Below are 53,549 nucleotides of genomic sequence, written 5' to 3'. Positions count from 1 at the left end.
GTTCATCCAGAAGGCCACCAGCCGGTCGGGCGCGTCATCAAAGCCGTAGCCGGTATTTTCCGATGCGCGCCGCGGTGCATAGCCATAGCGGTGCAGCCGGGTCTGAAGCGTCGCGCCATCCGATCCGGTATGCGAATAGCTTCCACGCGCGGCATTGTCACAGGCATGGGCCTGCGCGACCTGCCGCAGCCGGGAGGAGGGCGTCAGACGGCCCAGACCACGCGCCGCGCGCAGGGCATTGACCTGCGCCAGAATCCGCGCCTCGTCGGCAGTGGCGCCCTGTGGTCGGGGACAACTGGCGCTGGCCGGGGCAGGGCCTGCCACGACAGTTGTCTTCCCGCGGGAGGCGGGGACCGGAATCACCACGCAGCCCGCGAGCAGGGCAGCGGCCAGCACGGCCAGGGCGGGGCGGAGAGGGGTCTGTGTCATATCGGCTCCGTCAACGCATTCGCTGCCTTGGTTAGCCTGCCGGGAAGGCGCGGTCCATCCATCCGCGCACCACATCCTGTTTACCCTTGCGCCCTTGCAGCCCCCGGCGCGCGACACTAAGACTCGGGTAACTGGACGACGATATTGCTCGGAACATAGACAACAGGCAGGCGAAGATGAGAGACCCGATCGACACCTACATGAATACCCTTGTCCCCATGGTCGTCGAACAGACCAGCCGGGGCGAACGCGCCTACGACATCTATTCGCGCCTGCTGAAAGAGCGCATCATTTTCCTGTCCGGCCCGGTGCATGACGGCATGTCGAGCCTGATCTGCGCCCAGCTGCTGTTCCTTGAGGCGGAAAACCCGTCGAAGGAAATCAGCATGTATATCAACAGCCCCGGTGGCGTCGTGACCTCGGGCCTGTCGATCTACGACACCATGCAATACATCAAGCCCAAAGTCTCGACCCTCGTGGTCGGCCAGGCGGCCTCGATGGGTTCGCTCCTGCTGACCGCCGGTCATCCGGGGATGCGTTTCTCGCTGCCCAACAGCCGCGTGATGGTGCACCAGCCCTCGGGCGGCTATCAGGGGCAGGCGACGGACATCATGATTCACGCCCGCGAGACCGAGAAGCTGAAACGCCGGCTGAACGAAATCTACGTCCGTCACACCGGCAACGATTACGAAACCGTCGAAGCCGCGCTGGAGCGCGACAATTTCATGTCCGCCGAGGATGCGAAGGCGTGGGGCCTGATCGACGCGATTCTGGAAAATCGCGGCAAGGCCGAACCGGAAGACAAGTGATCTGCGGCCCCCGGCGGCTCGACCGTCGGGGGCGTTTTCGGATTGTGAAGGCGAAAGGCTTGGCCTAAGCTTTCCAGATTGCGCCGCAAGGCGCGCACGGCAGAGGACGACAATGGCGACGAATTCCGGCAGCGACAGCAAGAACACCCTCTACTGCTCGTTCTGCGGCAAGAGCCAGCACGAGGTGCGCAAGCTGATTGCGGGCCCGACCGTGTTCATCTGCGACGAATGCGTCGAGCTGTGCATGGATATCATCCGCGAGGAAACCAAATCCTCGGGGTTGAAAAGCTCCGACGGTGTTCCCACCCCGCGCGAGATCTGCAAGGTGCTGGACGATTATGTCATCGGCCAGGAGCATGCCAAGCGCGTGCTTTCGGTCGCAGTGCACAACCATTACAAGCGGCTCAACCATTCCTCGAAGCAGGATATTGAACTTGCGAAGTCGAACATCCTGCTGATCGGCCCCACCGGCTGCGGCAAGACGCTGCTGGCGCAGACGCTGGCGCGGATTCTGGATGTGCCCTTCACGATGGCTGATGCGACCACGCTGACCGAGGCGGGCTATGTCGGCGAGGATGTGGAGAATATCATCCTCAAGCTGCTTCAGGCTTCGGAATACAACGTCGAACGGGCGCAGCGCGGCATCGTCTATATCGACGAGGTCGACAAGATCACCCGCAAGTCCGACAACCCCTCGATCACCCGCGACGTATCGGGCGAGGGCGTGCAGCAGGCGCTTCTGAAGATCATGGAGGGCACGGTTGCCTCGGTGCCGCCGCAGGGCGGGCGCAAGCATCCGCAGCAGGAATTCCTGCAAGTGGATACGACGAACATCCTGTTCATCTGTGGCGGCGCTTTTGCGGGGCTGGAGCGCATCATCGCGCAGCGCAACAAGGGCACGGCCATGGGCTTTGGCGCTGCGGTGCAGGGGCCGGACGAACGCAGCGTGGGCGAGCTGTTCAAGGAACTGGAACCCGAGGATCTGCTGAAATTCGGCCTGATCCCCGAGTTTGTCGGCCGTCTGCCGGTCATTGCCACGCTGACCGATCTGGACGAGCCTGCGCTGGTCACCATCCTGACCGAGCCGAAGAACGCGCTGGTCAAGCAGTACCAGCGGCTGTTTGACATCGAGGGCGTGAAGCTGACCTTTACCGATGAGGCGCTGACCGCCATCGCCAAACGCGCGATCAAGCGCAAGACCGGCGCGCGCGGCCTGCGCTCCATCATGGAAGACATCCTGCTGGACACGATGTTCGAACTGCCGGGCATGGGCGATGTCTCCGAGGTAGTGGTGAAGGACGAGGCGGTGAACGCCGGGGCGAAACCCCTGCTGGTCCATACCGACGCCAAGAAGAAAGAGCCGGCGGCGGCGGGTTGACCGCCCCGCAAACGGCTGTGAAAGGCGGGCATTCGCCCGCCTTTTTCTTTTGCGGAACTTGGCACTGGACGCCGGAAGGCCCTTGGTCCATATGAAGGCAAACACCTTCGGAGATCGGCCCATGGAATTCCTCAAGCGTCTCGTCACCTGGTGGAACAGCCAGACGCTCGGCACCCAGATTTTCACCGCGCGCAAGGGCGTGAAGGTGGGCGAGGACGATCAGGGCAACATCTATTACGAAACCCGTGACGGCAAGCGCCGCTGGGTGATCTTCAACGGTGAGGCCGAGGCCAGCCGCGTGTCGCCCGACTGGCATGGCTGGCTGCATTTCACCTGGGATCAGCCGCCGACCAGGGCGCCGCTGGCCCACAAGACCTGGGAAAAGCCGCATCAGGAAAACCTGACCGGCACGCTGGCCGCCTATGCGCCCGCAGGTTCCATCCGCCGCGCCGCGCCGGTCGAACGGCGCGATTACGAGGCGTGGCAACCCGAATAAGGGGCGCGATATCATGGCCGAAAGCACCACCGAAGTCATCGCGGGCGGCGCCGTTCTGGCCGTCGCTCTCGGGTTCCTGATCTATGCCGCGCAGGGCACGGGCTTTGCCCGCACCGGCGGCAGCTATGACCTGCGCGCCTCGTTCCAGTCGGCCGAAGGCATCTCTGTCGGCACCGATGTGCGGCTGGCGGGCGTGAAGGTTGGCACTGTCTCGAAGCTCGACCTGAATCCGCAGACTTTCTATGCCGATGCGGTGTTCAGCATCCGCAACGGGGTTGACCTGCCGACGGATTCCGCCGCGCTGGTGTCCTCCGAAGGGCTGCTGGGCGGCAATTTCATCGAACTGCGCCCCGGTGGCCTGCCCGACAATCTGGCGGCGGGAGATGAGATCGAGGATACGCAAGGCTCGGTCAGTCTCGTCGGCCTGCTGATGAAGTTCGTCGGAAAAAGCGCCAGTGACGCCATGTCGGGTGATGCCGGGGCGACCGAATGAAGTGGCTTCTTGCCCTCGCACTGGCGGCGACGCCCGTCGCGGCGGAAGAGGTGACTTCGGCGCCCGGCGGCATTCTGCGCTGGCTCGACAAGATGACCGGCGAAACGGCGGATATTGAACTCAGCCGGGGGCAGGCCGCGGTTTCCGGGCGGCTGACCATCCAGCTTGATGAATGCCGCTATCCTTCGGCGAACCCCGCCTCCGACGCCTATGCCCATCTGACCATCATGGAAAAGGGGCGCGAGACGCCTGTGTTTTCCGGCTGGATGCTGGCCTCCAGCCCGGCGCTGTCGGCGCTGGAACATCCGCGCTATGATGTCTGGGTGCTGCGCTGCGTCATCCCGGGCCAGCAGCCGCTGGACCTCGGGCCGGAGCCGACGCCGGACGATCAGCCCGACGACGAGTTGCAAGAGGCACCGCAAGAGGGCTAGAACCGGCCCTCGCGCTCCAGCGCTTCGGCCAGCCGCGCGTGATATTCCGCGCGGCTGATCTCGATGCCGCCAAGGCTTGCCAGATGCGGTGTCAGGAACTGGGTGTCGCATAACGTGAAGCCGCCGTCCCGCAGCCGCGCCACCAGATGCGCCAGCACGATCTTCGAGGCAGAGCGGCGGCGCGAGAACATGCTTTCGGCAAAAAAGGCGGCCCCCAGCACCACGCCATAGGTGCCGCCGACCAGCGCGCCATTCTCCCACATCTCAAGGCTGTGGGCATGGCCCATGCGGTGCAGATCAAGATACAGCGCGAAGATGTCGGCGTTGATCCAGGTGGTTTCCCGGTCGGCGCAGCCCGCCACGACGCCCGCGAAATCGCGGTCGGCGCAGATCTCGAACCCGCCGCGCCGGATGTCCTTTGCCAGACTGCGCGAGACGTGAAACCCGTCCAGCGGCAGGATGCCCCGCCTGCGCGGATCGACCCAGTGGATCGCATCGCTTTCCGCGCTTTCGGCCATCGGAAACACCCCGGCCGCATAGGCACGCAACAAAAGCTCGGGCGTAATCATGCGTATGATCCCGCTCCCGGCGTCTGGCTTGTATCCTGGCAGAAACATCGCAAAGGGGTCCGGGAGTGAGAAACCCCCGGATACCCCGTCAACAAAAGGCCGCGACAGTGCCTCAGGCGAATTGCTCCGCCAGCCATTTTTCCAGCCAGTGAATGTTGTATTCGCCGTTCTGGATGTCAGGCTCGGCCAGCAGCATGTGGAACAGCGGGACCGAGGTTTCCACCCCGTCGATGATCAACTCGCTCAGCGCGCGTTTCAGCCGGGCCAGCGCTTCGGGCCGGTCGCGGCCGTGAACGATCAGCTTGCCGATCAGGCTGTCGTAGTAGGGCGGAATGGAATAGCCGCCATACAGCGCCGAATCCATCCGCACACCCAGACCGCCCGGTGCGTGGAACACCTTCACCTTGCCAGGGCAGGGCGCGAAATTCGGCAGGCGTTCGGCGTTGATCCGCACCTCGATGCAGTGGCCGTTGATCTCCAGATCGCTTTGCGTGAAGGACATCGGCAGGCCCGCCGCGACGCGGATCTGTTCGCGCACGAGGTCAACGCCGAAGATGCCTTCGGTCACCGGATGTTCGACCTGAAGCCGGGTGTTCATTTCGATGAAATAGAACTCGCCGTCCTCATAAAGGAATTCGATCGTGCCCGCGCCGATGTATTTCAGCTTGCGCATGGCGGCAGCGCAAACCTCGCCGATTTCCGCGCGCAGTTTGGGGGTGATGCAGGGGCCGGGGGCCTCCTCGAACACCTTCTGGTGGCGGCGCTGCAAGGAACAGTCGCGTTCGCCCAGATGCACGGCATTGCCCTTGCCGTCGCCGAAGACCTGGATTTCGATATGCCGCGGCTTCTGGAGGTATTTCTCGATATAGACCTCGTCATTGCCGAAAGCGGCCTTCGCCTCGCTGCGGGCGGTGCGGAAGGCGATCTCCAGCTCCTCGGCGCTGCGGGCGACCTTCATGCCACGCCCGCCGCCACCTGCGGTGGCCTTGATGATGACCGGATAGACGATCTCTTCGGCCACTTTCAGCGCGGTTTCCAGATCGGGCACGCCGCCGTCAGAGCCCGGAACCACCGGAATCCCCAGCGCCTTCGCGGTCTCTTTCGCGGTGATCTTGTCACCCATGATGCGGATATGATCCGCCGTCGGCCCGATGAAGGTGAGCCCGTGATCTTCCAGCGCCTGCGCGAAACCCGCGTTTTCCGACAGGAAGCCATAGCCCGGATGCACCGCCTGCGCGCCGGTGATCTCGCAGGCCGAGATGATGGCCGCCTTGTTCAGGTAGCTCTGCCCCGAGGGCGCCGGGCCGATGCAGACGCTCTCATCGGCCATGCGGACGTGCATCGCATCGGAATCGGCGGTGGAATGCACCGCGACCGATTTGATGCCCATTTCGCGGCAGGCGCGGATGACGCGCAACGCGATCTCGCCCCGGTTGGCGATCAGGATTTTCTCGAACATCTGGGTCACCGGGCGGACCTCACTCGACGATCATCAGCGGCGCGCCGAATTCGACGGGAGTGCCATCGGCGACCAGAATGCGCTTCACCGTGCCGGCTTTCGGCGCGGGGATGTGGTTCATGGTTTTCATCGCCTCGATGATGAGCACGGTCTGGCCTTCGGTGACGGTGGCGCCCACTGTCACGAAGGGCGCGGCGCCCGGCTCGGCGGCCAGATAGGCGGTGCCGACCATGGGCGAGGTCACGGCACCCGGATGCTGGGCCGGATCTTCCGGCGCGGCGGCCGGGGCTGCGGCAGCAGCGGGTGCGGCTGCCGGGGCGGGCATGGCCATCGGCGCGGCGGCGACCGTGGTGGTCACGATATTCGCCTGTTTCACCACGCGCACGTCAAGGCTGTCATCCTCGCCATATTCGCGTTTCACCGAAAGCTCGGTCAGTTCGTTCTTGTTCAGAAGCTCTGCCAGGGCCTGGATGAAGGCAACGTCGGCGTCGGGGGAATGTTTGCTCATGCCATCCTCGTTTGTTCTGTCGGCGGGCGATGAGCGGCGCGTGATAGCGCAAGCAGCCCTGCCGTGGCTGACGCGGTTATACGCGAGGCGGGCAGGGGTGAAAAGCCTTCGCGTAACCTGGGCAGGCGCCATGGGCGGCGGGGGCGTCGCTTCGGGCGGGGGCAAGGGGAAGCTGGCGCCCATTTTCCCCGCAGTCCCCCCGGATCGCGCCTGCCTTGCGGGCAGCCGGGAAAAATCGACGCCGCGCTAAAATTTACCGATTGATAAAATTTTTGCCTGTGGCAGAGTGAGGTCAATCAATAAAACAACGGGAGGTTTGCGCCTTGTCCAACAGCCAGCTTACGCCCGGCATCGTGCCCGCGCGTCTGCCCGCCGCCAGCTATGAGGCGAATTTCGCCGACCATACGCCGCCGCTTGACCGGCATGAGGCGCAGGTGGCCGCCGACCGCTGCTATTTCTGCCATGACGCGCCCTGCATGACGGCGTGCCCGACCTCGATCGACATTCCGCTGTTCATCCGCCAGATCGCCACCGGCACGCCGGATGCGGCGGCGAAGACGATCCTCAGTCAGAACATCATGGGGGGCATGTGCGCCCGCGTCTGTCCGACCGAGACGCTCTGCGAAGAGGTCTGCGTGCGCGAGGTGGCCGAGGGCAAGCCGGTGGAGATCGGCCGGTTGCAGCGCTTTGCGACCGATACGCTGATGGCGAGGGGCGTGCATCCCTTCACCCGCGCAGCGGCGACTGGCAAGCGTGTGGCCGTGGTGGGCGCCGGGCCTGCGGGTCTGGCCTGCGCGCATCGTCTGGCGATGAAGGGCCATGAGGTGACGGTGCTTGAACGCCGTCCCAAGGCCGGGGGCCTCAACGAATATGGCATCGCCACCTACAAATCGACCCATGATTTCGCGGCGCGCGAGGTGGACTGGCTGCTGAAGATCGGTGGTATCACCCTGAAAACCGGGGTGACGCTGGGCAAAGATATCGCGCTGGCCGATCTGCTGGCCGATTATGACGCGGTATTTCTGGGGATCGGGCTTGCGGGGGTGAATGCCCTGCGCGCGGCGGGCGAGGATCTGCCGGGGGTGGAGAATGCGGTCGATTTCATCGCCGGGCTGCGGCAGGCGGCGGACCGTTCCGGCGTCGCTGTCGGGCGCGACGTGGTGGTGATCGGCGGTGGCATGACGGCTGTGGATGCCGCCGTGCAATCGAAGCTGCTGGGCGCCGAGAATGTGACCATCGTCTATCGCCGCGGCAAGGAGAAGATGAGCGCTTCGGGTTACGAGCAGGAACATGCCACGCAGACCGGCGTCCGCATCATCTACGGTGCCGCGCCGGTGAAGGTGACGGGCGGCGCGCGGGCCGAGGCGGTGGAGTTTGCCTATACCCAGGACAGCCCCGAGGGGCTGAAACTGCTGGGGGAGGGCTTCACGCTCAAGGCCGATCAGGTGTTCAAGGCCATCGGCCAGACCCTTGCGGGTGTGCCGGAGGGCCTCACCGTGGCGGCGGGCAAGCTGCCGAAACGCGCCGGTGACAAGCTCTGGTGTGGAGGCGACTGTGCGCTGGGGGGCGAGGATCTGACGGTCACCGCCGTGGCCGAGGGCCGCGACGCCGCCGAGGAGATCCATGCCGCACTGACGGGGGCGGCGGGCTGAGCGCCCGCATCAGGAGACAAGCATATGGCCAATCTCGCATCGAATTTCATCGGCATCAAATCCCCGAACCCGTTCTGGCTGGCCTCCGCGCCGCCCACCGACAAGAAGGTCAACGTCGAACGCGCCTATGAGGCGGGCTGGGGCGGTGTGGTCTGGAAGACGCTGGGCTCCGAAGGGCCGCCGGTCGTCAATGTCAACGGCCCGCGCTATGGCGCGATCTGGGGCGCCGACCGCCGCCTGCTGGGGCTGAACAATATCGAGCTGATCACCGACCGCCCGCTGGAGGTGAATCTGCAAGAGATCAAGGAGGTCAAGCGCAAGTGGCGCGACCGCGCCCTGATCATCAGCCTGATGGTGCCCTGTGACGAGGAATCCTGGAAGGATATCCTCGCCCGGATCGAGGATACCGAGGCCGACGGGGTAGAGCTGAATTTCGGCTGCCCGCATGGCATGGCTGAACGTGGGATGGGCAGCGCCGTGGGGCAGGTGCCGGAATATATCGAGATGGTCACGCGCTGGGTGAAGCAATATTCCCGCATGCCCTGCATCGTGAAGCTGACCCCCAACATCACCGACATCCGCAAACCGGCCGAGGCGGCGAAGCGCGGCGGGGCGGATGCGGTGAGCCTGATCAACACCATCAACTCGATCACATCGGTCGACCTCGACGATTTCGCACCGGAGCCGACAATTGACGGCAAGGGCACCCATGGCGGCTATTGCGGCCCGGCGGTGAAGCCCATCGCGCTGAACATGGTGGCGGAAATCGCGCGCTCGCGCGAAACCGCCGGTATCCCCATCAGCGGCATCGGTGGCGTCACGACCTGGCGCGATGCGGCAGAGTTCATGGCTCTGGGCGCGGGCAATGTGCAAGTCTGCACCGCCGCCATGACCTATGGCTTCAAGGTGGTGCAGGAGATGATCTCGGGCCTGTCGGATTACATGGACCGCAAGGGGTTCACCGATACGACGGAGCTGGTGGGCCGCGCGGTGCCGAATGTCACCGACTGGCAGTTCCTGAACCTGAACTATGTCACCAAGGCGCATATCAGCCAGGACGACTGCATCAAATGCGGCCGCTGCTATATCGCCTGCGAGGATACCAGCCATCAGGCCATCGAAATGGGCGCGGACCGCACCTTCACGGTGAAGGACGAGGAATGCGTGGCCTGCAACCTGTGTGTCAATGTCTGCCCGGTGGAGAATTGCATCACCATGGTGCAACTGCCGAAAGGTCAGGTGGACCCGCGCACCGGGGCGACAGTGGGGGATTACGCCAACTGGACGCAACACCCCAACAACCCTTCGGTGCGCGCGGCAGAATGATCGCGGCTCAGCCGCCGCGCAGGATGCGCAGACTGTGTTGCCATGCGATCATGGCAGGCTGCGCATCTTCCGACGGCATCGGGGCAGCCGGGGTTGGCCCCGCCTCGGGGTCAGCCGTATCCTGCGGCGGGCCCGGCCTTTCCCAGTCATCGACCAGAATGCTTTCGTCTCCGGGCTGCGGCACGTTGTCGAACGTGTCAGGATCGGGCCTGCCCGCGCATTGCAGCACCACGGTCACGCTGGCGGCGGCGGGTTGCACCGCGGCGGCCAGTTCCGTGGGGGCGACCCGCAGGCTGGCGGGCGGCTCGGAGGGCTGGCTGCCGCGTGCAGAGGTTATGCCGGGGTCAGGTTGGGGCAGGGCGCGCGCAAGCTGCGCGCCAATGGTGGACACGAATGTCATCGTCTCTTCCCTTTCGGTCAGAACGCCCCCGTCGTATCGTACCACGCAGCCGCCGCGTCGGGGCAGGGCGAATGCGTGGCATTTGAACGATCCGTCAGACCGCCAGCATCCGCCGGTAGAGCGTCTCCAGAAACGCCCCGGCCTCGGTAAAAGGATCATGGCCGGGGCCCAGCACGGCGCGGACCTGCACGTCGAAATCGGCGTAATGCTGGGTTGTGGCCCAGATCGAGAAGATCAGATGGTAAGGGTCCACCGGCGCCAGGCGCCCCTCGGCCACCCAGGCTGCGATTACCGCCGCCTTGTCATCGACCAGAGGTTTCAGCTCGCCCTGAAGCGCCGCGTCGATACGCGGCGCGCCTTGCAGCACCTCATTGGCGAACAGCCGGCTTTCGCGGGGGAAATCGCGGCTCAGTTCCAGCTTGCGGCGGACATAGCCCAGAATCTCGGCCACCGGATCGCCGCCCGCGTCCAGCGCCCGCAACGGATCGAGCCAGACCTTCAGAAGCCCGGCGATCAGCTCGGCATGAATCGCCTCTTTCGAGGGGAAATAATACAGCAGGTTGGGCTTCGAAAGCCCGGCGCGATCCGCGATCTGGTCCAGCGTCGCGCCACGAAACCCGGCCTGCGAAAACACCTCCAGCGCGGCCTCCAGGATGGCCTCGGAGTTCTTTTGCTGGATGCGGGTCTTCGGCTTGGCACGGGTCATCGGACCTCCCGGGTGAAACATTTGATCAAAGTGTCGGAAATGTGCCGCGGGAACGGCCAAACCCGATTGAGCGGCGGTGGCAAACCCGTCAATATGCCGACAGCCGCGCCCGGTCTTCCGGGTGCTGTCGCGTTGAATTTTGACCTCGGGGTCAAGGAAACTCAAGCCGTCGCGCGAAGTCTCGTGACGGATAAATGCGGAGATGATCATGGCGCTTGACCGTAAGCCGACGCCGAACGACCTGAATGCCTTCTGGATGCCCTTCACGGCGAACCGGCAGTTCAAGAAGACGCCGCGCATGTTCGTGGCGTCGAAGGACATGCATTACACCACCTCGGACGGTCGGCAGGTGCTGGATGGCACCGCAGGCCTGTGGTGCTGCAACGCCGGTCACTGCCGCCCGAAAATCACCGAGGCGATCCAGAAGCAGGCGGCCGAGCTGGATTACGCGCCTGCCTTCCAGATGGGACATCCGGTGGCCTTTGAACTGGCCAACCGTTTGGTCGATATCGCCCCCAAGGGGATCGAGCATGTGTTCTATACCAACTCGGGATCCGAGTCGGTGGAAACCGCGCTGAAGATCGCCATTGCCTATCACCGGGCACGGGGCGAGGGCGCGCGCACCCGTCTGATCGGGCGTGAGCGTGGCTATCATGGCGTGAACTTCGGCGGCATCTCGGTCGGCGGTATCGTCAACAACCGCAAGATGTTCGGCACGCTGCTGGGCGGTGTTGATCACCTGCCGCATACCCATCTGCCGGGTCAGAACGCCTTTACCCGTGGCCAGCCGGAGCATGGCGCCAACCTCGCCGATGATCTGGAACGTATTGTTGCGCTGCATGGCGCCGAAACCATCGCGGCGGTGATCGTGGAGCCGATGGCGGGTTCGACCGGCGTTCTGATGCCGCCGAAGGGCTATCTGGAAAAGCTGCGGGCGATCACGAAGAAATACGGCATCCTGCTGATCTTCGACGAGGTGATCACCGGCTTCGGGCGGCTTGGATCGGCCTTCGCGGCGCAGCATTTCGACGTGCTGCCCGACATGATGACCACTGCCAAGGGCCTGACCAACGGCGTGATCCCGATGGGCGCGGTGCTGACCACGGCCGAGGTGCATGATGCCTTCATGCAGGGCCCGGAACATATGATCGAACTGTTCCATGGCTACACCTATTCCGGCAACCCGATCGCCAGCGCCGCCGGCATCGCCACGCTGGACACCTACAAGGAGGAGGGGCTGTTCGAACGCGCGAACGACCTTGCTCCCTACTGGGAGGATGCGCTCCACAGCCTCAAGGGCCTGCCGCATGTCATCGACATCCGCAACATGGGCCTGATTGGCGCGGTGGAGCTGGAGCCGATGGCGGGTGAACCCACCAAACGCGCCTTCACGGCCTTCCTGAATGCTTATGAAAAGGGCATCCTGATCCGCACCACCGGCGACATCATTGCCATGTCGCCGCCGCTGATCATCTCGAAGGCGGAAATCGACGAACTGATCGGCAAGCTGGCCGAAGTGCTGAAAACGCTGCCGTAAGGCGGCCCGGACGCGGGGGGGGGGCCCCGCGTCCCTGCTTTTGGGGGAAGCGGGATGACGGAAGGTGCGATGCGGCTTCAGGCCATGGCCACGCTGCTGATGGAAAACGACCGCGTTCGGGTCTGGCGATATGATTTCGAACCGGGTGCCGAAACCGGCTGGCATGTTCACGGCCATGAATATGTCATCACCACGCTGACCGATTGCGCGCTGGTGCTGGAACTGCCGGATGGCGAGCGGCGCGAAAGCTTCATTCCCTCGGGCAGCGCCTATTCCCGTCCGAAGGGAACCGAACACAATGTCATCAATGGCGGTCCTGCGCCGATGAGCTTCGTCGAGGTGGAGCTGAAAGACGCCTGACTTGCGCCCTGGCGCTGTCTGCCGCAGACTGGCCCTGTCCAGACGGAGCCCCGCATGACCCTGATGACCCGCGTTCTGAGCGTTGCCGCGCTGATCTGCGCCACGACCCCTGCGGTTGCCGATGAATTTGTCACGGCGACCAGCGAGGAGGCATTCGAGGATGTGACCTTCGCGGTCGAAAGCGCCATTGTCGGGCGCGGGCTGGTGATCGACAGCCACACCCATACCGGCGACATGCTGGAACGCACGCGCGCCGATGTCGGCTCGGATGTGGTGCTGTTCGACGGGGCCGAGATCTTCCTGTTCTGCTCGGCCGAGGTGTCGCGCAAGGTGATGGAGGCGGACCCGACCAACATCCGGTATTGCCCCTACGCCATCACCGTCTACCAGCGGCCGGGCGAGGCGGTGACAGTCGGCTTCATGCACCGGGACGAGCCGACGATGGCCCCTGTGAATGATCTGCTGCAAGGGCTGGTGGCGGACGCTCTGGCAGGCTGAGGTTGTGCCGCAAGCCACCCGTACACGCTGATTGACAGGTTGTCGGGCCGGGCGCACAGTGATTGGGCTTTCTGCTTCATCATTGTGCAAAATCGGACTCTGACATGCGTATCCTGCAAGAGATTCGGGACGTGTCGCCCCTGGTTTCGGCGACATTTGAAGGCGATGTGTTCACGATTTCCGCCACCTACCAGACCGATGGCTGGCTGATCGAGGAAACCGGCTACTACCAGTATGACGGCGGTTTTCTGGTGCTGGAAATCGGCGGGCTGGAATTTTACGATTCGGCGGGCGGCGATGATGACGGGTGGATTTTCGTCACGGCGCCGCTTCAGGTTGCCGCCGGGGAAATCGCCGGCTTCTCGGTGCTGTTCGGGCTGGACAATATTGATGCCTCTGGCTGGCGCTTCGCATTTTCCGCAGGCTGGCTTGCCACCTCGGGCAGTCTGACCGGGGGGGAGGGCATTGACCTGCTGATCGGATCTGGCGAGGCCGATACGCTTTCCGGTGGTCTGGGCGACGATCTGCTGCGCGGCGGCACGGGCGATGATGTGATCGACGGTGGCGCCGGGGCGGACCGGATGTTCGGCGGGGCTGGGGATGACATCTTTGTCGTCGATGATGCCGGGGACCGGGTATTCGCGGGTGGCCTGTCCGGCGGGGTCGATACGGTGCGGACGCATCTGGATTTCCGCCTCTCCGGCCCGCAGGCCAGGGGCGGGGTGGAGCGCCTGGAACTGACAGGCAGCGCCGATGTGGTCGGGATCGGCAACCGTTTTGCCAACAGCCTGCTCGGGAACGAGGGCCACAACCTGCTGGAAGGCCGGCGCGGCGCGGATACGCTGGCGGGCGGCGCGGGGAACGATACGCTCAGCGGCGGGGCGGGGCAGGATCGTTTCGTCTTCGACCTGGCACCGGAACTGGGCGGCACCGACCTGATTGTCGATTTCAGCCGGGGCAAGGACCGCATCCAGCTTTCGGCATCGGCTTTCGGCGGCCTCGTCGCCACGGCAGACGGGGCGCTGCCGGTCACGGCTTTCGCCGCGAATGCCGGGGGCGTGGCGCGGGATGCCGATGATCGTATCCTGTTCGACACCACGACGGGGCGGCTGCTTTACGATGCGGACGGCAGCGGTGAGGGCGAAGCGGTGGTCTTTGCGCGGCTGATCTCGGTTCAGACGCTGGGGGCCGCCGATTTCGAGGTGATCTGACGCCTCACAGCACCCCGATCCCGCGCAGGATGATCTGTTTCACATTGGTCTTGGCGGCATTCCACTGAGTTTCGGACAGTGGTTTGCCGCCGTTCAGCGTTTCGATCTGGTGGCTGAAATCGGCATAGTGCTGGGTCGTGGCCCAGAGCATGTAAAGCAGGTGCTGCGGATCGACGGGGGCCATCCTGCCCTCGTCGATCCAACGCTGGATCAGCGCGGCCCGCCCCGCCGTCCAGTCGCGCAACGTGGTTTCCAGATAATCCTGGATCACCGGCGCGCCATGCATCACCTCTGATGCCCAGACTTTCGAGCCTTCCGGGTGGCGGCGGGAAATATCCATCTTGGCGTCGATATAGGCGCCGATGCCTTCCGCCGGGGTTTCGGCGCCATCCATGCTGTCGGCGGCATGCAGCCAGATTTCAAAGATATTCTGCACCACGCGGCGGTACAGCTCTTCCTTCGTTGCGAAATAATAGTGCAGATTGGCTTTCGGCAGCCCCGCCAGATCGGCGATCAGCTGCATGGTCGCACCACCAAACCCCGCCTCGGCAAAGACTTTTTCCGCTGCCTGAAGAATGAGCGTTTCATTCATCGCGCGGATCTCGTTGCGGCGCATCGGGCGGGGCGTTTCGTTCATCGGGCCTCGGATCGCAGGGGGCTTGCGGGGAACGGAGATTTTCGTTGACCGGATAGTCAGCTTCTATAGCCTGCAATCTGACCATACGGTCAGGAAGAGATTCGCCGCAAGCCCGCAGCAGACGGGCGGCAGACAGGGAGAGCAAGCTGATGCCAGCACCCGGAGAGAACCTTCGCATCAATTCGGCGCGGCTGTGGGACAGCCTGAACGAGATGGCCCTGATCGGCCCCGGCGTGGCGGGCGGCTGCAACCGGCAGACACTGACCGATGCCGATGGCGAGGGCCGCCACCTGTTCAAACGCTGGTGCGAGGCGGCGGGCATGACCATGGGTGTCGATACCATGGGCAACATGTTCGCGACGCGGCCTGGCACCGACCCCGATGCGCTGCCGGTCTATATGGGCAGCCATCTCGATACCCAGCCGACGGGCGGCCGATATGATGGTGTGCTGGGCGTTCTGGGCGCGCTGGAGGTGGTGCGCACGATCAATGACATGGGGCTGAAGACGAAGCACCCGATCGTTGTGACCAACTGGACGAACGAGGAGGGCGCGCGGTTCGCACCGGCCATGCTGGCCTCTGGCGTGTTCGCTGGCATCCATACGCAGGATTACGCCTATAATCGCACCGACCCCGAGGGCAAACGCTTTGGCGAGGAACTCGCCCGCATCGGCTGGGTCGGGGACGAGGTTGTCGGCGCCCGCAAGATGAAGGCGATGTTCGAACTGCATATCGAACAGGGGCCGATCCTTGAGGCGGAAGGAAAAAGCATCGGCGTCGTCACCCATGGGCAAGGCCTGTGGTGGCTTGAAATCACCCTGACGGGCAAGGATGCGCATACCGGCTCGACCCCCATGGCGATGCGGGTGAATGCCGGCCTCGGCATGGCGCGGATTACCGAGCGCGTGCATCAGATCGCCATGAGCCACCAGCCCAATGCCGTGGGCGCGGTCGGGCAGGTTTTCGTGCATCCGAATTCGCGCAACGTGATCCCCGGCAAGGTAGTGTTCACCGTGGACATCCGCAGCCCGGAACAGGCCAAGCTCGACGCCATGCGCGCCGAGGTGGAGCGCGCGGCCCATGCGGTTGCGGCCGAACTGGGCCTTGGATGCAGCATCGAGCCGGTCGGCCATTTCGACCCGGTGACCTTTGACCCCGAACTGGTGGGCATCGTGCGGGAGAGTGCGGAAAAGCTGGGCTACAGCCACATGGATATCGTTTCCGGCGCCGGACATGATGCCTGCTGGATCAACCGCGTGGCGCCGACCACCATGGTCATGTGCCCCTGTGTGGATGGGTTGAGCCATAACGAGGCCGAGGAAATCAGCCCCGAATGGGCGGCGGCGGGCACCGATGTGCTGCTGCATGCGGTGTTGCAGGTGGCCGAAGTCGTCGAATGACGGGAAGGCCGGGGGCGCTGCCCCCGGACCCCCGGAGTATTTGGACAAGAAGCAAAAGCGGATCGGGAGAGAGCGGCATGGCATCGACGGTGATCAAGGGCGGGACGGTTGTCACGGCGGATCTGTCCTATGAGGCGGATGTCCGCATCGAGGGTGGGGTGATCACCGAAATCGGTACCGGGCTTAAGGGCGACACGGTGCTGGATGCCGCAGGCTGCTACATCATGCCGGGCGGGATCGACCCGCATACCCATCTGGAAATGCCCTTCATGGGCACCTATTCCGCCGATGATTTCGAAAGCGGCACGCGGGCGGCGCTGGCGGGCGGCACCACGATGGTGGTGGATTTCGTGCTGCCGGGGCAGGGGCAGGGGCTGATGGATGCCGCACAGATGTGGCACAACAAGTCGGGCCGGGCGAATTGCGATTACTCCTATCACATGGCGATCACCTGGTGGGGTGAGAAGGTCTGGGAGGGGATGGAGGACAGCGTGAAGGCGGGCATCACCTCCTTCAAGCATTTCATGGCCTACAAGGGCGCGCTGATGGTGAATGATGACGAGTTGTTCGCGTCATTCCGCCGGGTGGGCGATCTGGGCGGGCTTGCCATGGTTCATGCCGAAAACGGCGATGTGGTGGCGGAACTGACGGCGAAGCTGCTGGCCGAGGGTAATTCCGGCCCCGAGGCGCATGCCTATTCCCGCCCGCCGCAGGTGGAGGGTGAGGCCACGAACCGCGCCATCATGATCGCCGATATGGCGGGGGTGCCGCTTTATGTGGTCCATACCTCCTGTGAAGAGGCGCATGAGGCGATCCGCCGGGCGCGGCAGGCCGGCAAGCGGGTCTGGGGCGAGCCGCTGATCCAGCATCTGACGCTGGATGAGAGCGAATATTTCAACCCTGACTGGGATCATGCCGCGCGGCGCGTCATGTCGCCGCCCTTCCGCAACAAGGCGCATCAGGCGAGCCTCTGGGCCGGGTTGCAGGCGGGCAGCCTGTCCTGCGTGGCGACGGATCACTGTGCTTTCACGACCGAGCAGAAACGGTTCGGGGTGGGCGATTTCTCGAAGATCCCCAATGGCACCGGCGGGCTGGAGGACCGGCTGCCGATGCTCTGGACCCATGGGGTGAACACGGGGCGGCTGACGCCGAACGAGTTTGTCGCGGTGACCTCGACCAATATCGCCAAGATCCTGAACCTTTACCCGAAGAAGGGGGCGGTTCTGGTTGGTGCCGATGCCGATCTGGTGGTCTGGGACCCGGCGAAGGAAAAGGTGATCTCGGCGGGCAGCCAGCAGTCGAGCATTGATTACAACGTGTTCGAGGGGCAGGCAGTGAAAGGCCTGCCGCGGTTCACCCTGTCGCGCGGCAAGGTCGTGGTGCATGACGGCGAGATGCGGACCGAGGAAGGCCATGGCCAGTTTGTCGGTCGCGCGCCGCGCCCGGCGGTGAACCGGGCGCTGAGCGCCTGGAAAGAGCTGACCGCGCCGCGGCCGGTTCAGCGTTCAGGCGTGCCTGCGACGGGGGTCTGAGGCGGTATCGGGTCCGGCGGTGGCGGCGGGGCGAAGGTCAGGACCGGAGGGGCGAAGAAATACTCCTCCAGATCCTCCTCCGTCGGTGCGAAGGCGAGCGTTGTGATCATGGTATCCTCCCTGAATGTCCGAGCATGCGGGGAATCGGTAAACGGAATATGAACCGGCACGGAGTGGCCGGATGCGGGGATGGATGAAGGACAGCGCAGAGAAGGCAGGGCCGGTGATCGAGGCGCGGGGGCTGGATCTGGTGTTCCAGACCGCCGACGGGCCGGTGCAGGCCTTGAAGGATGTCAACCTGACCATCGACAAGGGCGATTTCGTCAGCTTCATCGGCCCTTCGGGCTGCGGCAAGACCACCTTCCTGCGCTGCATCGCGGCGTTGGAGCATCCCACCGGCGGCAGCCTGACGGTGAACGGCATGACGCCGGACGAGGCGCGGCGCAAACGCGCCTATGGCTATGTGTTTCAGGCAGCGGGGCTTTACCCCTGGCGCACCATCGCAGGCAATATCCGCCTGCCGCTGGAGATCATGGGATTTGCGCGGGATGAACAGAACCGGCGCGTGAAGGACGTGCTGCAACTGGTTGACCTGGAAGGGTTTGGTGGCAAGTTTCCCTGGCAGCTTTCTGGCGGCATGCAGCAGCGCGCGAGCATTGCGCGCGCGCTGGCTTTCGATGCTGACATCCTGCTGATGGACGAACCCTTCGGCGCGCTGGACGAGATCGTCCGCGACCGGCTGAACGAGGAATTGCTGAAGCTCTGGGCACGAACTGGCAAGACCATCGGTTTCGTCACCCATTCCATCCCCGAGGCGGTTTATCTTTCCACGAAGATCGTGGTGATGAGTCCGCGTCCGGGGCGGATTACCGATGTGATCGAAAGCCCCTTGCCGAGGGAGCGACCGCTGGACATCCGCGACAGCCGCGCGTTCATCGAGATCGCCCATCGTGTGCGCGAGGGCCTCAGGGCGGGGCATGGCGATGAGATGTGAGGGCGCGAAAGGCAGAGGGGCTGTCTGCCCCCCTCTTGCGCCTGCGGCGCAATTCACCCCCCGAGGATATTTTTCGACAGAAAATGAGCGGGGCGGGCATGTTGCGTAATCTCGTCCCGGTTCTGACCGTTGTTCTGGCGATTGTCGGCTTGTGGTATCTGGCGGCGATCTGGATGAATGCGACCTGGGTTTACGATCAGGCGGCGCGCGAGGGGCGTGAGGTCATGCTGGTCGATCTGGTGACCGAGACGCTGCATCAGGAGCGGCCGGTGCTGCCCGCACCGCATCAGGTGGCGAAGGGGCTGTATGACGGGTTCTTCGGCCAGAAGGTGACGTCGAAACGCAGTCTGGTCTATCACGGCTGGGTCACGCTGTCGGCGACGCTTCTGGGCTTTGTGATGGGGTCCGGTCTGGGCATCCTGCTGGCGGTCGGCATCGTCTATAACCGGGCGATGGACATGAGTGTCATGCCATGGGCTATTGCCAGCCAGACCATCCCGATCCTTGCCATTGCGCCCATGATCATTGTCGTTCTGAACAGCATGGGGGTGCAGGGGATTGTGCCGAAGGCCATCATCTCGGCCTATCTTTCGTTCTTCCCGGTGGTGGTGGGCATGGTGAAGGGGCTGCGCGCCCCCGACGGGATGCAACTGGACCTGTTGCGCACCTATAATGCCAGCGGGGCGCAGACCTTTGCCAAGCTGCGGCTGCCATCGTCGATGCCGTATCTGTTCGCCTCGCTGAAGGTGGGGGTGGCGGCCTCGCTGGTGGGCACGATTGTTGGCGAACTGCCGACCGGGGCGGTGGCGGGGCTGGGCTCGCGGCTCCTGAGCGGGTCCTACTACGGACAGACGGTGCAGATCTGGGCGGCGCTGTTCGCGGCGGCGCTGCTGGCGGCTTCGCTGGTGGCGATCATCGGGCTGGCGGAGCGGATCGTGCTGCAACGGATGGGGCTGGTGCGATGATGGGGCTGGCAATGATGGCCGCCATCGCGGCGGCGGGGTTTGTGGCCGACTGGCGGCTTGGGCTGGTGCTGGCGGTCTGGTTCGGCGCCTGGACGCTGAACGCCGGCCTGGCCGAGGGGCGCGGCTCCTGGGTGCGGCGGGTCGTTCCGCTGATCTTTGGCATCACACTGCTGGTGCTGTGGGAAATGACGGTGGATCTGTTCGGGGTGAACCCTGTGATCCTGCCTGCGCCCTCGGCGATCTGGGCGCAGCTGATCAGCAGTCTCCCGACGCTCTGGGCCGATTTCGTGCAGACCTTCGTGAAGGGTGCGCTGACCGGCTATGTGCTGGGCTGTGGTGCTGCCATCGGTACGGCGATCCTGATTGACCGCTCGCCCTTCCTGCAACGCGGGTTGCTGCCGGTGGGGAATTTCGTGGCCGCCCTTCCCATTGTCGGCATCGCGCCGATCATGGTCATGTGGTTCGGCTTTGACTGGCATTCCAAGGCGGCGGTCGTGGTGGTCATGGTGTTCTTTCCCGTGCTGGTGAACATGGTGGCAGGGCTTAAGGCGACCGAGCCGATGCAGCGCGACCTGATGGCAACCTACAGCGCAAGCTACTGGCAGACGCTGATGAAGCTGCGCCTGCCTGCCGCCTTGCCCTTCCTGTTCAACGGGTTGAAGATTGCCACCACACTCGCGCTGATCGGGGCCATCGTTGCCGAATTTTTCGGCAGCCCTATCGTCGGCATGGGGTTCCGCATCACGGCAGAGATCGGGCGGCTTGGCCTGCCGATGATCTGGGCCGAGATTGCGGTGGCGGCTTTGGCGGGATCGGCCTTCTACGGCTTGGTCGCGCTGATCGAGAAACGGATGACCTTCTGGCATCCGTCGCAGAGACGACAGTGAAAAACCGGGAAAACCGGCAACATGGAGGTTTGACTATGAAATATCTGATGACGAGTGCGGCGGCGCTGGCCTTCATGGCGGGCGCGGTTCAGGCCGAGGATGTGACGCTGCAACTGAAATGGGTCACCCAGGCGCAGTTCGCGGGCTATTACGTTGCCAAGGACAAGGGGTTCTACGACGAGGAAGGGCTGAACGTCACCATTCTGCCCGGCGGCCCGGATGTGGCGCCGACGCAGGTCATCGCGGGTGGCGGCGCCGATGTGGTGGTGGACTGGATGCCTTCAGCCCTGGCCGCGCGGGAGAAGGGGCTGCCGCTGGTCAATATCGCGCAGCCGTTCAAATCCTCGGGGATGATGCTGACCTGCCTGAAGGAATCGGGCGTGGCGACCCCGGCCGATTTCAAGGGCAAGACGCTGGGCGTCTGGTTCGGGGGCAACGAATATCCGTTCCTCAACTGGATGAACAAGCTGGGGCTGAAGACCGACGGCACCGATGTCACCGTGCTGAAACAGGGTTTCAACGTCGATCCGCTGTTGCAGAAACAGGCGGCCTGCATCTCGACCATGACCTATAACGAATATTGGCAGGTGATCGACGCGGGCGTGAAGCCCGAGGATCTGGTGACCTTCAAATACGAGGACGAGGGCGTCGCCACGCTGGAGGACGGGCTTTATGTGCTGGAGGATAACCTCAAGGACGCGGCCTTCGACGAAAAGATGGTGAAATTCGTCCGCGCCTCGATGAAGGGCTGGAAATACGCCGAGGCGAACCCGGACGAAGCCGCGATGATCGTGCTGGAAAATGACGAAACCGGCGCCCAGACCGAAAGCCACCAGAAACGCATGATGGGCGAGGTGGCAAAGCTCACCGCCGGTTCGAACGGTGCGCTGGACGAGGCGGATTATACCCGCACGGTCGAGGCGCTGATGTCGGGCGGTTCGGACCCGGTGATCACCAAGGCCCCCGAAGGCGCCTGGACGCATCAGATCACCGACAAGGCCCTGCAATAAATCTGAAGGCGCGCGGGGGCGGATCTCCGCGCGCTTTTTTTGAGACCGCTGCCGGTGCTTGTGCGGAAGCCGACGAAGTGGTATTCAAAAGCGGCTAAGCTTCTTCTCTCGACCTTCTGTTTCCTTATGGCTTCAGTGGATCCGACGACGACACTGAGCCGGGCCGCCGCACTCCGCGGGCGGCAAACAAAAGGAGATATCACGATGGCCAACGGCACCGTGAAATGGTTCAACGCCACCAAAGGTTTCGGTTTCATCGCCCCCGAGGGTGGTTCGCGCGACGTGTTCGTGCACATCTCGGCGCTGGAGCGCGCAGGCATCCGTCAACTGAATGACGGTCAGGCTGTGACCTTCGACATCGAAAAAGGCCGTGACGGCCGCGAATCGGCGACCAATATCGCGCTGGCCTGATCGGCACGCGACATTGCGACAGGGGCGGGGCTGGTGCGAACCGGCTCCGCCTTTTTCATTTCTGTGTATTTGTAAAGTTTACAGATTTGTGTAAATTGTCGGCGGAGGTGACCCATGCCGCTGAGCGCCCTGACCGGAAGCCGTGTGCGCGAGCGCCGTCTGGCGCTGGGGTTGCGTCAGGCCGATGTGGCGCGGGCCGCCGGGATTTCTGCCGCCTATCTGAACCTGATCGAACATGGCCGCCGCCGGGTGACGGGTGATGTTCTGGTGCGTCTGGCCACGGTGCTGGGCATCGAGTCGGCAGAACTGGAGCAGGGCAGTGAGGGCGCGCTGGCCGAGGTACTGCGCACCGCCGCCGCCGCCGAGCCGGAGGCTGCCGCCGAGCTGGAGCGGATCGAGGAATTCATCGGGCGCTATCCGGGCTGGGCGCGCCTGTCCGGGGGCCTGCAGCGGCGTATCGGTCAGCTGGAACAGGCCGTGGCGGCGCTGAACGACCGGATTGCCCATGACCCGCACCTGAGCCTGTCGCTGCACGAGGTGCTGTCGGCAGTCAGTTCCGTGCGCTCCACGGCGGCCATCCTTGCCGAAACCGAGGATATCGAGCCGGAATGGCGCGCGCGGTTCCATGCCAACCTGCACCATGACAGCGAGCGGCTGGCCACCGGGGCGGAGGCGCTGGTGGCCTATCTCGACGGATCGGACCGGACCGAGATGCCGGGCGCGGTGTCGCCGCAGGAGGAGCTGGACGACTGGCTCGCCGCGCGCGGCTGGTATCTGCCGGAACTGGAGGCGCCGGGCGGCGAGGTCGATCTGTCGGCGCTGGCCTCTGTGGCGGCGCGGGATCTGGCAACGGTCTGGGTCGCACGGATGCGGGCCGATATGGCGGCGCTGCCGCTGCCGCGGCTGGAGGCCGCGCTGACCGAATGGGGGCCGGACCCGGTTCTGATCGGCACACGGACCGGGGCAGGGGTTCTGGTCGCGATGCGGCGGCTGGCGCTGCGGCCCGGTTCGGACCTCGGGCTGGTGATCGCGGATGCGGCGGGGGCGCTGGTGTTCCGCAAACCCGTACCGGGATTCGTGCCGCCGCGGTTTGGTGCGGCCTGTGCGCTCTGGCCGCTGTTCGAGGCGCTGGCCCGCCCCATGATGCCCGTGCTGGCCGAGATCGAGATGGCAGGGCGGCGGCGCGCCCGCTTTGCCGCCCGCGCCTGGGGCGAGGCAAGCTGGCCCGAGGGCTTTGGCGGGGTCGAGGTGCGGCAGGCGGCGATGCTGCTCAGCCCGGTGCCCGATGCGGGCGGGTCCGTGCGCCGGGTGGGGGCCACCTGCCGCATCTGCCCCGAGCCCGGCTGCCCTGCCCGGCGCGAGGCGCCCATCGTCAGCGAAGTGACCGGCCTGCGCGGCTGACCGATGCCAAAGTCATAGCCGCTTCCCCGTCGCGGCTTTTGACACGGCGGGGATTTCCGCCGATAGTCGGGGCAGGCGCGGGGAGGCGCCAGCGCGACCGGGGGAGGTGCCGTGACTCATCACGCTATGCTGATCGAGGACGAGCCGAATATCGCCGAGGCGATCCGCTTCCTGCTGAACCGCGAGGGCTGGCAGGTAACGACCCTGGGAGACGGTGGCGTGGCCGAGGCTGAGGTGCGCGCCCGCAGACCGGATCTGGTGATCCTCGATCTCATGCTGCCGGGCCGGTCAGGGCTGGAAATCCTTCAGTCCCTGCGCGCCGATCCGGCAACGGCGGAACTGCCGGTGATGATGCTGACCGCCAAGGGGCAGGGCCGCGACCGCGAGGCGGCCGAGCGCGCGGGGGCCAGCCTGTTCATGGCGAAACCCTTCTCCAATACCGAATTCGTGGCGGCGGCCCGGTCCCTGCTGGGCGTGGCATGAGACCGCGCGGCCCGGTCTTTCTGGCGCGGCGCAGCTATCGCCTGCGGCGGATGCGCGATGCGGCCCGGCTGCTGCCGGTGGCCGGGGCCTTCCTGTTCCTGCTGCCGATCCTCTGGGCTCCGGCAGAGACCGAGGCGCGGGATACGGCGGTGGACGGCGCCTATCTGTTTGTCGTCTGGTTCGGGCTGATCGTGGTGGCGGCGCTGATGGCGCGCGGCCTTGGCGCGCAGGAGGAAGAGCCGGGCACCGAAGGCGGCGAGGGGCGCGGCTGATGCCCTTCAACCTGCTGGTCCTGGCCTGCCTCACCTATGTGATCTTCCTGTTTCTTGTGGCTTTTCTGGCCGAACGGCGGGCCGAGCGGGGCCGCGCCCGCTGGCTGCGGTCTCCGCTGGTCTACACGCTGTCGCTCAGCATCTACTGTACGGCCTGGACCTTTTATGGCGCCGTCGGCTATGCGGCGCGGTCGGGGCTGGAGTATCTGACGATCTACCTTGGCCCGACGCTGGTCTTCGTCGGCTGGTGGTGGGTGCTGCGCAAGCTGGTGCGCATCGGCCGGACCGAGCGCGTGACCTCCATCGCCGACATGATTTCCAGCCGTTATGGCAAGTCGAACGCGCTCGGGGTGATCGTCACCATGATCTGCGTGGTCGCGGCCACGCCCTATATCGCACTGCAACTGCAATCGGTGACGCTCAGCTTCGGTGTCTTCGCGCAGCCCGGCACCTATGCCTGGATGATCCCCGACACCAATTCCACAGCGCTGTGGGTCGCGGGGGGGCTTGCGCTGTTCACCATCCTGTTCGGCACCCGTAACCTTGATGCCAATGAACAGCATACCGGCGTCGTGGCCGCCATCGCGGTCGAGGCGGTGGTGAAGCTGGTGGCGCTGGTGACGGTGGGCATTTTCGTCGTCTGGGTCGTGGCGGACGGGCCGGTGGATATCGCCGCCCGCATCAATGCGTCGGCCATTGCCGACTGGGATCTGGTGCCCTCGCGCTGGGCAGGGCTGACCTTCCTGTCGGCCGCCGCCGTCATTACCCTGCCGCGCATGTTTCAGGTGCTGGTGGTCGAAAACAGTGACGAGCGGTTCCTTGGCACCGCAAGCTGGGCCTTCCCGCTGTATCTGCTGGCGATGAGCCTGTTTGTCGTGCCGATCGCGGTGGTGGGCCTCGGTCTGCTGCCGGTGGGGGCGAATCCCGATCTTTTCGTGCTGACCGTGCCGCTGAGCCAGGGACAGGGCGGGCTTGCCATGCTGGCCTTCCTTGGCGGATTTTCCTCGGCCACCTCCATGGTGATCGTCGCTTCCATCGCGCTGGCGACCATGGTGTCGAACCATATCGTCATGCCGCTCTGGCTGCGGCTGCGGCCTGCGAAATCCGTCTCCGGCGATGTGCGGCGGCTGGTGCTGATGTCGCGGCGGCTGTCCATCGCGGCTGTGCTGGGGCTGGGCTATCTGTATTTCGCGCTGTCCGGCGGGTCTGCTGCCCTGGCCGCCATCGGGCTGATCTCCTTCGTTGGCGTGGCGCAGATGCTGCCTGCCATGCTGGGCGGCATCTTCTGGCGGGGCGCCACGCGGATCGGGGCGGCGGCGGGGCTGCTGATCGGCTTCGTGGTCTGGGCCTACACGCTGTTCCTGCCCAGCTTCGGCCCCGGCGCCATCCTGCCGCTGGATGTGTTTCTCAATGGTCCGTTCGGTATCGGCTGGCTGCGCCCCCGCGCGCTGTTCGGGGTGGAGGGCATGGACCCACTGATCCATGCCCTGTTCTGGAGCCTGTCCTTTAACACTGCCGCCTTCACCATCGGCTCACTGCTCAGCTTCCCGACCCCCATCGAGCGGGCGCAGGGTCTGGCCTTCGTCTATGTCTTTGACACCGAACGGGCGGAACTGCGCGGATGGGGCGATGGTCTGGCCGAGCCGGAATCGCTGCTGATCATGGCGCAGCGCATTCTGGGCGACGAACCCGCACTGACTTTCTTCGAGGAACAGGCCCGCGCGCAGGGCAAGGCCGGTTATCTGCCCGACCCTTCGCCCGCCTTTCTGGCCGCGCTGGAGCGGCAACTGGCGGGGTCCGTCGGTGCGGCGGCAGCCCATGCGATGATTTCCGAACTCGCGGGGCGGGCGCGGGTGACAGTGGATGATCTGATGCGGGTGGCCGATGAAACCGCGCAGATCATGGAATATTCCAGTCAGCTGGAATCGCAGCGCGCCGAACTGGAACGCACTGCCCGGCAATTGCGCGAGGCGAACGAGAAGCTGACCCAGCTTTCCGTGCAGAAAGATGCTTTCCTCAGTCAGATCAGCCATGAACTCCGCACGCCGATGACCTCGATCCGGGCATTTTCCGAAATCATGATGGAAGGCGGCATGCCCGAGGGCATGCCCGAGAAATACGCGGGCATCATCCATGAAGAGGCGATCCGCCTGACCCGGTTGCTGGATGACCTGCTGGATCTGAGTGTGCTGGAAAACGGCACCGTGCAGCTTGACCTGAAGCTGGCCAACCTGTCGGAACTGCTGGACCGTTCGCTGCGCGCCGCCGCCCAGACCCGGCCCGAGCGTGACTTTCTCATTCACCGCGACCTGCCCGCCGAGGCGATATTCCTGCGCACGGATCCTGACCGGCTGGCGCAGGTGTTCATCAACCTGATCTCCAACAGCCGCAAATACTGTGACGCCACGCGCCCTGAACTGCGGATCGTGGTGCGCCAGCGCGGCGGGCGGGTGCTGGTGGATTTCATCGACAACGGCTCGGGCATCCCGAAAGACAAGCAGGCGCTGATCTTCGAGAAATTCGCCCGCCTGACCGATCAGACCCGCGCCGGCGGCGCTGGGCTTGGCCTTGCGATCTGCCGCGAGGTTATGGCCAATCTGGGCGGCACCATTACCTATCTGCCGGGGCAGGGCGGGGCGGCCTTCCGTGTCTCCATGCCGCTGCGCCTGGAAAAACCGCCACTGGCCGAGGCGGCGTAATCCTTTGGTAAGCCTCTGCTGCGAGGGTAGAGGCGGAAGACAAGGGGAACAACCGTGGATCAGGGGGTCATCAGGCGCAAACTGGCAGGGGCGCAGGCGGCGCGGCTGCCCGATGGCGGTGTGGAACGTGCGCTGCCGCTGGCGCTGGCGCGGGCCGCGCGCGAAAGGCTGGGCAGCGACCTGACCGTGTCGGGTCTGGCCGCGCATCGGTTCTCTCTGGCGGAACTGCTGGAGCAGCCGCCTGATCTGGCCCTGATCGCGATTCTGGAAGGCCCGCGCGAGGCCACAGGGGTGATGGTGCTGGATTCCGGCCTGCTGGCCGCGCTGATCGAGGTGCAGACGCTGGGGCATGTCGCGCCCCAGTCGGCTGCGCCGCGCCGCCCGACACGGACCGATGCCGCCATGGTGGCGGACTGGGTCGATGCCGCGCTGGCCGCGCTGGAAGAGGCGCTGCTGACGGAAGAGGATCTGGTCTGGACGGACGGGTTTCGCTACGCCTCCTATCTGGATGAGCCGCGGCCTCTGGCCCTGATGCTGGAGGATGCGCCGTTCAAGGTGCTGACCTGTGATCTGCGTTTTGCCGCCGGGCGCGAGGGGCGGGTGATCCTTGCCCTTCCGGCCGAAGGGCATGGCCGTCGCCCGCAGCGCAAGACGCCGCTGCCCGCGCCCGACCCGATGGAGGGGCCGGGTTTCACCGCGGCGCTGGCGGACCGTCTGGCCGAAGCCGAAGCGGTGGTTGAGGCTGTCCTTTGCCGGGTGACCCTTCCCCTGAACGAGGTGCTGCGCCTTGCGCCCGGCGGGGTTTTGCCTCTGCCCGGCGCACAGATCGACCAGATTCGTCTGGAGGGTGGTAATGGCCAGGTGGCCGGGCAGGGCCGTCTGGGGCAGAACCGGGGTATGCGGGCCGTGCGCCTGACCGCGCTCAGCGAAGGCGGAGCCGCACCGCTTGCCGCCTCACTCCCTCAGGAATCCGCAGCATCCGTCCTGCCCCTGACCGGGACAGGCTAGCCATGCTGATCGGGGTTCTTGCGATTCTGCGATACCTGCACCGTCTTTACGCCGGTCCAGGCAAAGCAGGCTCAGGCGTTTTCCAGCGTCGGGCGCAGCCATTCCAGCGTATAGCCGAAGCGCGCGGGAATCCCGATCAGCTCATCTGCGGGCAGACGCCCGGCATGAGCCAGCGCCCAGACCACCGACGAACGGTTGCCCGAAGCGCAATAGGCAAAGACCGGGCCCCTGGCCGCATCGATGGCGTCACGCTGGGCCGAGATGTTCTCTTCGGTGATCGCGCCGCCGATCACCGGATTTGCGATGAACTCCAGCCCCAGCGCCTCGGCTGCCGCGCGCATGTTATCAGTATGCAGGTCCGAAGGGATCTCGGCATCGGGGCGGTTGTCGACCACGGTCACATAGCCCGCCGCCTTGATCGCAGGCAGGTCGTCGGGGCTGATCTGCGGCGAGACGGCATAGGTCGGGGTCAGGGCACGGATATCCATGGTCGGTCCTCAGTCGGTGACGGCGGGGCGAAACAGCCACGCGCGAATGGCAGGCGTGACGACCATACCCGAGACCATCGCCAGAAAGAAGAGTGCTCCGCCCCAGCCGCCGAGGGCAAAAGAGGCCAGTGCCGGGCCGGGGCAAAGGCCTGCCAGACCCCAGCCCGCCCCGAACAGCAGCGAGCCCCAGATCAGTGGCCCGTCCAGCCGGGGCGGTGTGCGTGCCGGAATCAGATCGCCGAAGACCGAGACGCCCCGTCGTTCTGCGATGCGCCAGACGAAGAACATCGGCAGCACCGCCCCGCCCAGGACGAAGGCCAGCGTCGGATCCCAGTCCCCGAAGAAATCCAGCCAGCCCTGCACCTTGGTCGTGTCGATCATGCCCGAAACCAGCAGGCCCGAGCCGAACAACCCGCCCGCCAGAAAGGCCACCACCTCGCGCGGTTCGGGCATCGCGGGAATGCGCGCCATTCAGATCACCCCCAGAATATGCCGGAAAAGATAGACGGTGACAGCCCCGCCCAGCAGGTAGAAAGCTGTCGCTGCCAGCCCGCGCGGCGCCAGACGCGAGATGCCGCAGACCCCGTGCCCGGAGGTGCAGCCATTCGCCAGCCGGGTACCGATGCCGACCAGAAGGCCCGCCGCAACGATGACCAGCGGATTGCTGGTAATATGGGTGTCCACACTCCGATACAGTGGCACCAGCAGCGGCGGCACGGCCAGCACGCCGAACAGGAAGGCCAGCCGTTCGACCATACTGTCGCGGCCGGTGCCGTCCACCAGCCCACCCAGAATGCCCGACGCCCCCATGATGCGCCCGTTCACCAGCAGATACAGTCCGGCCGCGCCGCCGATCAGAAGGCCGCCGACCAGGCCCCATATCCAATCCGTCGGAATCATCGAAACTCCCTGCATGCAACGATCAGTTGGCGGTCTGGCCGGTTACAGCCCGTTGACCGGCACTTTCAGATAGCTGACGCCGTTGTCTTCCGGTTCCGGCATCTGGCCCGCCCGCATATTGACCTGAAGCGAGGGGATGATCAGCCGCGGCATCGCCAGCGTCGCATCGCGCGTCGTGCGCATTCGCACGAAATCTTCGCGGCTTTTCCCGGCGCCGACATGGATGTTCAGGGCCTTCTGCGCACCGACCGTGCTTTCCCAGGCATAGACGTCACGTCCGGGGGCCTTGTAATCATGCCCGACGAAGATGCGGGTCGCATCCGGCAGGCTCAGAATCTTCTGCACCGAATCGTACATCGTTTCGGCCGATCCGCCGGGAAAATCGCAGCGCGCCGTACCGAAATCGGGCATGAACAGCGTGTCGCCGACGAAGGCCGTGTCGCCGATCACATAGGTCAGACAGGCAGGCGTATGGCCAGGGGTATGCAGCACTTCGCCGCGCAGCTGGCCGATCATGAAGGTATCGCCCTCGACGAACAGCCGGTCGAACTGCGACCCGTCACGCTGGAAGCGCGTGCCTTCGTTGAAGATCTTGCCAAAGGTCTCCTGTACCACGGTGATACGGTCGCCAATACCGATCTGGCCGCCCAGAGCTTCCTGGATATAGGGCGCGGCCGACAGGTGATCGGCATGGACATGGGTTTCCAGAACCCACTTCAGATCAAGGTCTTGTTCCCGGATGAAGGCGATCACCGCATCCGCCGATCGGGTATCGGTCCGGCCGGAGGGATAGTCGAAGTCCAGAACGCTGTCGATCACGGCACAGGCCCGCCCCTCGGGTTCCTGCACGACATAGGTGATCGTATTGGTTGCCTCATCGAAGAAGGCATGCACCTTCGGCTGCATCGGTGTGGTCATCGGCCTGTCTCCTGCGTCTGTACGGAGGATATAATGCAGCACTGATACATTGCAAGATTTGAATGTGATTTCTGTTGACTTGCATCAAGGTGCGCGGGCGCTGGCAGCGTAAACTATCCTTACGCGAAGAGGAGGCCTTGCCATGATCCCTGTCACCACCCGGAAGACCCAGCTTGAACGTCGGCTGGCACAATTGCAGGCGCGTCTTGCCGCCATCGAAACTGAACTCGACAGCCATGATGCCCGCGACTGGGAGGAAATGGCGACCGAGCGGGAAGGGGATGAGGTGCTGGAGGGCATCGGTCTGTCCGGTCAGCAGGAAATGCGGATGATCGAGGCCGCGCTGCACCGCATTGAGGCCGGTGAATATGGATATTGCGTGAAATGCGGCGCCGAGATCGGGCAGGAGCGGCTGGATGTGGTGCCCTTCACGCCTTTCTGCCGCGCTTGCGCGGTGTGACCCGAGGGAGGAAGCAATGACTGACAAGCAGCAACAGGCCGCCCGTGAACAGGGGCTGATGGGGCTTTTCGCCGAAATGCAGGCGCTGATCGGGGTCTTGCCCACGGCTATGATGCCGCTGGCGCCGATCACACCGAAAACCGCAGCCGAGCGCGCGGCCGAGCAGGAAGAGATAGAGGCCGGTTTCGACAATATGCCGGTTTGACGCGCCGCGCCGCCGCCGCGCGGGCGGTCTGATGCCGAAAGCAGGGCCAACAGCTTGGTTTGACAGCAAAACGCGGCTGGCGGGATTGTCAAACGCCCCGTTTGGGGGCTTACTGCCCCTAATCGCAAGGGGGCAGGTATGACGGACAGCGGACATCCGGTGCGGCTGGAGCTTGAGGGTTCGGTTGCGGTTCTGGTGCTGGATGCTGCCCCGGTCAATGCGCTGGGTGCAGGCCTGCGCCGCGCGATCCTTGCGGCGCTGCATGATGCAGAGGCCAATCCCGATGTCAGTGCCCTGGTCCTGCGGGCCGAGGGGCGCAGTTTTCCGGTCGGGGCCGATATCACGGAATTTGGCCTGCCACCGGCAGAGCCTGCCTTGCCGGACCTTTGTGACCGGATCGAAGCCTGTCCCAAGCCGGTGATTGCCGCCATCCATGGCACGGCGCTCGGGGGGGGGCTGGAACTCGCGCTGGCCGCGCATTCACGGGTGGCGCTGGCCTCGGCGCGGGTCGGCTTCCCCGAGGTGACGCTGGGCATTCTGCCGGGGGCGGGTGGCACGCAACGGCTGCCACGTCTGATCGGCGCGGAACACGCGCTGCGGATGATGCTCGACGGCAAACCGGTTTCTGCGGCAGAGGCGCTGGCCCTCGGCATTCTGGACGAGGTGGTGGAAGACGGTCTGGAAGCTGCGGCCCTGCGGCGGGCGCAGGCGCTGGCCGGGCAGCCGCCGCTGCGCAGCCAGGACCGGACCGAGGGCGTCCGGGACGGCATCGCCTATCACCGGGCGGTCGCGCAGGCACGCGCGCAGGTCGAGGGGGGGCGCCTGCCCGCCCCGGCCCGGATCGTGGATTGTGTTGAAGCGGCGCAGCTTTTGCCCTTTGACATGGGGCAGGCATTCGAACGTGCCGCCTTTGACGATCTGGTCTCGACCCCCGAATCCGCCGCGCTGCGCCATGCCTTCTTTGCTGAACGTGGGGCGCAACGGCCGCCGCCGGGCACACCACTGGCCCGGATGCCGCAGCGCATCGGCATTTTCGGTGCGCGGACGGCGGATCTGGCATTGCCGGCCCTGATGGCGGGGCTGGATGTCGTGCTGGTCGACCCCAATCGCCCGCTTCTGGTCGAGGCGCTGGAGCGGATCGCCACGGCGCAGGAGCGGCAGGTGACGGAAGGGCAGATCCAGCCTGCGGTGCGCGATGCGCAATGGGCGCGGCTGAGCCCGGCGCTGGGCGCGGCGGCACTGGCGGAATGCGAGCTTGTTTTGCTGGGCGAGGCGGGGTTTCTGGCCGAGGCGATGGAGGCGACCGCCGCCGGCACGACCCTTGCGCTGATCGTCCGGGCCGAGGTGGCGGAAAGCGGGGCGCGGCTGGCCGATGTTCTGGGTTTCCGCCCGGCGGGGCGGCGCCTGATCGAGGTGGTGGCCGGGCCGCAGACCTCGGGCATGGCGCAGGCACGGGCCATTGCGCTGGCGCGCGGGCTGGGGATGGAGGCGCTGCGCTGCGCCGCTCCGGGCGGGATTGGTGCCCGCGTCATGGTCAGGGGGCGCGCGGCGGTGGCCTATATGCTGGCGCAGGGCGAAACACCGGCGGCGCTGGCCGGTGCCCTTGCCGATTACGGTCTGCAATCACTTGTGCCCGAGGCGCCGGAAAATGCCCCGCCGACTCCGGCGGCCGCACGCCTTGCCGGGCGCGTGCTGGGCGCCATGGCGAACGAGGGCGCCCGCCTTCTGGGCGGGGGGCTGGTCGCGCGGCCGTCTGATGTGGATTTCGCTCTGCTGGCGGGCAGCGGATTTGCGCGCTGGCAGGGCGGGCCGATGTTCTGGGCTGACCGGCGCGGCCCGATTCTGCTGCGGCATGACCTTGAACGCTGGGCCGAGGAGCGGCCCGACCTGTGGTCACCCGCGCCGCTGATCGCGGAGCTGGGGGCGCGGGGCGGTCACTTCGCTGACCGCAACGGCTGAGGTTCAGGTCAGCAGGATACCGCTGACCACCATCATCAGCCCGATGGCCGATACACCAAGCGCGCCCATGTTCAGCACAACCACGCGCTGAAGCCGGACCCGCAGTTCATCGTCATTGGCAGAGGTGCTGCGCGCCTTCACGGCCAGCAGGATGCACCAGATCAGCCCTCCGATTCCGGCAAGCGATACGGCGGCTCCCAGCAGGATCAGCAGTTGCATCGTGGATGTCCCCTTCCTCTGTCGCGCCCGCTGTTCCCTTGCGCTCCCTTGCCGGGGGCGGGAATCTGTGCAGGCTGGCCGCAGGCCGAGTTCCGGCCTAACCGAAGCGGCAGGGCGCTGGCAAGTCTGCAATGGCATTAAGGGAGATGCGGGAATGACGGAAATGTCGACGGTCAAGCGGATCGAGGCGGCGCGGGCGGCCATGTCCGACCTGCCGGAAGCGGGGCTGGACCTGCTGTTCCGCGCAGCGCAGACCCATCACGGCTGGCAGGACCGCCTCGTTCCGGCGCAGTTGCTGGAACAGGTGCTTGATCTGGCGAAGATGGGGCCGACCGCCTTCAACCAGCAACCGCTGCGGGTGATCTTCGTTACTACAGCCGAGGGCAAGGCCCGGTTGTCCCCGGCAATGAGCCGGGGCAACCATGACAAGACCATGGCAGCGCCCGCGACGGCGATCCTGTGCTACGATCTGGAGTTCTGGCGCAATCTGCCCGAGCTTTGGCCGCAGGCCGATGTGCAGGGCTATTACAACAAGTCCCTTGATGCGGCGCGGGAAAGTGCGCAGCGCAACGGCACATTGCAGGCGGGCTATTTCCTGATGGCGGCGCGGGCTTTGGGGCTGGATTGCGGGCCGATGTCGGGTTTCGATAAGGCGAAGGTGGCCGATGCCTTCCTGCAAGGGCGGCCGTGGGAGGTGAATTTCCTGATGAACCTTGGCTATGGCCTGCCGGAAAAGGTGAACCCGCGCGCGCCACGGCTGCCTTTTGCCCGCATGGCCGAGATCGTCTGACGCTGCGCTTGATCCGCCCCCGCACGGGCGCTAGGGAGGGCGGGGTCGCGATCCCGCGCAAGAGGAAGAGCAAGATGAGCCAACAAGACTCGTATGAGGTGACCGCCGACGAACTGCGCCAGTTCGTCGAACGGATCGAGCATCTGGAGCAGGAAAAGAAGGACATCGCCGAGCAGATCAAGGAAGTCTATGCCGAGGCCAAGGGCCGGGGCTATGACACCAAGGCGCTGCGGTCGATCATTTCCATGCGCAAGAAAGACAAGGACCAGCTGGCCGAGGAAGAAGCGGTGCTGGAAATCTACAAGCAGGCTCTGGGCATGCAGTGATGACCGGCCCCGCCTGTCCGGCGGGGCAGTCTTACGGCGCCGGGGCGGGGCTGCCGCCGCGCGGCAGGTGCCAGACCTGACCGGCGGCCAGTGTCGTCCAGTCGCCCGCCGTGCCATCAGGCCAGATCACCCGCACTTCGGCCTCTGACGCGGTGCCAAGGCCGAAATGGCGCGGGCCAAGCTGCCCGCCGCCATGGCCGCCGCCCACGGTGATTTCCTGCCTTTGGGTTTTGCCTCCGCTCCGCACTTCCACCCAGCCATTTACGGCGTCGCGGTTCGGTGCGGGCTGTTCCGGGCGCAGCGCGATCCAGGTGCCGGGCGCCCCGGTGCCGGTGTTACGCCAGATCTCTGCCGGGGCATTGCGGTTTACCACCACCAGATCCAGCCAGCCGTCGCCATCCAGATCTGTAACGGCGCCGCCACGCGCCACCTTCATCGACGCCACACCCGCCGCAGCCCCGGCCTCGTAAAACGTGCCGTCGGCGCGTTGCAGCAGCAGGTTGTTCGGGTCGTCCGCCGCAAAATCCGGCATGGCCGAGACATTGCCCTTGGCCACGAACAGATCGGCAAGGCCATCGTTGTTCACATCGGCAAACTCGGGGTGCCAGGCTGTCGAGGGCCGCACATCCCCGCCCGTATAGGGCCGCTGGGCATGGGCACCGCGCGGGAAGGCATCGTCACGGTAGCGCGGCGGGGCGTCCGGTCCGGGCTGCACCAGCACCTGCAACTTGTTGTCAGCCATCGAGGTGAGGTAAAACTCCGGATAGCCGTCGCCATCCAGATCGGCGCCAGCGATGCCCATGCCCCAGATCCGCAGCCGCTGCCAGCCCTCGTCCGGCGTGTAAAGCCGGGGCGCCGCGCCGGGGTCGAGATGCCAGAGCTGTTCCTGCCCGCCCTTGTAATATTCACGGTCATTCGACACCCGCAGGCTGGGTCGTCTGCTGCGGTTCCAGTCGGTGAACAGCATGGACAGGCTGCAATAGGATGGCGTCAGCGCCAGCGGCGGGGCAAAGCCGGTGGCGGTGCCACGGTGCAGCCAGTTGTCGGTGCAGCTTCCCCAGGGGAAAGCCTCTTCCGCACGGTCAATGTAATTGCCGATGGCAAGCGTGGGGAAGGCGCTGCCTGTCTCCCATGTGGCGGCGAAGGCGGTGGACCAGGCGTCGCCCCCGTCGAAGCCCCAGAGCGCGTTGGCCGGTTCAAACCGACAGTCGCCCAAGCCTCGCAACAGGCGATTTTCGCCAACGCGCAGCACGGCCAGGTCGGTGATGCCGTCGCTGTCGATGTCGACGGGCCATGCGCCTGTCACACCTTCCAGCGCGGTTTCGAGGCTATCGAGCGGGGTGAAGGCCAGCTTGCCGGGCGTGCTGTCATTGCGCCAGAGGCTCGCGGGGGCGGTGCCGCCTGCCATGAACAACTCGGGCCGCCCGTCGCCTGAACAGTCAAAAGCCGCGACGCCGCCGCCGACCATATATTGCCATTCGCCGGTGAAGCTGTGTTCCGGGCCGCCGGTGTAGGCTTCGAACCGGGGCACCGCCGGGGTTTCGGCCTGTGCGGGCAGGGTACCCAGAGCCAGCACCAGCAGGGCGCGGGCGGTCATTGCCGCATCCTCAGCGCGTTGGCATGGGTTGCGATGCAGGCGCCCTGTGCCAGACCGCGTTCGATGGCAGCGCGGAAGTGAATGCCGCCATACAGGCGCGAGATCGCCGCCTCCTGCGCTGCCGCGCGGAAATCGGCGAAATGGCGGGCGGGCAGACCATCATCCTCATGCGTGCCATCGTCGAAGGCGTGGTCCTCCCCGAAGATTGCCGTCATCACCTCCGCCGCCGCGCCGGACAGGGTGCTATGGCCTGACGGGTATTCGGGGAAAGGCGGGGTGATCAGCTGCGGCTCCCATGCCGGGTCGATCACGCGGCGGATATAGGTCACGGGGCGCACCAGATCGAATTCGAACTTGCTGTGCCAGCAGCCGATGAATGCATCGGCCATGCCGATGCCCAGCCGTGCCAAGCCTTCAGCCAGCCGGTCATCGGACAGATTGGCAGCCTCCGCCTGATCCAGCAGGATGGTCAGCCAGTGGCCGGGCGGGGTAGGCGACAGCATCGGATCGTCCGACCAGAAGCGCGCGATGGCAAGCTGTTCGGGCGTCAGGCTGCGCGAGGTGTCATAGACCTCCTTCGCCTCGGCGTGGAAAGCAGATCCCGGCGCCTCGCTATAGGCGGGCGGCGCGGGCAGCGGGCAGGCATTGCCTTCCGGCATGGCAAAGGGCCGGTTGCGGCCCCAGTCGGGCAGCAGCGGTTTCTGTTGCTGCACAATGGCCGAAGTCGGCACCCAATGCGCGGGACCGGCGGTCAGCGTATAGGTTTCTGGGAACCCCATGTTCTCGACCCTGGCGCCGCCGTCGCCTTCGGACCAGGCGATGATGTGATCGGCGATGCGCTGCCCGGCGGCCAGGCTTTCGGCCACAAGCGCGGCATCGCGATCCGCGCTCAGCCGGTCAGTCAGCCGCTTTTCCATCGCTGCCATGGCGCGCTGCCCGGTCGGGCCGGTATTGCCAAAGAAATAGGGCACGGCGCGGGCAAGAGCACCCTGCATGGTGATGGCCGGGTCCAGTCCGGCGGGCAGATCAGGCAGCGGCGACAACCCGTTCAACTGCCCCGCAAGACTGGCTCCGCTGTCAGCGGTGGCGACCTGGACTTCCCAGGTCGTGACACCCAGATACCCGAAGGCGCGGGCGGCGACAGGGGGGGAATAGGTCGGGGTGTGGCGGACAAGCTCCAGAACCAGACGATACCAGCCTGTCATCACCTCGGCGGCAGATGGCGGCTCGGCGCGGGCTGTTGCGGGCAACAGCAGCCCCGCACACAGCATCATCATGGCGACAAATCGCTGGAACATGGCGCTTCCCTCCCCGTTGGCGCTAACACCTTGTCAGGTGCGGCCAGCGAAAAGTCAAACGCCGTCTGTGCGGGGATCAGCCTGCCGGGACGACCGGCGGCTGGCAGAACAGCTCATAGACCATGCCGATGGCAGTGGCGACCTTGGGGTCCTGGATCGAGTAGTACATGACCTTCCCCTCGCGCCGGCAACTGACCAGCCCCTCCAGCCGCAACCGGGCAAGCTGCTGGCTGACGGCGGCCTGCCGCGAGGACAGAAGGTGCTCCAGCTCGGTCACCGATTTCTCGCCCGCTTGCAGGTGGCACAGGATCATCAGCCGGCCCTCATGTGCCAGCGCCTTCAGGAACCCGGCTGCTGCCGTGGCCTGCACCATCATCTCTTCGGCCGAAAGCCCGCCGCAGCCTTCAAGCGGCTCCATCCCGCCTTCGGGTTCCACAGGGGTCAGTGCGGATGCGTTCATGTTCACCTCGGACCAGTCGCTCGCATCAAGATATGCAGATGTGGTCCATTTTGCAAATGCGGCACTCAGCCACCATGGGCGAAACCGCCCCAGGCACCCTGGCTGAACACCAGCGGCGCGCCGTCGCGCAGGCTGAAGCGCAGTACGCGCCCGACGATGATCAGGTGATCCCCCCCGTCATGGGTAGCGTGCTGTTCACAGTCGAACCGCGCCAGCGCGCCGGGGATCAGCGGCACACCCTCGGGATTGCGGTCGGGCAGGGTGTCGGCGAAGCCGGGACCACCGCGCCCGAACGCGGCGATCCGGTCGAACTGATCCACCCCGAGGATATGGATGGCATAGTGCCGGGCGGCGGCGAAAGCGGGAAAGCGGCTCGCGCTGCGGGCGGGCGACCACAGCACCAGCGCCGGGTCGAGCGAGACTGAGGCAAAGCTGTTGGCGGTAAAGCCCAGCGGCCCGTTCGGCCCTTCGGTGGTGACGAGTGTCACCCCGGTGGCGAAGCGTCCCAGCGCATCGCGGAAACTGCGCGCGGTTTCGGGGCCGGGAACCAGCACCGGGTCGGTAAGCTCTGCCGTCATGCTGCGGTTTCCTGCCTCGGACATGATGGTCCCGTTTTGCGGCATTGCAGCGGGCAGAGCAAGGCCGGGCGGCGGTCTTTTCCTGCCGGGCGCGGCAGGGTAGGCAGGGGCACAGGCGGCGGACGAGGGCAACAATGGGTGATTTCATTCTGGGCAATGCGGTTCTGGTTCTGCCCGACCGGCTGGTGCGCGGCGCACTGGTGGTTGCGGAAGGGCGCATCGCCGAAATCCGCGAAGGCGCCGATCTGCCGCCCGGTGCGCTGGATTGCGGCGGCGATTTTCTGGCACCGGGTCTGATTGAACTGCATACCGACAATCTGGAACGCCACACCGAGCCGCGCCCCAAAGTGCCGTGGCCGCATGAGGCGGCGATTCTGGCCCATGATGCCGAGCTTGCGGGCTGCGGGATCACCACGGTTTTCGATGCCTTGCGGGTGGGGTCTTTGCCCTCGCGCAAGAAGGGGAGGTATGGCGAATATGCCCGCGCGCTGGCCGATGACATTCTGGGCCTGCGCATGGCGGGCGTGCTGAAGATCGACCACCTGCTGCACCTGCGGGCCGAGATCTGTTCGGAAACCCTGCCGGAGGAACTGGCCAAGTTCGGCGCGGCCGATGGTGTGGGCATTGTCAGCCTGATGGATCACACGCCGGGCCAGCGGCAGTTCCGCGACCTGACTCAACTGCGCCATTACCTGATGGGCAAGCATGGCTTCACCGAGGCCGAGTTTGACGCCCATGTCGCCGACCGTCTGGCGCTTTCGGCCGAGGTGGGCGCGGCGCATGAGGCTGCGGCGGTTGCGGCGGCGCGGCGGCTGGGCGCGCATCTCGCGAGCCATGATGATACCACCGGCACGGATGTTGCGCAGTCCGCCGCACATGGTGCGCGCTTTGCCGAATTTCCGACCACGCCAGAGGCCGCACGGGCCTGTCAGGCGGCGGGAATCGCGGTGATGATGGGGGCGCCGAACTTGATCCGGGGCGGGTCGCATTCGGGCAATGTGGCCGCCGAAACGCTGGCGGTTGCGGGCTGTCTGGACATTCTGTCGTCTGATTATGTTCCTGCGGCCCTGCTGCTGGCGGCGCTGCGGCTGGGGGATCTGTGGTCTGATCTGCCACGCGGGGTTGCCACGGTGACGGCGGCGCCGGCAGCGGCGGTGGGCCTGACGGATCGCGGGCGGCTGGTGCCGGGGTTGCGGGCCGATCTGGTCCGCTTCCGCCGCCATGGCGCCACGGTGTTGCTGCGCGGCACCTGGGTCGCGGGGCAGCGTGTGGCCTGAGCCGATGTCGCCCCCGGTCATGCGCCTGCCATGAAACGGTGGCAGGATCGGCGGCAACATGGAGGTTTCGATGCGTCTTTCCGCCTTTTCCACCCCCGGCCGTTTCTGGCGCGGCAATCTGCACACCCATTCCAACCTGTCGGACGGGGCTCTGCCACCAGAGGAAGTTTGCCGCCGCTATCGGGCGGAAGGCTATGATTTCATGGCGTTGACCGATCACTTCGTCGGCTGCTTCGGCTATCCCGTTGCTGACACTGTGCCGTTCCGGGCCGAGGGCTTCACCACGCTGATCGGGGCGGAGCTGCATTCCGGCCCGATGTCCAACGGCGAGCTGTGGCATATCCTCGCCGTTGGCCTGCCGCCGGATTTCGCGCCGGGCAATGCGCCGGACTTCCGTGTGCAGCCGGGGATGGAGACGGGGCCGGAGATTGCCGCCCGCGCCGTGGCGGCGGGGGCCTTCGTCGCCATCGCTCATCCGCAATGGTCGGGCCTGACGCTGGCGGATGCGCGCAGCCTGACGGCGGCCCATGCGGTCGAGGTCTACAACCACGGTTGCGCCATGGGCTGCGACCGGCCGGACGGCTTTTCCATCGCCGATCTGTTGCTGACCGAGGGACGCGACCTCAGCCTGATCGCAACCGATGATGCGCATTTTTCCGAACCCGATCACTTTGGCGGCTGGGTCATGGTGAAGGCCACCGAGAACACGCCCGAGGCGCTGCTGGCGGCGCTGAAGTCGGGACAGTTCTACAGTTCACAAGGCCCGGAACTGCGTGATGTGGTGGTCGAAGGCAACCGGGTGATCGTGGAAAGCTCTGCCGTTGTCTCGGTCATCGTGCAGGGCGCGGGAACGGGGGCGAAGGCGGTACATGGCCAGTCGATGACCCGCGCCGAAGTGCCGCTGGAGCGGCTGGGCGCCTCGCCCTGGCTGCGCGTCACGGTGATTGACGCGGCCGGGCGGCGGGCCTGGTCAAACCCGGTGCGGCGCTGAGGTCTCGTCCAGATCGACCAGTTGCAGATAGGAGGTGCCACTGCGCGTGGGCCTAACCGCGAATTGCGGCCCGGCGGCCTCCAGCATCCGCAGTGCGGGCGCGCGCAGGTCGGGGGCGCCGGGGTTCAGCGGCTCGGGGGACAGGGCACCGGGGATCAGGCGGCGCGGCTGCCGCCCCACCGTGCCCGACAGCGCAAGGCATCCCAGCGCCGTTTCGGCGCGGGTGCCATCGCTGGCCAGCGGCAGCAGGATCATCCTTCCGGTCAGGGCAGGGCGACCCAGCCCGGTTTCCGCGGTCAGCGGCGCGTCAAGGATAGCGGGGCGCAGGAAGCACTGATCCAGCGCCACCGCCAGCCGGTTGCGGGCCGCCGGATCGAACACCGACGACAGCGGCATGCCACGCGCATCCATGCCCAGAAGCTCGGTGAAGCTGCTGCCCGCGATGCGCAGACGCCCGACGCCGGGTGCGATGCGTTCCACCAGAAAGGCGCCGCTCAGCGCCCCGGCAATGCCGCGCGGGTCGATCTCGGCGCGGAGCGGCAGCGCCCCGTCGCGGCGCAAAGCCTGCCAGTAGCCCCGGACTTCGGCAATCATCGCGGCGCAACCGGCGCCGGGGGGCTGGCTGTCCTCGCCCGATCCGCCCGGACCATTCCCGAAAAACCGCAATGCCATCGCCTTTCCTCCGCCAGTGCGTGTTGCGGGCCAAATTGCTTACCCGGGAATTAACATACAGGGATTTGTGGCCTTCGGAGCGGGAATCTATACAAATGGTTAAATGCACCGCCCGCGAAGGGCCGATCGGAGAAAGATGATGACGCATTCCATGACGGGCTTTGCCACCCGCAGAGGGCAGGGCGCGGGGGCGGGCTGGATCTGGGATCTGCGCTCGGTCAACGGGAAGGGGCTGGATCTGCGGCTGCGCGTGCCGGACTGGATCGACGGCCTGGAACAGGCGCTGCGCGCCGAACTGGGCCGGGCACTGGGGCGCGGCAACGTGAGCCTCAGCCTGCGCGTCACCCGTGATGCGCCGGAGGCCGAGGTGCTGAGGCTCAATCAGGCGACGCTGCGTGCGGTTCTGGGCGCGCTGGCGACGGTGGAGGCAGCGGCGATGGAAACCGGCGTGACGCTGACGCAGCCGTCACCCGCCGATGTGCTGACCTGGCGCGGCGTGGTGGAAAGCGGCGGGGCAGAGGAAGATACCGCACCGCTGCGCGCCGCGATCCTGGCCGATCTGCCGCCGCTTCTTGCCGATTTCGCCGCTTCGCGTGCGGCGGAAGGGGCTGCGCTGCATACGGTGATCGCGGGCCAGATCGACCGCATCGCGGAATTGCGCGCCGAGGCCGCAGCCCAGGCGGGCCTGCGCGGCACCCGTCAGGCCGAGGCGCTGCGCGCGCAGGTCGGGCGCCTGCTGGAGGCCGCCGAGGCGGCGGATGAGACGCGACTCGCGCAGGAACTGGCGCTGATCGTTGTGAAAACCGATGTGACCGAGGAACTGGACCGCCTTGCCGCCCATGTGGAGGCCGCGCGCAAGCTGCTGGCGGAACCCGGCAGCGTCGGGCGCAAGTTCGATTTCCTGATGCAGGAATTCATGCGCGAGGCCAATACGCTGTGTTCCAAGGCGCAGGATATCGGGCTGACCCGCATCGGGCTTGACCTCAAGACGGTGATCGACCAGATGCGGGAACAGGTTCAGAACGTGGAATGACCATGACGCGCAAGGGTTTGCTGCTTATCCTCTCGTCGCCCTCGGGGGCGGGCAAATCGACGCTGGCGCGGCGGCTGATGGACTGGGATCCAACGTTGCGGTTTTCGGTTTCCGCCACCACCCGCGCGCCGCGTCCGGGCGAGGTGGACGGGCGCGAATATTACTTCAAATCGCGCGCCGAATTCGAGGCGATGGCGGCGGCGGGCGAGATGCTGGAACATGCCGAGGTGTTCGGCAATTTCTACGGTTCGCCCAAGGGGCCGGTGGAAACCGCGATGGCCGAGGGGCGCGATACGCTCTTTGACATCGACTGGCAGGGCGGGCAGCAGATCCGCAACTCCAGCCTTGGCCGTGATGTGGTGTCGATCTTCGTGCTGCCGCCCTCGATTGCCGAACTTGACCGCCGCCTGCGCGGCCGCGCGCAGGACAGCGACGAGGTGATCGCGGGCCGCATGGCGAAAAGCCGCGACGAGATCAGCCATTGGGCGGAATATGATTACGTCATCGTCAACCATGACATCGACACGGCCTTCGGGGAACTGGTGACGATCCTCAGGGCCGAACGCATGCGCCGCGACCGTCAGCCCGGCCTGTCGGAGTTTGTGCGCGGCCTGAACAGGGAGTTTGACGCGCGATGATCTATGAGCTTGACGGTGTGGCACCACAGATCGCCCCGGATGCCTGGGTGGCGCCGGATGCCAATCTGATCGGCAAGGTGGTTCTGGAAGCCCGCGCCTCGGTCTGGTTCGGCGTGACCATGCGCGGCGACAACGAGGAAATCCGCGTCGGCGCAGGGTCGAATGTGCAGGAAAACTGCGTGCTGCATACCGATATGGGCTATCCGCTGATCATTGGCGCCAACTGCACGATTGGGCACAAGGCGATGTTGCATGGCTGCATCATCGGCGAGGGCAGCCTGATCGGGATGGGGGCCACCGTGCTGAATGGTGCGAAGATTGGCAAGGGCTGCCTGATCGGCGCCGGGGCGCTGATCACCGAGGGGAAGGAAATCCCCGATGGCAGTCTGGTCATGGGCGCGCCGGGCAAGGTGGTGCGGCAACTGGACGAGGCAGCGCGGGCGCGGCTCTTGAAATCTGCGGAAGGCTACCGCGCCAATGCGGCGCGGTTCCGGGCCGGGATGAAGCCGGTCACGGGCTGATCAGGCTTTGCCTTCCAGCCCCGCCGCTGCGGCGCCGGTCGCGCCGGGAATGGGCATGGTGAAAGTCTCCGCGAAGCTGGTGTAATCGTGATAGCCGACGCGGGCGAGCGGCCGGATTTTCGCGTAGTCCAGCTTGCCATCCGGTGTCAGCACATGATCGGCGACATGGATGCGCACGACCTCGCCGAACACCACATCGACCCAGCCGTGCCCTGAATTGCCGCGCAGGCGGTGGGTGGAGAGGTAACGGCATTCGAAATGCGCCGGGCTTTCGGCCACGCGCGGCCCCGGCGCGTCGATGCAGGGCGCGGCGGTGACGCCCGCGCGCAGGAATTCATCGTCACCCTCGGGCCATTCCACCGCGCTCTGGTTCATTGCCTCGCGCAGGTCATAGGTGCACATGTTCCAGACGAACCAGCCGGTTTCCTCGGCATTGATCACGGTATGTTTGCGGCGGCCGTCGGAATATTGGTTGGCGGCGAACATCACCATCGGCGGATCGAAGGTCAGGTTCTGCCACTGGCTGTAGGGGGCGAGATTGGCGACCCCGGCTTTCGAGATGGTGGACAGCCAGCCGATCGGACGCGGCACGGTGCAGGCCTTGAACGGGGAATAGGGCAGCGGGCAGGGTTCGGACCCCGGAGCGTAATGCATGTAAGGTTCCTTCCGTTGGCGCGGGTTTTCCGGTGCGGACCGGGGGTTTCACACCCCCGGTCCCCCGTGGAGTATTTCGGCAAGAAGCAGGAAGCTCAATTGCCGAGGATGCCGGGCAGGCGCAGCCCGTGATCGCGCGCGCAATCGAGTGCGATGTCATAGCCCGCATCGGCATGGCGCATGACGCCGGAGGCCGGATCGTTCCACAGCACGCGTTCAAGGCGTTTCGCGGCCTCGGGCGTGCCGTCGGCCACGATCACCACACCTGAATGCTGCGAGAAGCCCATGCCGACGCCGCCGCCGTGATGCAGGCTGACCCAGGTGGCGCCCGAGGCGGTGTTGGTCAGCGCGTTCAGGAGCGGCCAGTCCGACACGGCATCCGAGCCGTCACGCATGGCTTCGGTCTCGCGGTTGGGCGAGGCGACGGAGCCCGAATCGAGGTGGTCGCGGCCGATGACCACGGGGGCCTTGAGTTCTCCGCTGGCAACCATCTCGTTGAACATCAGCCCCGCGCGGTGGCGGTCGCCAAGGCCGATCCAGCAGATGCGCGCGGGCAGACCCTGAAAGGCGATGCGCTCGCCCGCCATGTCAAGCCAGCGGTGCAGATGCTTGTTTTCCGGGAAGAGTTTCTTCATCGCGGCATCGGTTTTCGCAATATCCTCGGGGTCGCCGGACAGCGCGGCCCAGCGGAACGGGCCGATGCCCTTGCAGAACAGCGGGCGGATATAGGCGGGGACGAAGCCGGGGAAGGCGAAGGCGTTTTCCAGCCCCTCGTCCCTAGCCACCTGACGGATGTTGTTGCCGTAATCGAGGGTGGGCACGCCGGCCTCATGGAAGCCGACCATGGCGGCGACATGCTGTTTCATCGAAGCGCGGGCGGCGCGTTCGACTTCGACAGGCGCGGCTTCCTGTTTGGCACGCCAGTCGCCCACGCTCCACCCCGCCGGGCAGTAACCATGCAGCGGGTCATGGGCGGAGGTCTGGTCGGTCACGATGTCGGGACGGGGGCCGCCCTCCTTCATGCGCTTCAGGAGTTCGGGGAATACCTCGGCGGCGTTGCCCAGCAGGCCCACCGATTTGGCTTCGCCCTTCGCCGTCCAACCGGCGATCAGCGCCAGCGCCTCATCCAGCGTTTTCGCCTTGGCATCAACGTAGCGGGTGCGCAGGCGGAAGTCGATGCGGGTCTCGTCCACCTCGACCGCGAGGCAGCAGGCCCCGGCCATCACGGCGGCCAGCGGCTGCGCGCCGCCCATGCCGCCCAGGCCGCCGGTCAGCACCCATTTGCCGGTCAGATCGCCTGCGTAATGCTGGCGTCCGGCCTCGGCGAAGGTCTCGTAGGTGCCCTGCACAATGCCTTGGGTGCCGATGTAGATCCACGACCCGGCGGTCATCTGGCCGTACATCATCAGGCCCTTGCGATCCAATTCGTTGAAATGTTCCCATGTCGCCCAATGCGGCACAAGGTTCGAATTGGCGATCAGCACGCGGGGGGCATCGGCATGGGTGCGCACGATGGCGACGGGTTTGCCCGATTGCACCAGCAGGGTTTCATCGGCCTCCAGATCCTTCAGCGCGGCGCAGATGCGGTCGAAATCCTCCCACGTCCGGGCGGCGCGGCCGATGCCGCCATAGACCACCAGCTCATGCGGGTTTTCCGCCACATCGGGGTGGAGGTTGTTCATCAGCATGCGCAGCGCCGCTTCGGCCTGCCAGTTCTTTGCATTCAGCGTGGTGCCGGTGGGCGGATAGATGTCGCGGGTGTTGTGACGGCTGTTCATGGAAGAGATCCTCAGGCGAGCAGATGGGCGGCGATGATGCCGCGCTGGATTTCGGAAGAGCCTTCGTAGATCCGCATGATGCGGACATCGCGGGCGTGGCGTTCAAGCGGGAAATCGGCGGTGTAGCCATAGCCGCCATGCAGTTGCAGCGCGCCATCGGTGACGCGCCCGGCCATTTCGGAGGCAGCGAGTTTGGCCATGCTGGCGGCCTCGCTGAAGCGCAGGCCGAGGGCGCGTTGGCGCGCGGCCTCCAGCGCCAGAAGGCGGGCGGCGCGCAGGTCCAGTGCCATGTCGGCCAGTTGCCAGCGGATGCCCTGACGATTGGCCAGCGGCTCGCCGCCGATGATGCGGGTCTTGCTCCACTCCACGGCGGCGTCCAGCGCTGCCTGTGCGATGCCGATGCACATGGCGGCGACCTCGACCCGGCCATTGTCCAGCACCTTCATCGCGGTGCGGAAGCCGGTGCCTTCGTCACCCAGCAGCGCCTCTGGCGGCAGGTGGCAATCCAGATCCAGTTCCCACACATGGCCGCCGCGCAGACCCATGGTGCGTTCGGCGCGGCCGGGCGTCAGGCCGGGAGTGCCTTTCGGCACGAGGAAGGCGCTGATGCCCCTGTGGGCTTTGGCCGGATCAGTGACGGCGTAGACGATGACGAAATCGGCCACGCCGCCGTTGGAGATGAAGCATTTGGCGCCCTTGAGGTGCCAGCCGGTCGCGGTGCGGCTGGCACGGGTGCGCATATCGGCGGGGTCGGACCCGGCGTTGCGTTCGGTCAGCGCAAAGGCCCCCAGCGTGGTGCCTTCGGCGGCCATGGGCAGCCAGTGATCGCGCTGAGCTCCGGTGCCGCCGATCAGGATGGAATCGGTAGCAAGGTAATGCGCGGTCAGCGCCGAGACGGTGGACCCGCAGCCGCCCGCCACAAGTTCGACCGCCCTGAGCAGCGCCTGCGCGCTGATCCCCGCGCCCCAGGGCTCTGGCAGGTTGGCACCCATCATGCCGGTCGCGGCCAGCGCCGCGAGCTGGTCATGGACGAAGGCGCCGCTTTCATCTGTCGCGGCGGCTTTCGGCGCCAGTTCCTGCGCGCAGAAGCGGGCGAGCATGTCGAGGAAGGCGCGTTCCTCGTCGCTGAGCATATGGAAAAGGTCAGTCATGGTCGGCAAGTCCAAGGCGGTGCAGGATCGCGGCGCGGTCGGCGCCAAGCTGCGGCGCGGAGATGGAGGAGATCGGCTTTTCGCCATTGAAGCGAACGGGTTGCCCGATGGTCCTGGCATGGCCCAGCACCGGATGCGGCAGGTCGCTGACCAGCCCGCGCGCCTGCGCATGGGGGCTTTCCGCCGCCTGCGCCAGCGTTTGCACCTCGGCTGTGGGGATACCCGCGCCAGCAAGGGCGGCGACCACTTCGGCCATCGGGCGCGGGCTGGTCCAGGCTTCGATCATCGCGCGGACCTCGGGTTCATGCGCGGTACGGGCCTCATCTGTTGCCAGATGCGGTGCGGGCGTCACGCCGATCAGGGCGCAAAGCCGCTGCCACTGACCATCGCCCAGCACCGCGATCACCGCCTGCCCGTCGGCGCAGGTGAAGCATCCGAAGGGGGTGGACAACGGGTGACGGTTGCCGGTGCGCGCGGGCGCCTTCCCGGCGTAGAAATGCAGTGCATGGCTGGTGGGCAGCAGGGAGAACAGCGCGTCAAACATTGCCACGTCGATCATGGCGCCTTCGCCAGTGCGGTCACGCTGGTGCAGCGCGGCGAGGATGGCCCAGCTTGCGTAAAGACCGGCCATCAGATCGCCGTAGCTTTCGCCCACCTTCAGGGCCGCGCCGCCTTCCTCGCCCGTTGCGGCCATCAGGCCGGACATGGCCTGCGCCACAAGATCATAGGCCGGAAGGTGTGCTGCCGGGCCAGACTGGCCGAAGCCGGAGATCGAGGCATAGATCAGCCCCGGTTTCGCCGCGCGCAGATCCTCGGCGCCCAGCCCCAGACGGGCCGCGACGCCGGGGCGGAAGTTTTCCACCACCACATCGCACTGCAGCGCAATGTCGCGGGCAAGCGCCTGATCCGCCGGGGATTTCAGATCCAGAACGATGGATTGCTTCCCCCGGTTCACCAGCGTGAACAGCGCGCTTTCACCCTGCACGAAGGGGCCGATATGGCGGTAGTCATCGCCTGAGGGCGGCTCCAGCTTGATGATTTCAGCGCCCAGATCGGCCAGCAGCGCGGTGCAGAACGGACCCGCCAGAACGCGGGTCAGATCGAGCACACGCAGGCCGTCCAGCGGCTTCATGCCAGCGCCGGGGGCGCAATGCCCGCCGCCTCCACCAGTGCGCCGCTGCCGGCCAGACGCGCGGCGGTAGCCAGATCGGGCGCCATGTAGCGGTCGTCTTTCAGCGACGGAACCTCCGCCCGCAGCCGCGCCACCACCCCCGCCAGTGGTGCAGAGGTCGCCAGCGGTGCGCGGAATTCCACGCCCTGCGCGGCACACAGCGCCTCGACCCCCAGAATGACGTTCAGGTTCTCGACCATGCGCCCCAGCCGCCGCGCGCCATGCGCAGCCATGGAGACGTGATCCTCCTGATTGGCGGAGGTCGGCGTGCTGTCGGTGACGCAAGGGTGGGCCAGATGCTTGTTCTCGCTCATCAGCGCCGCGGTGGTGACCTCTGCGATCATCAGGCCCGAATTGAGGCCGGGGTTCGGCGTCAGGAAAGGCGGCAGGTCGAAGCTGAGCGTCGGGTCTACCATCAGCGCCACGCGGCGCTGCGCGATGGCGCCGGTCTCGCTGAGCGCAAGGGCGATCATATCTGCTGCAAAACCAACGGGTTCTGCGTGGAAGTTGCCACCCGAAACAATGGCCCCGTCGCTGAGCACAAGCGGGTTGTCGGTGGCGGCATTGGCCTCGATCTCCAGCGTGCGGGCGGCCTGGCGCAGAATGTCCATCGCGGCGCCGGTCACCTGCGGCTGGCAGCGGATGCAGTAAGGGTCCTGCACCCGGCTGTCGCCCTCGCGGTGGCTTTCACGGATCTCCGACCCGTCCAGCAGCGCGCGCATGAAGGCGGCGGCTTCGATCTGTCCGACGTGACCGCGCAGCGAATGGATTTCCGGCCGCAGGGGCGCGGTCGATCCCATGATCGCGTCGGTGGAGAGGGCCGAGACAGTCAGCGCGGTCGTTGCCGCGCGCCAGGCGCCAAACAGGCCGGCCAGCGCATAGGCGGTGGAAAACTGCGTGCCGTTGATCAGCGCCAGCCCTTCTTTCGGGCCAAGCGTGATCGGCGAAAGGCCAGCATCGGCAAGGGCTTCGGCGGCGGGTTTGACCTGGCCTGCGAACTCTGCCTCGCCCGCGCCCAGCATGGCGGCGGCCATATGTGCCAGCGGTGCCAGATCACCCGAGGCGCCGACCGAGCCCTGCGCCGGGATCACCGGGGTCACGCCCTTGTCGAGCATCGCCTCCAGCATCGCCACGACCTCCCACCGCACGCCCGAGGCACCACGGCCCAGCGACAGCAGCTTCAGCGCCATCATCAGCCGCGCGGTGGCGCGGGGCATCGGGTCGCCCACGCCGCAGCAATGGCTGAGGATCAGGTTTTTCTGAAGCTTTGCAGTATCTTGTGCGGCAATCTTCAGGCTTGCCAGCTTGCCGAAGCCGGTGTTCACCCCATAGACCGGCACGTCGCCCGCGGCGGCGGCGGCGATTCTGGCTGCGGCGGCTTCGACGCCTGCGCGGGCCTCGGGTGCCAGACGCGCCGGGGCTTCGGTGCGCCACAGCCGTTCAAGCTGGTCAAGCGTGGTCTGGCCGGGGATCAGGATTTCAGGCGTCAAGTTGGCCTCCGAAGATGCGGGCGTGAAGGGGCGTGGCCCCGATGCGATAGGCGAGTTCTGCCGGGTGCCGGGCCTGCCAGATCGCCAGATCGGCGCGGAAGCCGGGCGCGATCCGGCCTTCCTCGGTCTGACCCAGTGCGCGGGCGGCGATGTGGGTGGCGCCGGACAGTGCCTCTTCCGGTGTCAGGCGGAACAGGGTGCAGGCCATGTTCATGGCAAGGCAGAGCGAGGTCATCGGCGCGGTGCCGGGGTTGCAATCTGTCGCGACCGCCATGTCGACCCCTGCCGCGCGCAGCGCCGCCACGGGCGGAAGCTGCGTTTCGCGCAGGGCGTAGAAGGCGCCGGGCAGGATCACCGCCACCGTACCCGCCGCCGCCATGGCCTGCGCGCCTTCGGCATCCAGATACTCCAGATGGTCGGCACTCAGCGCCCCGTGCCGCGCCGCCAGCGCCGCGCCATGCAGGTTCGACAATTGTTCGGCATGAAGCTTGACGGGCAGGTTCAATGCGCGTGCCTCGGCAAAGACGCGGGTGATCTGGTCGGGGGAAAAGGCGATACCCTCGCAGAAACCGTCCACCGCATCGACCAAGCCTTCGGCATGGGCGCGGTGCAGGGCGGGGATCACCTGTTCGGTGATGTAATCATCGGCGCGACCTTTGTATTCGGCCGGAATGGCATGGGCACCAAGGAAGGTGGTGCTGATCCGCACCGGGCGCAGGGTGGCCAGCCGCCGCGCCACGCGCAGCATCCGAAGCTCGGTCTCGATGTCCAGGCCATAGCCCGATTTGACCTCGATCCGCGTCACGCCCTCGGTCAGCATCTGGTCCAGCCGGGGCAGAGCCTGCGCGAGCAGGCTGTCCTCTGATGCCGCGCGGGTTGCGCTTACGGTCGAGACAATGCCACCGCCGGCGCGGGCGATTTCTTCGTAAGAGGCGCCGGTCAGCCGCATCTCGAATTCCCGTGCGCGATTGCCGCCAAACACCAGATGGGTGTGACAGTCGATCAGGCCCGGCGTCACCAGCCGTCCGCCCAGATCGGTGACAGGTGCGGCCGAGGCGGGCAGGTCGCCCATCGGCCCGACCCAGGCAATGCGATCGCCTTCAAGGACAATGGCGGCCTCGGGAATCAGGCCATAGCCCCCCGTCATCGTCGCTACTGTGGCATTGGTCAGAATCATCGCGCTCCCCGCTTGATTTTGTCTGCGCTTGATGTGATTATTTCTGCACATAATAACATCTGTCAAGAGGATGCGATGACGGTGATCTGGGCGGAGACGGCATTGCTGCCGAATGGCTGGGCCGAAGCGGTACGCGTGGAGATGGCGGAGGGGCGCATTACGTCCGTCACGCCGGGCACCGCGCCAGAAGGGCAGCGGGTCGGCTGCCTGCTGCCCGCCGGGCAGAACCTGCATTCGCACGCATTCCAGCGCGCCATGGCGGGGATGACAGAGCGGCGCGGCGCAGGGCAGGATTCGTTCTGGACCTGGCGGACCCTGATGTATCGCTTCCTCGACCATCTGACGCCCGAGGATGTGCAGGCCATCGCCGCGCTGGTGCAGGTGGAGATGCTGGAGGCCGGTTTTGCCGGGGTCAGCGAGTTTCATTACCTGCATCATCAGCCGGGCGGTGCCCCCTATGCCGATCTGGCCGAAATGTCGGCGCGTATCGTCGCGGCGGCGGCAGAGACCGGCATCGGGCTGACGCTCTTGCCGGTCGCTTACGAACGCGGCGGCTGTGACGGGCGGGCGCTGACCACGGGGCAGTTGCGTTTTGGCAATGCGCCTGATCGCTTCGCCCGGCTGCATGAGGCCGCCGCTAAGGCGGTCGCGACGCTGCCGGACGGCGTGATCGGTGTGGCGCCGCATTCGCTGCGCGCGGTGCGCCCGGAAACCCTGGCCGCGATGCCGGGCTTCGGTGGGCCGGTGCATCTGCATCTGGCCGAACAGGTGGCCGAGGTGGAGGAAGTGCAGGCAGCTTACGGCGCACGGCCGACCGAATGGCTGCTGGCGCATGCGCCCGTGGATACGCGCTGGTGCCTGATCCATGCGACGCAGATGCTGCCCGCCGAGACAGAGGCGCTGGCACGCACGGGCGCGGTGGCGGGGCTGTGCCCGATCACCGAGGCCAATCTGGGCGACGGCATCTTTGACGGAATGCGCTGGCAGGCGGCGGGCGGTGTGTTCGGCGTGGGCTCGGACAGCAATATCCGCATCTCGCAGGCCGAGGAACTGCGGTCCTACGAATATTCGCAGCGTCTGCGTGATCGGGGCCGGGCGATGCTGGCGACCGCCGATGCCTCGAACGGGCGGGTGCTGGTGGAAAGTGCGGCGCGGGGTGGGGCGCAGGCGGGCGGTCGGGCCGCCGGGGCGATTGGGCCGGGGCTGTGGGCCGATCTTCTTGCGCTGGACACCGGCGCGCTGATGCTGGAGGGGCGGCGCGAGGATGCGATCCTCGATGTCTGGATCTTCGCGGGCGATGATCGGCTCGTGGCCGATCTGTGGTCCGCAGGGCGTCATGTGGTGCGGGGCGGGCGCCATGTGGCGCGCGACAGTATCGAGACACGCTACCGCGCGGTCATGCGGCGGCTGGTGGGGGTCATGTAATGGCTTCGGGCCTCAAAGGTCCGGCGCGCGCGGGCGACTGGGTCCAGGTCTGGGTTCCGGGTGGGAAGCGGTACAAGGGCGGCTGCCCCCGGTCTCCGGCCACCCTCCGGGATATTTTGTCAGAGTGAAAGAGCCGCGTCTCAGAGGACCGGCGCCTTGTCGATGCGGGACAGCGGTTCATTCACATCAAGGATCAGGCCACGGATGCCGGTGATGCCGAAGCCCTGAAGCCGGGCGGTATGCATGGTCAGATAGGCTTCGGCCTCGGCCCGGCTGGCGAAGCCGTAGATGCCGCCCGCGATGCCCTGCGCCTGATCTTCGGTCCAGTATTTGAACAGGAAGCCCGGCTCGGCTGCGATGGATTGCGCCAGCCCTTCGAAAGCGGAGGCCATTTCGGCACCCCAGGGGCCGGAATGGGGAAAATCGACCTGAACGAGGGTGACGGGCATCGGGGCCTCCTGCATGCGTTGCAGGGCGAGGCTAGGCGGCGCGGGGCGGGCTGTCCAGTGGCTCGGGGCCTGCGGCGGCGAGGCGGCGGCGCACGATGCGGGTGAGGCGGCGGTGCAGCGGCGAGATACGGTGCCGCAGGTGTAATGCGGCATAGACCGGCTGGCGCAGCACCGGCGCATCGCTCACCCGGCGAAAATGGCCGCTGGCAACAAGCCCGGTCGCGGTTTTCTCCAGCACATAACCCGCGCCGCCCATCGCGCTCAGCAGGCTGGCGACGGTGGCGCTTTGGCCAACCGAAATGGCGGAGCCTGCGAGTTGCGGCGTCACCTCGCGGTGCATCCGTTCGAATGCGGGCGAGAAATGCGCGAAGACAAAACTGTCGGGGCTGACCTGTTCCAGCGTCTCGGCCTCGGACGAGACCATGACATAGGGCACTTCGCCCACGGTTTCGAAATGCAGATCGGGGTGGGGCTTGGGCGAGAACATCACCGCAAAATCCTGCACCCCGGTCAGCAGGTCGGCGCACATCTGATTGGAGTAATCGGGCTCGATATAAAAGGCGGTTTCCGGCAGGGCGCGGCGGAAATCGGCGACCCATTCGCCGATATGCTGGGCGGCAAGGTCATTCTGGATGCCCAGCCGGATCAGCTGTGCCGCGCGGTCGGGCAGGCGGATGCGGCGGCGCGCCTCGTTCCACTCATGGCGCAGGCTGCGGGCATGGGATTCGAAGCGCCGCCCTTCCATCGTCAGATCGGTGCCTGCGCGGGACCGGGCAAAAAGCCGGGCGCCCAACGCCGCTTCCAGCGCCGCGATCCGGGCCGAGACGGTGCTTTGTGTCACGTCCAGCCGTTCGGCGGTGCGGTTGAAGCTGCGCGTTTCACAAAGGTCGAGAAACGTGTCCAGAAGGTCGATCTGCATGGCGGCACCGTGATCGGGTTTTCCGATCAATAGGGCGCGTCCGG

The 53,549-nt window shown here is 65.9% G+C and carries 60 protein-coding genes (1 of these 60 only partly in view); 34 read left to right on the top strand and 26 right to left on the bottom strand.

All coding sequences use genetic code 11. The features are described 5' to 3' along the window. Positions 1 to 429, bottom strand: partial view of a CAP domain-containing protein gene (locus IE126_RS02095; RefSeq protein WP_189380054.1) — the 5' portion only. 111 nt of this gene lie to the left of the window's left edge; only the first 429 of its 540 coding nucleotides appear in the window; the start codon lies at positions 427 to 429; its stop codon lies off the left edge, out of view. A 176-nt stretch (positions 430 to 605) separates the two neighbouring features. Between IE126_RS02095 and IE126_RS02090 the strand changes: the two genes are divergently transcribed. The 5 genes from IE126_RS02090 to IE126_RS02070 all read left to right on the top strand — a co-directional run bounded on the left by IE126_RS02090 (position 606) and on the right by IE126_RS02070 (position 4,036). After that, positions 606 to 1,238: an ATP-dependent Clp protease proteolytic subunit gene (locus tag IE126_RS02090; RefSeq protein WP_054301051.1), complete on the top strand. Its 633-nt coding sequence runs from the start codon at positions 606 to 608 to the stop codon at positions 1,236 to 1,238. A gap of 112 nt (positions 1,239 to 1,350) precedes the next feature. Continuing rightward, positions 1,351 to 2,616 carry an ATP-dependent Clp protease ATP-binding subunit ClpX gene (gene clpX, locus IE126_RS02085; protein ID WP_054301052.1) on the top strand — a complete coding sequence of 422 codons (1,266 nt, stop codon included), beginning with the start codon at positions 1,351 to 1,353 and terminating at the stop codon, positions 2,614 to 2,616. Positions 2,617 to 2,737: 121 nt separating this feature from the next. After that, on the top strand, positions 2,738 to 3,112 hold the full coding sequence (locus IE126_RS02080) for an NADH:ubiquinone oxidoreductase subunit NDUFA12 (RefSeq protein WP_108130328.1): 375 nt from the start codon (positions 2,738 to 2,740) through the stop codon (positions 3,110 to 3,112). A 13-nt stretch (positions 3,113 to 3,125) separates the two neighbouring features. Then, a complete protein-coding gene (mlaD, locus tag IE126_RS02075) occupies positions 3,126 to 3,605 on the top strand; it encodes an outer membrane lipid asymmetry maintenance protein MlaD (RefSeq protein ID WP_108130310.1) in 480 nt (159 codons plus the stop codon). Then, positions 3,602 to 4,036, top strand: coding sequence for a DUF2155 domain-containing protein (locus IE126_RS02070; RefSeq protein ID WP_082400649.1), 435 nt, complete (start codon positions 3,602 to 3,604; stop codon positions 4,034 to 4,036). The genes mlaD and IE126_RS02070 overlap by 4 nt, the downstream gene beginning before the upstream one ends. On the opposite strand, the gene aat is transcribed toward IE126_RS02070, so the two are convergent. From aat to accB, 3 genes are all read right to left on the bottom strand, one after another. Continuing rightward, positions 4,033 to 4,605 (bottom strand): leucyl/phenylalanyl-tRNA--protein transferase, encoded by a 573-nt coding sequence (gene aat / locus IE126_RS02065; protein ID WP_189380053.1) that lies wholly within the window; start codon positions 4,603 to 4,605, stop codon positions 4,033 to 4,035. The genes IE126_RS02070 and aat overlap by 4 nt on opposite strands. Before the next feature lie 112 nt (positions 4,606 to 4,717). Continuing rightward, entirely contained in the window at positions 4,718 to 6,064 is a 1,347-nt protein-coding gene (accC, locus tag IE126_RS02060; protein WP_108130308.1) for an acetyl-CoA carboxylase biotin carboxylase subunit, read from the bottom strand. A 19-nt stretch (positions 6,065 to 6,083) separates the two neighbouring features. Further along, positions 6,084 to 6,572 (bottom strand): acetyl-CoA carboxylase biotin carboxyl carrier protein, encoded by a 489-nt coding sequence (gene accB / locus IE126_RS02055; RefSeq protein WP_189380052.1) that lies wholly within the window; start codon positions 6,570 to 6,572, stop codon positions 6,084 to 6,086. Positions 6,573 to 6,895: 323 nt separating this feature from the next. Between accB and IE126_RS02050 the strand changes: the two genes are divergently transcribed. After that, positions 6,896 to 8,224 (top strand): NAD(P)-dependent oxidoreductase, encoded by a 1,329-nt coding sequence (locus IE126_RS02050; protein WP_108130306.1) that lies wholly within the window; start codon positions 6,896 to 6,898, stop codon positions 8,222 to 8,224. Positions 8,225 to 8,248: 24 nt separating this feature from the next. Next, positions 8,249 to 9,550, top strand: coding sequence for an NAD-dependent dihydropyrimidine dehydrogenase subunit PreA (gene preA / locus IE126_RS02045; RefSeq protein WP_189380051.1), 1,302 nt, complete (start codon positions 8,249 to 8,251; stop codon positions 9,548 to 9,550). 7 nt (positions 9,551 to 9,557) lie between these two features. On the opposite strand, the gene IE126_RS02040 is transcribed toward preA, so the two are convergent. Together IE126_RS02040 and IE126_RS02035 are read right to left on the bottom strand one after the other, a co-directional pair. After that, positions 9,558 to 9,950 carry a hypothetical protein gene (locus tag IE126_RS02040; protein ID WP_189380050.1) on the bottom strand — a complete coding sequence of 131 codons (393 nt, stop codon included), beginning with the start codon at positions 9,948 to 9,950 and terminating at the stop codon, positions 9,558 to 9,560. 94 nt (positions 9,951 to 10,044) lie between these two features. After that, the gene (locus IE126_RS02035) at positions 10,045 to 10,656 is read right to left on the bottom strand and encodes a TetR family transcriptional regulator C-terminal domain-containing protein (protein WP_189380049.1); all 612 of its coding nucleotides are present in this window, start codon (positions 10,654 to 10,656) and stop codon (positions 10,045 to 10,047) included. A gap of 208 nt (positions 10,657 to 10,864) precedes the next feature. Here IE126_RS02035 and IE126_RS02030 point away from each other — a divergent pair, with 208 nt between their 5' ends. The 4 genes from IE126_RS02030 to IE126_RS02015 all read left to right on the top strand — a co-directional run bounded on the left by IE126_RS02030 (position 10,865) and on the right by IE126_RS02015 (position 14,262). Further along, the gene (locus IE126_RS02030) at positions 10,865 to 12,193 is read left to right on the top strand and encodes an aspartate aminotransferase family protein (protein WP_189380048.1); all 1,329 of its coding nucleotides are present in this window, start codon (positions 10,865 to 10,867) and stop codon (positions 12,191 to 12,193) included. A 54-nt stretch (positions 12,194 to 12,247) separates the two neighbouring features. Next, positions 12,248 to 12,553, top strand: a complete 306-nt coding sequence (locus IE126_RS02025; protein WP_054301061.1) for a cupin domain-containing protein — start codon at positions 12,248 to 12,250, stop codon at positions 12,551 to 12,553. Positions 12,554 to 12,607: 54 nt separating this feature from the next. Then, on the top strand, positions 12,608 to 13,051 hold the full coding sequence (locus IE126_RS02020) for a DUF302 domain-containing protein (protein WP_152968319.1): 444 nt from the start codon (positions 12,608 to 12,610) through the stop codon (positions 13,049 to 13,051). 104 nt (positions 13,052 to 13,155) lie between these two features. After that, positions 13,156 to 14,262 (top strand): calcium-binding protein, encoded by a 1,107-nt coding sequence (locus IE126_RS02015; RefSeq protein WP_189380047.1) that lies wholly within the window; start codon positions 13,156 to 13,158, stop codon positions 14,260 to 14,262. A 4-nt stretch (positions 14,263 to 14,266) separates the two neighbouring features. Here the strand turns inward: IE126_RS02015 and IE126_RS02010 are convergent, their stop codons facing one another. After that, positions 14,267 to 14,899 (bottom strand): TetR/AcrR family transcriptional regulator, encoded by a 633-nt coding sequence (locus tag IE126_RS02010; RefSeq protein WP_054301063.1) that lies wholly within the window; start codon positions 14,897 to 14,899, stop codon positions 14,267 to 14,269. Positions 14,900 to 15,048: 149 nt separating this feature from the next. Here IE126_RS02010 and IE126_RS02005 point away from each other — a divergent pair, with 149 nt between their 5' ends. After that, entirely contained in the window at positions 15,049 to 16,299 is a 1,251-nt protein-coding gene (locus IE126_RS02005) for a Zn-dependent hydrolase (protein ID WP_189380046.1), read from the top strand. Between the two features lie 77 nt (positions 16,300 to 16,376). After that, positions 16,377 to 17,831, top strand: coding sequence for a dihydropyrimidinase (gene hydA / locus IE126_RS02000; RefSeq protein ID WP_189380045.1), 1,455 nt, complete (start codon positions 16,377 to 16,379; stop codon positions 17,829 to 17,831). Here hydA and IE126_RS01995 read toward each other — a convergent pair. Continuing rightward, positions 17,798 to 17,941 (bottom strand): hypothetical protein, encoded by a 144-nt coding sequence (locus IE126_RS01995; protein ID WP_161805975.1) that lies wholly within the window; start codon positions 17,939 to 17,941, stop codon positions 17,798 to 17,800. The two genes, hydA and IE126_RS01995, sit on opposite strands and share 34 nt — an antisense overlap. Positions 17,942 to 18,024: 83 nt before the next feature. Here IE126_RS01995 and IE126_RS01990 point away from each other — a divergent pair, with 83 nt between their 5' ends. The 10 genes from IE126_RS01990 to IE126_RS01945 all read left to right on the top strand — a co-directional run bounded on the left by IE126_RS01990 (position 18,025) and on the right by IE126_RS01945 (position 27,961). Then, positions 18,025 to 18,825 carry an ABC transporter ATP-binding protein gene (locus tag IE126_RS01990; RefSeq protein ID WP_189380044.1) on the top strand — a complete coding sequence of 267 codons (801 nt, stop codon included), beginning with the start codon at positions 18,025 to 18,027 and terminating at the stop codon, positions 18,823 to 18,825. Between the two features lie 101 nt (positions 18,826 to 18,926). After that, entirely contained in the window at positions 18,927 to 19,790 is an 864-nt protein-coding gene (locus IE126_RS01985; protein WP_108130327.1) for an ABC transporter permease, read from the top strand. Between the two features lie 14 nt (positions 19,791 to 19,804). Beyond that, complete coding sequence (locus IE126_RS01980; RefSeq protein WP_189380336.1) at positions 19,805 to 20,677, top strand: ABC transporter permease; 873 nt, start codon at positions 19,805 to 19,807, stop codon at positions 20,675 to 20,677. Positions 20,678 to 20,712: 35 nt separating this feature from the next. Beyond that, complete coding sequence (locus IE126_RS01975) at positions 20,713 to 21,687, top strand: ABC transporter substrate-binding protein (protein WP_054301080.1); 975 nt, start codon at positions 20,713 to 20,715, stop codon at positions 21,685 to 21,687. Between the two features lie 204 nt (positions 21,688 to 21,891). Continuing rightward, complete coding sequence (locus tag IE126_RS01970) at positions 21,892 to 22,098, top strand: cold-shock protein (protein ID WP_054301079.1); 207 nt, start codon at positions 21,892 to 21,894, stop codon at positions 22,096 to 22,098. Positions 22,099 to 22,212: 114 nt separating this feature from the next. After that, entirely contained in the window at positions 22,213 to 23,499 is a 1,287-nt protein-coding gene (locus IE126_RS01965; RefSeq protein WP_189380043.1) for a helix-turn-helix domain-containing protein, read from the top strand. A 111-nt stretch (positions 23,500 to 23,610) separates the two neighbouring features. Continuing rightward, positions 23,611 to 23,982, top strand: coding sequence for a response regulator transcription factor (locus IE126_RS01960; RefSeq protein WP_108130296.1), 372 nt, complete (start codon positions 23,611 to 23,613; stop codon positions 23,980 to 23,982). Then, positions 23,979 to 24,254, top strand: a complete 276-nt coding sequence (locus IE126_RS01955; RefSeq protein ID WP_054303261.1) for a hypothetical protein — start codon at positions 23,979 to 23,981, stop codon at positions 24,252 to 24,254. Before IE126_RS01960 ends, IE126_RS01955 begins: the two co-directional genes overlap by 4 nt. Continuing rightward, a complete protein-coding gene (locus tag IE126_RS01950; RefSeq protein ID WP_108130295.1) occupies positions 24,254 to 26,953 on the top strand; it encodes an ATP-binding protein in 2,700 nt (899 codons plus the stop codon). The genes IE126_RS01955 and IE126_RS01950 overlap by 1 nt, the downstream gene beginning before the upstream one ends. A gap of 54 nt (positions 26,954 to 27,007) precedes the next feature. Beyond that, positions 27,008 to 27,961: a FliM/FliN family flagellar motor C-terminal domain-containing protein gene (locus tag IE126_RS01945; RefSeq protein ID WP_189380042.1), complete on the top strand. Its 954-nt coding sequence runs from the start codon at positions 27,008 to 27,010 to the stop codon at positions 27,959 to 27,961. 71 nt (positions 27,962 to 28,032) lie between these two features. Here the strand turns inward: IE126_RS01945 and IE126_RS01940 are convergent, their stop codons facing one another. Genes IE126_RS01940 through IE126_RS01925 form a run of 4 tightly spaced genes read right to left on the bottom strand, consistent with a single transcriptional unit; the run spans position 28,033 to position 30,255 of the window. Continuing rightward, positions 28,033 to 28,449, bottom strand: a complete 417-nt coding sequence (locus IE126_RS01940; RefSeq protein WP_189380041.1) for a TIGR01244 family sulfur transferase — start codon at positions 28,447 to 28,449, stop codon at positions 28,033 to 28,035. Between the two features lie 9 nt (positions 28,450 to 28,458). After that, positions 28,459 to 28,920, bottom strand: coding sequence for a DUF6691 family protein (locus IE126_RS01935; RefSeq protein ID WP_229825181.1), 462 nt, complete (start codon positions 28,918 to 28,920; stop codon positions 28,459 to 28,461). Then, positions 28,921 to 29,346 carry a YeeE/YedE family protein gene (locus tag IE126_RS01930; RefSeq protein ID WP_108130325.1) on the bottom strand — a complete coding sequence of 142 codons (426 nt, stop codon included), beginning with the start codon at positions 29,344 to 29,346 and terminating at the stop codon, positions 28,921 to 28,923. A 45-nt stretch (positions 29,347 to 29,391) separates the two neighbouring features. After that, positions 29,392 to 30,255: an MBL fold metallo-hydrolase gene (locus tag IE126_RS01925; RefSeq protein ID WP_189380335.1), complete on the bottom strand. Its 864-nt coding sequence runs from the start codon at positions 30,253 to 30,255 to the stop codon at positions 29,392 to 29,394. A 154-nt stretch (positions 30,256 to 30,409) separates the two neighbouring features. Here IE126_RS01925 and IE126_RS01920 point away from each other — a divergent pair, with 154 nt between their 5' ends. The 3 genes from IE126_RS01920 to IE126_RS01910 all read left to right on the top strand — a co-directional run bounded on the left by IE126_RS01920 (position 30,410) and on the right by IE126_RS01910 (position 32,891). Then, positions 30,410 to 30,727: a TraR/DksA family transcriptional regulator gene (locus IE126_RS01920; RefSeq protein WP_054303256.1), complete on the top strand. Its 318-nt coding sequence runs from the start codon at positions 30,410 to 30,412 to the stop codon at positions 30,725 to 30,727. Between the two features lie 16 nt (positions 30,728 to 30,743). Next, entirely contained in the window at positions 30,744 to 30,932 is a 189-nt protein-coding gene (locus IE126_RS01915; RefSeq protein ID WP_108130293.1) for a hypothetical protein, read from the top strand. A gap of 138 nt (positions 30,933 to 31,070) precedes the next feature. After that, entirely contained in the window at positions 31,071 to 32,891 is a 1,821-nt protein-coding gene (locus IE126_RS01910) for an enoyl-CoA hydratase-related protein (RefSeq protein ID WP_189380040.1), read from the top strand. A gap of 3 nt (positions 32,892 to 32,894) precedes the next feature. Here IE126_RS01910 and IE126_RS01905 read toward each other — a convergent pair whose 3' ends face one another. Further along, positions 32,895 to 33,110, bottom strand: a complete 216-nt coding sequence (locus tag IE126_RS01905) for a hypothetical protein (RefSeq protein WP_054303253.1) — start codon at positions 33,108 to 33,110, stop codon at positions 32,895 to 32,897. 154 nt (positions 33,111 to 33,264) lie between these two features. Between IE126_RS01905 and IE126_RS01900 the strand changes: the two genes are divergently transcribed. Together IE126_RS01900 and IE126_RS01895 are read left to right on the top strand one after the other, a co-directional pair. After that, complete coding sequence (locus IE126_RS01900; RefSeq protein WP_229825178.1) at positions 33,265 to 33,900, top strand: malonic semialdehyde reductase; 636 nt, start codon at positions 33,265 to 33,267, stop codon at positions 33,898 to 33,900. A 74-nt stretch (positions 33,901 to 33,974) separates the two neighbouring features. After that, the gene (locus IE126_RS01895; protein ID WP_054303252.1) at positions 33,975 to 34,226 is read left to right on the top strand and encodes a DUF2312 domain-containing protein; all 252 of its coding nucleotides are present in this window, start codon (positions 33,975 to 33,977) and stop codon (positions 34,224 to 34,226) included. 31 nt (positions 34,227 to 34,257) lie between these two features. Here IE126_RS01895 and IE126_RS01890 read toward each other — a convergent pair whose 3' ends face one another. The 4 genes from IE126_RS01890 to IE126_RS01875 form a co-directional block, all read right to left on the bottom strand. Continuing rightward, on the bottom strand, positions 34,258 to 35,823 hold the full coding sequence (locus IE126_RS01890) for a CRTAC1 family protein (RefSeq protein ID WP_189380039.1): 1,566 nt from the start codon (positions 35,821 to 35,823) through the stop codon (positions 34,258 to 34,260). After that, positions 35,820 to 37,121 carry a vanadium-dependent haloperoxidase gene (locus tag IE126_RS01885; protein ID WP_229825175.1) on the bottom strand — a complete coding sequence of 434 codons (1,302 nt, stop codon included), beginning with the start codon at positions 37,119 to 37,121 and terminating at the stop codon, positions 35,820 to 35,822. Before IE126_RS01885 ends, IE126_RS01890 begins: the two co-directional genes overlap by 4 nt. A gap of 76 nt (positions 37,122 to 37,197) precedes the next feature. Beyond that, entirely contained in the window at positions 37,198 to 37,539 is a 342-nt protein-coding gene (locus IE126_RS01880) for an ArsR/SmtB family transcription factor (RefSeq protein ID WP_054303250.1), read from the bottom strand. A 107-nt stretch (positions 37,540 to 37,646) separates the two neighbouring features. Further along, positions 37,647 to 38,159: a flavin reductase family protein gene (locus tag IE126_RS01875; RefSeq protein WP_054303271.1), complete on the bottom strand. Its 513-nt coding sequence runs from the start codon at positions 38,157 to 38,159 to the stop codon at positions 37,647 to 37,649. Between the two features lie 134 nt (positions 38,160 to 38,293). On the opposite strand from IE126_RS01875, the gene IE126_RS01870 reads away from it, so the two are divergent. Together IE126_RS01870 and IE126_RS01865 are read left to right on the top strand one after the other, a co-directional pair. Further along, positions 38,294 to 39,436, top strand: coding sequence for an alpha-D-ribose 1-methylphosphonate 5-triphosphate diphosphatase (locus IE126_RS01870; RefSeq protein WP_189380038.1), 1,143 nt, complete (start codon positions 38,294 to 38,296; stop codon positions 39,434 to 39,436). Between the two features lie 70 nt (positions 39,437 to 39,506). Further along, entirely contained in the window at positions 39,507 to 40,427 is a 921-nt protein-coding gene (locus IE126_RS01865) for a CehA/McbA family metallohydrolase (protein ID WP_189380037.1), read from the top strand. On the opposite strand, the gene IE126_RS01860 is transcribed toward IE126_RS01865, so the two are convergent. Then, a complete protein-coding gene (locus tag IE126_RS01860) occupies positions 40,407 to 41,099 on the bottom strand; it encodes a PAS domain-containing protein (protein WP_189380036.1) in 693 nt (230 codons plus the stop codon). The two genes, IE126_RS01865 and IE126_RS01860, sit on opposite strands and share 21 nt — an antisense overlap. A 139-nt stretch (positions 41,100 to 41,238) precedes the next feature. Between IE126_RS01860 and IE126_RS01855 the strand changes: the two genes are divergently transcribed. The 3 genes from IE126_RS01855 to IE126_RS01845 are packed head-to-tail and all read left to right on the top strand — an operon-like array spanning position 41,239 to position 43,291. Continuing rightward, on the top strand, positions 41,239 to 42,132 hold the full coding sequence (locus IE126_RS01855) for a YicC/YloC family endoribonuclease (RefSeq protein ID WP_189380035.1): 894 nt from the start codon (positions 41,239 to 41,241) through the stop codon (positions 42,130 to 42,132). Between the two features lie 2 nt (positions 42,133 to 42,134). Next, positions 42,135 to 42,770, top strand: coding sequence for a guanylate kinase (gene gmk / locus IE126_RS01850; protein ID WP_189380332.1), 636 nt, complete (start codon positions 42,135 to 42,137; stop codon positions 42,768 to 42,770). Next, positions 42,767 to 43,291 (top strand): gamma carbonic anhydrase family protein, encoded by a 525-nt coding sequence (locus tag IE126_RS01845; protein WP_189380034.1) that lies wholly within the window; start codon positions 42,767 to 42,769, stop codon positions 43,289 to 43,291. Before gmk ends, IE126_RS01845 begins: the two co-directional genes overlap by 4 nt. Here IE126_RS01845 and IE126_RS01840 read toward each other — a convergent pair whose 3' ends face one another. The 6 genes from IE126_RS01840 to hutI all read right to left on the bottom strand — a co-directional run bounded on the left by IE126_RS01840 (position 43,292) and on the right by hutI (position 50,712). After that, on the bottom strand, positions 43,292 to 43,945 hold the full coding sequence (locus IE126_RS01840) for a flavin reductase family protein (protein ID WP_054303246.1): 654 nt from the start codon (positions 43,943 to 43,945) through the stop codon (positions 43,292 to 43,294). A 95-nt stretch (positions 43,946 to 44,040) separates the two neighbouring features. Beyond that, entirely contained in the window at positions 44,041 to 45,723 is a 1,683-nt protein-coding gene (gene hutU / locus IE126_RS01835) for a urocanate hydratase (RefSeq protein WP_189380033.1), read from the bottom strand. A gap of 11 nt (positions 45,724 to 45,734) precedes the next feature. Then, on the bottom strand, positions 45,735 to 46,874 hold the full coding sequence (locus tag IE126_RS01830; RefSeq protein ID WP_189380032.1) for an acyl-CoA dehydrogenase family protein: 1,140 nt from the start codon (positions 46,872 to 46,874) through the stop codon (positions 45,735 to 45,737). Beyond that, entirely contained in the window at positions 46,867 to 48,006 is a 1,140-nt protein-coding gene (locus IE126_RS01825; RefSeq protein ID WP_189380031.1) for a CaiB/BaiF CoA transferase family protein, read from the bottom strand. The genes IE126_RS01830 and IE126_RS01825 overlap by 8 nt, the downstream gene beginning before the upstream one ends. Continuing rightward, entirely contained in the window at positions 48,003 to 49,535 is a 1,533-nt protein-coding gene (gene hutH, locus IE126_RS01820; RefSeq protein ID WP_189380030.1) for a histidine ammonia-lyase, read from the bottom strand. Before hutH ends, IE126_RS01825 begins: the two co-directional genes overlap by 4 nt. Beyond that, a complete protein-coding gene (gene hutI, locus IE126_RS01815; protein WP_229825174.1) occupies positions 49,525 to 50,712 on the bottom strand; it encodes an imidazolonepropionase in 1,188 nt (395 codons plus the stop codon). Before hutI ends, hutH begins: the two co-directional genes overlap by 11 nt. Before the next feature lie 75 nt (positions 50,713 to 50,787). Between hutI and IE126_RS01810 the strand changes: the two genes are divergently transcribed. Then, positions 50,788 to 52,137, top strand: coding sequence for a formimidoylglutamate deiminase (locus tag IE126_RS01810; RefSeq protein ID WP_189380028.1), 1,350 nt, complete (start codon positions 50,788 to 50,790; stop codon positions 52,135 to 52,137). A gap of 140 nt (positions 52,138 to 52,277) precedes the next feature. Here IE126_RS01810 and IE126_RS01805 read toward each other — a convergent pair whose 3' ends face one another. Beyond that, entirely contained in the window at positions 52,278 to 52,586 is a 309-nt protein-coding gene (locus IE126_RS01805; protein WP_189380027.1) for a monooxygenase, read from the bottom strand. Between the two features lie 31 nt (positions 52,587 to 52,617). Further along, the coding region (locus tag IE126_RS01800; protein WP_229825173.1) for a LysR family transcriptional regulator at positions 52,618 to 53,549 on the bottom strand (932 nt) is incomplete at its 5' end.

Origin of the sequence: Gemmobacter nanjingensis (assembly GCF_014652195.1) — a bacterium.
Taxonomy (GTDB): Bacteria; Pseudomonadota; Alphaproteobacteria; order Rhodobacterales; family Rhodobacteraceae; genus Gemmobacter; species Gemmobacter caeni.
The sequence above is the reverse complement of the archived record's forward strand: the minus strand, read 5'-3'. Positions and strand labels throughout refer to the sequence as shown.

What these genes read in the sequence shown, in the direction of transcription:
- IE126_RS01950 (WP_108130295.1), top strand. Translation starts at nt 24,254, where the DNA reads ATGCCCTTCAACCTGCTGGTCCTGGCCTGCCTCACCTATGTGATCTTC.
- IE126_RS01810 (WP_189380028.1), top strand. Translation starts at nt 50,788, where the DNA reads ATGACGGTGATCTGGGCGGAGACGGCATTGCTGCCGAATGGCTGGGCC.
- IE126_RS01910 (WP_189380040.1), top strand. Translation starts at nt 31,071, where the DNA reads ATGACGGACAGCGGACATCCGGTGCGGCTGGAGCTTGAGGGTTCGGTT.
- aat (WP_189380053.1), bottom strand. Translation starts at nt 4,605, where the DNA reads ATGATTACGCCCGAGCTTTTGTTGCGTGCCTATGCGGCCGGGGTGTTT.
- IE126_RS01965 (WP_189380043.1), top strand. Translation starts at nt 22,213, where the DNA reads ATGCCGCTGAGCGCCCTGACCGGAAGCCGTGTGCGCGAGCGCCGTCTG.
- gmk (WP_189380332.1), top strand. Translation starts at nt 42,135, where the DNA reads ATGACGCGCAAGGGTTTGCTGCTTATCCTCTCGTCGCCCTCGGGGGCG.
- IE126_RS01935 (WP_229825181.1), bottom strand. Translation starts at nt 28,920, where the DNA reads ATGGCGCGCATTCCCGCGATGCCCGAACCGCGCGAGGTGGTGGCCTTT.
- IE126_RS01940 (WP_189380041.1), bottom strand. Translation starts at nt 28,449, where the DNA reads ATGGATATCCGTGCCCTGACCCCGACCTATGCCGTCTCGCCGCAGATC.
- IE126_RS01915 (WP_108130293.1), top strand. Translation starts at nt 30,744, where the DNA reads ATGACTGACAAGCAGCAACAGGCCGCCCGTGAACAGGGGCTGATGGGG.
- accC (WP_108130308.1), bottom strand. Translation starts at nt 6,064, where the DNA reads ATGTTCGAGAAAATCCTGATCGCCAACCGGGGCGAGATCGCGTTGCGC.
- IE126_RS02005 (WP_189380046.1), top strand. Translation starts at nt 15,049, where the DNA reads ATGCCAGCACCCGGAGAGAACCTTCGCATCAATTCGGCGCGGCTGTGG.
- IE126_RS02080 (WP_108130328.1), top strand. Translation starts at nt 2,738, where the DNA reads ATGGAATTCCTCAAGCGTCTCGTCACCTGGTGGAACAGCCAGACGCTC.
- IE126_RS02020 (WP_152968319.1), top strand. Translation starts at nt 12,608, where the DNA reads ATGACCCTGATGACCCGCGTTCTGAGCGTTGCCGCGCTGATCTGCGCC.
- hutU (WP_189380033.1), bottom strand. Translation starts at nt 45,723, where the DNA reads ATGAACAGCCGTCACAACACCCGCGACATCTATCCGCCCACCGGCACC.
- hydA (WP_189380045.1), top strand. Translation starts at nt 16,377, where the DNA reads ATGGCATCGACGGTGATCAAGGGCGGGACGGTTGTCACGGCGGATCTG.
- IE126_RS01995 (WP_161805975.1), bottom strand. Translation starts at nt 17,941, where the DNA reads ATGATCACAACGCTCGCCTTCGCACCGACGGAGGAGGATCTGGAGGAG.
- IE126_RS01890 (WP_189380039.1), bottom strand. Translation starts at nt 35,823, where the DNA reads ATGACCGCCCGCGCCCTGCTGGTGCTGGCTCTGGGTACCCTGCCCGCA.
- IE126_RS01925 (WP_189380335.1), bottom strand. Translation starts at nt 30,255, where the DNA reads ATGCAGCCGAAGGTGCATGCCTTCTTCGATGAGGCAACCAATACGATC.
- IE126_RS01980 (WP_189380336.1), top strand. Translation starts at nt 19,805, where the DNA reads ATGGCCGCCATCGCGGCGGCGGGGTTTGTGGCCGACTGGCGGCTTGGG.
- mlaD (WP_108130310.1), top strand. Translation starts at nt 3,126, where the DNA reads ATGGCCGAAAGCACCACCGAAGTCATCGCGGGCGGCGCCGTTCTGGCC.
- IE126_RS01900 (WP_229825178.1), top strand. Translation starts at nt 33,265, where the DNA reads ATGACGGAAATGTCGACGGTCAAGCGGATCGAGGCGGCGCGGGCGGCC.
- IE126_RS02070 (WP_082400649.1), top strand. Translation starts at nt 3,602, where the DNA reads ATGAAGTGGCTTCTTGCCCTCGCACTGGCGGCGACGCCCGTCGCGGCG.
- IE126_RS01855 (WP_189380035.1), top strand. Translation starts at nt 41,239, where the DNA reads ATGACGCATTCCATGACGGGCTTTGCCACCCGCAGAGGGCAGGGCGCG.
- IE126_RS02035 (WP_189380049.1), bottom strand. Translation starts at nt 10,656, where the DNA reads ATGACCCGTGCCAAGCCGAAGACCCGCATCCAGCAAAAGAACTCCGAG.
- IE126_RS01830 (WP_189380032.1), bottom strand. Translation starts at nt 46,874, where the DNA reads ATGACTGACCTTTTCCATATGCTCAGCGACGAGGAACGCGCCTTCCTC.
- IE126_RS01845 (WP_189380034.1), top strand. Translation starts at nt 42,767, where the DNA reads ATGATCTATGAGCTTGACGGTGTGGCACCACAGATCGCCCCGGATGCC.
- IE126_RS01865 (WP_189380037.1), top strand. Translation starts at nt 39,507, where the DNA reads ATGCGTCTTTCCGCCTTTTCCACCCCCGGCCGTTTCTGGCGCGGCAAT.
- IE126_RS01885 (WP_229825175.1), bottom strand. Translation starts at nt 37,121, where the DNA reads ATGTTCCAGCGATTTGTCGCCATGATGATGCTGTGTGCGGGGCTGCTG.
- IE126_RS01870 (WP_189380038.1), top strand. Translation starts at nt 38,294, where the DNA reads ATGGGTGATTTCATTCTGGGCAATGCGGTTCTGGTTCTGCCCGACCGG.
- IE126_RS02025 (WP_054301061.1), top strand. Translation starts at nt 12,248, where the DNA reads ATGACGGAAGGTGCGATGCGGCTTCAGGCCATGGCCACGCTGCTGATG.
- IE126_RS01860 (WP_189380036.1), bottom strand. Translation starts at nt 41,099, where the DNA reads ATGGCATTGCGGTTTTTCGGGAATGGTCCGGGCGGATCGGGCGAGGAC.
- IE126_RS02040 (WP_189380050.1), bottom strand. Translation starts at nt 9,950, where the DNA reads ATGACATTCGTGTCCACCATTGGCGCGCAGCTTGCGCGCGCCCTGCCC.
- clpX (WP_054301052.1), top strand. Translation starts at nt 1,351, where the DNA reads ATGGCGACGAATTCCGGCAGCGACAGCAAGAACACCCTCTACTGCTCG.
- IE126_RS01905 (WP_054303253.1), bottom strand. Translation starts at nt 33,110, where the DNA reads ATGCAACTGCTGATCCTGCTGGGAGCCGCCGTATCGCTTGCCGGAATC.
- IE126_RS01975 (WP_054301080.1), top strand. Translation starts at nt 20,713, where the DNA reads ATGAAATATCTGATGACGAGTGCGGCGGCGCTGGCCTTCATGGCGGGC.
- IE126_RS02015 (WP_189380047.1), top strand. Translation starts at nt 13,156, where the DNA reads ATGCGTATCCTGCAAGAGATTCGGGACGTGTCGCCCCTGGTTTCGGCG.
- accB (WP_189380052.1), bottom strand. Translation starts at nt 6,572, where the DNA reads ATGAGCAAACATTCCCCCGACGCCGACGTTGCCTTCATCCAGGCCCTG.
- preA (WP_189380051.1), top strand. Translation starts at nt 8,249, where the DNA reads ATGGCCAATCTCGCATCGAATTTCATCGGCATCAAATCCCCGAACCCG.
- IE126_RS01970 (WP_054301079.1), top strand. Translation starts at nt 21,892, where the DNA reads ATGGCCAACGGCACCGTGAAATGGTTCAACGCCACCAAAGGTTTCGGT.
- IE126_RS01825 (WP_189380031.1), bottom strand. Translation starts at nt 48,006, where the DNA reads ATGAAGCCGCTGGACGGCCTGCGTGTGCTCGATCTGACCCGCGTTCTG.
- IE126_RS01880 (WP_054303250.1), bottom strand. Translation starts at nt 37,539, where the DNA reads ATGGAGCCGCTTGAAGGCTGCGGCGGGCTTTCGGCCGAAGAGATGATG.
- IE126_RS01875 (WP_054303271.1), bottom strand. Translation starts at nt 38,159, where the DNA reads ATGACGGCAGAGCTTACCGACCCGGTGCTGGTTCCCGGCCCCGAAACC.
- IE126_RS02030 (WP_189380048.1), top strand. Translation starts at nt 10,865, where the DNA reads ATGGCGCTTGACCGTAAGCCGACGCCGAACGACCTGAATGCCTTCTGG.
- IE126_RS01990 (WP_189380044.1), top strand. Translation starts at nt 18,025, where the DNA reads ATGAAGGACAGCGCAGAGAAGGCAGGGCCGGTGATCGAGGCGCGGGGG.
- IE126_RS01840 (WP_054303246.1), bottom strand. Translation starts at nt 43,945, where the DNA reads ATGCATTACGCTCCGGGGTCCGAACCCTGCCCGCTGCCCTATTCCCCG.
- hutI (WP_229825174.1), bottom strand. Translation starts at nt 50,712, where the DNA reads ATGATTCTGACCAATGCCACAGTAGCGACGATGACGGGGGGCTATGGC.
- IE126_RS01920 (WP_054303256.1), top strand. Translation starts at nt 30,410, where the DNA reads ATGATCCCTGTCACCACCCGGAAGACCCAGCTTGAACGTCGGCTGGCA.
- IE126_RS02010 (WP_054301063.1), bottom strand. Translation starts at nt 14,899, where the DNA reads ATGAACGAAACGCCCCGCCCGATGCGCCGCAACGAGATCCGCGCGATG.
- IE126_RS01955 (WP_054303261.1), top strand. Translation starts at nt 23,979, where the DNA reads ATGAGACCGCGCGGCCCGGTCTTTCTGGCGCGGCGCAGCTATCGCCTG.
- IE126_RS02090 (WP_054301051.1), top strand. Translation starts at nt 606, where the DNA reads ATGAGAGACCCGATCGACACCTACATGAATACCCTTGTCCCCATGGTC.
- IE126_RS01805 (WP_189380027.1), bottom strand. Translation starts at nt 52,586, where the DNA reads ATGCCCGTCACCCTCGTTCAGGTCGATTTTCCCCATTCCGGCCCCTGG.
- IE126_RS01895 (WP_054303252.1), top strand. Translation starts at nt 33,975, where the DNA reads ATGAGCCAACAAGACTCGTATGAGGTGACCGCCGACGAACTGCGCCAG.